The organism is Cupriavidus sp. FW305-27, from assembly GCF_058787995.1.
In genome coordinates, this window is sequence record NZ_JBYTAG010000006.1 from 1 (window position 1) to 56,331 (window position 56,331).

Consider the following 56,331-nt stretch of genomic DNA (forward strand, 5'->3'; position numbering starts at 1 on the left):
TTGCTGCACTGGGCGGGGGCCTTGTCTTCGGACATTTGCGGGCCTTCTGTGGGAACTCCGGCACGGTTGGGGACGGTGCCTGGGATGCAGGAAGGCTGCAAGTTCAGTGCCGGGGATGGCCGTGGCGATGGGCCTGAGGAAAGCCAGGGGAAGCCATGGCTGGAAAGTCAAAACTCCACGGCGTTTGTAGAGATTACGCTGGCGCGTCCCATGCGCCGCCAAATAAAAAACGGCGCCCGAAGGCGCCGCCTGGTGATGCCGTCTGCCGTCAGGCTCAGCCCTTCAGCACACTCCCGATGGCCTTGGCCACGATCCCCACATTGCGCTCGTTCAGCCCGGCCACGCACATGCGGCCCGAGCGCAGCAGGTACACGCCATGCTGCTCGCGCAGGCGCTCGGCCTGGTCGGCGGTGAGGCCGGTGTAGGTGAACATGCCGCGCTGGGTCAGGTAGCGCGACAGGGCCTCGCCGCTGACATGGTCGCGCAGGTTGTGATGGATCGCCTCGCGCATGCGCGCGATGCGGCCGCACATCTGGGCCAGTTCTTCTTCCCACAGCTGGCGCAGCTCGGGCGTGGTCAGCACCTTGGACACCACGCGCGCGCCGTGCGTGGGCGGGTTGCTGTAGTTGGCGCGCACCGCGCCGGTCAGCTGGCCCAGCACGTTGGTGGCTTCGCCGGCGGTGTTGCAGAACACGCTCAGGCCGCCGCAGCGCTCGCCGTACAGCGAGAAGTTCTTCGAGAACGAGTTGGCCACCAGGCAGGGCACGTCCTGCGCCACCAGCTCGCGGATGGCGAAGGCGTCGTCTTCCAGGCCGGCGCCGAAGCCCTGGTAGGCCATGTCGACGAACGGCAGCAGCTGGTTGGCCTTGAGCAGCGCGATCAGCTGGCGCCACTGGTCCTGGTTCAGGTCCACGCCGGTCGGGTTGTGGCAGCAGGCGTGCAGCAGCACGATGCTGCCCGCGGGGATGGTACGCAGCGCGTCCATCATCGCGTCGAACTTCAGGCCGCCGGTGGCGTCGTCATAGTACGGGTAGGTATTGACGGTGAAGCCGGCGCGCTCGAACACCACGCGGTGGTTTTCCCAGCTGGGATCGCTGATCCACACCTGCGCCTGCGGGTAGTAGCGCTTGAGGAAGTCGGCGCCCACGCGCAGCGCGCCCGAGCCGCCCAGCGTCTGCAGCGTGGCAATGCGGCCGGCGGCGCGCGCCGGCGAGTTTTCGCCGAACACCAGCGCCTGCACCGCGTTGCGGTAGGCCACCAGGCCCGACATCGGCAGGTAGGGGCGCGGGCCCATGTCGGCCAGCAGCGCGGCTTCGGCCTTGGCCACGGCCTGCATCACCGGCAGGCGGCCCTCGTCGTCAAAGTAGATGCCGATGCTCAGGTTGACCTTGTCGGTACGCGGGTCGCGCTGGAAGTCCTCGTTGAGCGAGAGGATCGGATCGCCGGGAAATGCCTCGATGTGTGCAAACATGGGATGCGATGGAATTGGGTCGGGGGGCAGCTGCCGCGGCGCAGGGGGCGTCGCGCAGCCTGAATTCTAACCGGCGGCGCCCGCAGTCTGCAGGCGCCGCCTTGCCGCTTCAGCGCAGTTGCTGGGCGGCGATGCCGCTTTGCAGCGCGGCGGCCGCGTTCTTCTGGCGCACCAGGTAGCTCACGCCGAGCACCACCAGCCACACCGGGATCAGGTAGACCGAGAGGCGCAGGCCAGGCGTCAGGTACATCACCACCAGGATGCCGGCCAGGAACACCAGGCACAGGTAGTTGGTGAGCGGATAGCCCCAGCTCTGGAACTTCGTGGCCTGGCCGGCGCGGCGCTTGTCGGCGCGGAACTTCAGGTGGATCAGGCTGATCATCGCCCAGTTGATGATGAGCGCCGACACCACCAGGCCCATCAGCATCTCAAAGGCCTTGCCGGGCATGAAGTAGTTGATCACCACGCAGGCCGCAGTGGCCACGGCCGAGAACGCCAGCGCCGTCAGCGGAATGCCGCGCTGGTTGACCTTGAGCAGCGCCTTGGGGGCGTTGCCTTGCTGGGCCAGGCCGTACAGCATGCGGCTGTTGCAGTACACGCCGCTGTTGTAGACCGACAGCGCCGCGGTCAGCACCACCACGTTCAGCACGTTCGCCACCCAGTTGCTGTTCAGCGCGTGGAAGATCAGCACGAACGGGCTGCCGCCGGTGACCACGTTCTCCCACGGGTACAGCGACAGCAGCACTGCCAGCGCGCCCACGTAGAAGATCAGGATGCGGTAGATCACCTGGTTGGTGGCCTTGGGGATGGTCTTCTCGGGCGAATCCGCCTCGGCCGCGGTGATGCCCACCAGCTCCAGCCCGCCGAACGAGAACATGATCACGGCCATGGCCATTACCAGGCCGCCCATGCCGTTGGGAAAGAAGCCGCCGTGCTGCCACAGGTTGGCCACGCTCGCTTGCGGGCCGGCATTGGCGGACAGCAGCAGGTAGCCGCCGAAGCCGATCATGCCGATGATGGCCGCGACCTTGATGATCGAGAACCAGAACTCCATCTCGCCGAAGGACTTCACGCTCGACAGGTTGATCAGGTTGATGATCACGAAGAAGGCCAGCGCCGAGACCCAGGTCGGGATCTCGGGCCACCAGTACTGCACGTAGATGCCAACGGCCGAAAGCTCGGCCATGCTCACCAGGATGTACAGCACCCAGTAGTTCCAGCCCGACAGGAAGCCGGCGAAGTGGCCGCAGTATTTGTCGGCGAAGTAGCTGAACGAGCCGGCGACGGGCTCGTCCACAACCATCTCGCCCAGCTGGCGCATGATGAAGAACGCCACGATGCCGGCGATCGCGTAGCCCAGCAGGACCGAGGGCCCCGCCATCTTGATGGTCTGGGCGATGCCCAGGAAAAGGCCGGTGCCGATGGCGCCACCCAGCGCGATCAGCTGGATATGCCGGTTCTTCAGGCCGCGCTTGAGCGTGCCGTCATTGCTGCTTGCATGCATTCAGTTGTTTCCTCTACCCATTCTCATGGAATGCGGGCCCGCGCCTCTGGCTATTGTCGAGTCGGACGCTTGGGCCTGGGGGACGTCACCGCCCGCGCGGCAGGGTCACTGCCGCGAAGGAGGTGTGCGCGTTTCCGGAACCGGCCGGAGCCGGTCAGGGAAGATCGATGCCGGTCAGGCCTCGACCTTGAGCGTGCCGCGTTCGATCTGGTCGCGTTCCAGCGACTCGAACAGGGCCTTGAAGTTGCCTTCGCCGAAGCCTTCGTCGCCGCGGCGCTGGATGAACTCGAAGAACACCGGGCCGAGCGCGGTCTTGGAGAAGATCTGCAGCAGCAGGCGGGGCTTGCCGCCTTCGGTGGTGCCGTCCAGCAGGATGCCGCGCGACTTCAGTTGCTCCACAGGCTGGCCGTGGCCGGGCAGGCGCGTGTCCAGTGCTTCATAGTAGTAGTCGTTCGGCGCAGTCATCAGCGGCACGCCTGCCAGTTGCAGGCGGTCGATGACCTCGATCAGGTTGTCGGTCAGGAAGGCGATGTGCTGGATGCCCTCGCCGTTGAAGGCCATCAGGAACTCTTCGATCTGGCCGGCGCCCTTGGACGATTCCTCGTTCAGCGGGATGCGGATTTTGCCATCCGGCGCGGTCATGGCCTTGGAGGTCAGGCCGGTGTACTCACCCTGGATGTCGAAGTAACGGATTTCGCGGAAGTTGAACAGTTTTTCGTAGAAATTGGCCCAGTAAGCCATACGGCCACGGTAGACGTTGTGAGTCAGGTGGTCGATCAGCTTGAGGCCGTGGCCGACCGGGTGGCGGTCGACGCCTTCGATGAATTCGAAGTCGATGTCATAGATCGACTTGCCTTCCTCGAAACGGTCGATCAGGTACAGCGGCGCGCCGCCGATGCCCTTGATCGCGGGCAGGCGCAGCTCCATCGGGCCGGTCGGGATCTCGACCGGCTGGGCGCCCAGTTCCAGTGCACGGGCGTAGGCCTTGTGCGAATCCTTGACGCGGAAAGCCATGCCGCAGGCGCTCGGGCCGTGCTCGGCGGCAAAGTAGGCGGCGTGGCTGTGCGGCTCGCGGTTGACAATGAAGTTCACTTCGCCCTGGCGGTACAGCACCACGTCCTTGGAGCGGTGCTTTGCCACCAGCGTGAAGCCCATCTGCTCGAACAGGGGCTCAAGCACGTTTGGGGTGGGCGAGGCGAATTCCACGAATTCGAAGCCCATCAGCTGCATCGGGTTGTCAAACAGGTCGGCCATGGCTTTCTCACTAAAGGGGCGGGAAATAATATTGTGGCTGCGGCACTTGGCAACGAGGTCGCGCCGGAGTCAGTCGGCTCGGCGGAAACCTGTTGCAGGACAGGCCTGTAGTGCGCTTGCTTGGGATGCAGTGTATATTCCTGACGGCAAAATTGGATTTCGTAAAACAGGCAGGGAAACCCTAGATTATGAAATTCGATTGCGTGAATCTCTGATGTGAGGAAATCAAAGTGCAATCGATCGAGCTGGACCGTACCGATCGCCGCTTGCTGGGGGTTTTGCAGGAGCAGGGGCGGGCCTCCAACCTGGAGCTGGCAGAGGCCATCGCGCTGTCGCCGGCGCAGACTTTGCGGCGCCACCGCCGCCTGGAAGAGGCCGGGCTGGTCAAACGCTATGAGGCGCGGCTGGACGCGGCGGCGCTGGGCTTTGGCGTGGTGGCCTTTATCCATGTGACGATGGAGCGCGGGCATATCCGCGACCTGTCCAACTTCAAGCGCCTGGTGGCGGAACTGGCGCAGATCCAGGAATGCTTCTCGGTGACCGGGGATATCGACTACGTGCTCAAGGTGGTCGCAAAGGACCTGAAGTCGCTGTCTGACTTCCTGCTCGATACGCTGATGCGTATCCCGGGTGTCAGCGGCGTGAAGTCCAGCGTGTGCCTGGACGAGATCAAGTGCACCAGCGCGGTGCCGCTGGAGGCCTGAACCCGAAGGGAAGGCTGCTGCCGGGCCGCAGGGCTAGGCGTGGTCGACGCCGCGTGGTTATTTCCACGCAAGGAGGCCGCAACAACGCCCTGCGGCCCGGCAGCAGCCTTCGCGCCCCTTTTTCATTCTGAAACGGGTTCTTAATCTTCCGGCTGGTCGAGGCGGTCGCACTGTACGTTCATTGCCCGGCACACCGCGCACCATGATGGCCGCGAGCCGGGCTTGACGCCGCAGTGGGCGGCCTCGTCACGCGTGCCGGCCTGGCTGTCGGGCGCGCTGACCCGCACTGGCACGGCTATCTCGCGCACCCGGTGGCCACTGGCGCAGGCTTGTGCCACCGCCGCATCCAGCGCCTGCAGGCCAACCGGCTTGACGATCACGGCATTCATGCCCGCCGCCAGCGCCGCGGCATGGTCCACCGCGACGGCGCTTGCGGTGCAACCGATCACCGGCACGCTGCCGCGCGCATCCTTGCGTGCGCGCACCGCCCGTGCGAATGCCATGCCGTCCATGACCGGCATGGCGCAGTCGCACAAGATCACGTCGAAGCTGGACCGGTCCAGCATGGCCAGCCCTTCGCGGCCATCACAGGCGGTGCTCACGCGGTGGCCCAGGTGCTCCAGCTGGCGCTGCAGCAGCAGCCGGTTGGGCGCATGGTCGTCGATCACCAGGACGTTGACCCGGCGCCGTGCGCAGCCCGCCATGGGCGGCGGCACCGGCTCGGGCAGTTCCGTGGCGACGGCAAGCGCCAACGGCAGCGTCACCATGACGCGCGTGCCCTGGCCCGGCTGGCTGGACAGCGAGATCTGGCCTCCCATCGCGCTGGCCAGGCGCTGGCAGATTGCCAGCCCCAGCCCGGTGCCGCCGGCATGGGGCCGGGTGCGGTCATGCACCTGTTCGAAGGGTTCGAACATGCGCGCCTGCTCGCCGGCGGGTATCCCGATGCCGGTGTCGGAGACGGTCAGCATGACCTGCTGCACGCCGTCGCGAGGCGCCAGGGCGTCAAGCCTGACGTGGATCGTGCCGCTGTCGGTGAAGCGCACCGCGTTGGACACCAGGTTGGCCAGGATCTGACGGAAACGCAGCGCATCGACCTGATGCAGCGGCGCAACGGCGACGCCGATGCCGCTGGTCAGCGGCAGGCCCTTCTGTGCCGCCACCGGCCCGAAGATCAGCAGCGTGTCCTTGACCAGCCCGGGCAGCGAAGCGGGTGCCGGGTGGATGCTGAACTTGCCGGCCTCCATCTTGGACAGGTCCAGGATGTCGTCGATCAGCGCCAGCAGGCCCACTGCCGACTTATGCGCCGTGACCAGCTGCAGGCGTTCCTGCTCGGCCAGCTGGCAGCGCGCCAGGGTCAGCTCCAGCATGCCGGTGATGGCGTTCATCGGGGTGCGGATCTCATGGCTGACCGAGGCCAGGAAGGTGGACTTGGCGCGGTTGGCGGCCTCGGCTTCTGTCTTGGCCTGCGCCAGCTCGGCCAGCATGTCGTGGCGTTCGGTCAGGTCGACGCAGCCGCCGGCCAGGCCCTTGACGGTGCCATCGGCGCCGCGCAGCGGTGTCAGCCAGTTCAGCACGTGGTGGGTGCGCCCGCCCAGGCGCAGGCAGCGGTCCTTGTGCAGCGGGATGCCGTCCTTGATCACCTTGCGGTAGTCGCGCTCCACCTCGGCCATGTCGATGGCGATGGGATGCACCTGGACCGATGTGTCCAGCGGCTGCCCGCGCAAGGTGTCGCGCGTGGCGCCGACCAGTTCTTCATAGCTGCGGTTGCAGGTGATGAGCCGCAGCGAGGCATCGCGCAGGTAGACAGGCTGGGGAATGCCGTCGAGCAGCGCCGACTGGATCGCGATATTGTCCTTCAGCGCAATCTCCGCGGCGCGGCGCCGGCGCACCTCGCGATACAGCACGAAGATCCATGCCAGCAGGCATGGCGTCAGCAGGCAGAGCAGCCCGGTCGTCCACCCCAGCACCTGCCAGTGCGCCTGTGGCGCTGCTTGTGGTGGCGGGGCTGGTTGCAGGGCCGGTGCCTCGGGCAAGGCGACTGGCGTGCCGGCCGGGGATGGCGCTGGCGCGGGATCTGCCGTCCGCTGGGCAACGGCGCAGGCCAATACGCTGACGAACAACGCGGCACTTGCCAGCCGCCAGGCGCGCGTGAAGCGGTGCGGGCAAGCGGTGGCCGATGGAGATTCGTTATGGATGGGCTGATGAATGGACAAGCGGGGCGGCAAAATTCAGTGAAACATGGCAGCGGCCGCCGCGCGGTTGGCGTAGCGGTGGCTGGATAGTTTTCACTCTATGGGCTCAGCCTCGATATCTCATTAGGACGAATCTGAGATTGGGGGTGAAATTTCCGGATCACGCGCCGTTGATGCCTTTCACGTCACATATCGAAGATAAATGCCGGGCAGCATCTCACGGGGCCAACGCCGGCATCAGCCAGGCACGCACGCGCCAGCGTCGAGAAACCCGATGGCGGCAGGCAGGTCCAAAACAAAACCTTCCGGTACCCCCTGCCATGGTCCGGCGACGTGGTTTTTCAGCTGTGGCGGCAGCGTTATGATTGGATTGCGCAACTGCCATGGTCCGCATTGCGCCAGGCCTGCAAAACCAGCCGGGTTTTCGGAAGAAGCAAGCCCGCGCTCGGAAATTTCCGGTGCCCTCCGGCACAAATGCTGAGCAAAATGATGTGCATGGGCGCCCGGACATCAGGGCGCCTGTTATGGAGTTCAAGTTTTGACCACAATCCTGATCGTCGACGACCACCCGCCCGTGCGGGTGGTGCTAAAGACGCACTTTTCCCAGGTGCTGGGCATCACCCATGTGCTTGAGGCCGACAATGGCCAGGCCGCCATCGAGATCGTGCGGCAGTACACCCCCGACGTGGTGATCCTGGACCTGGACATCCCGAAGATCAACGGGCTGGACGTGATCCCCCGCCTCAAGGCCTGCCACCCCGCCGTGCGCATCCTGGTCATTTCCGGCCAGGACCAGAACACGTTTGCCCCGCGCGCGCGCCAGGCCGGCGCGCATGGTTTTGTCAGCAAGACCCAGGAACTGGCCGAGATCGTGCGCTGCACCGAGTCCGTGCTGGCCGGCTATACGGTGATGCCGGAAACCGACCGCGGCAACAACGCCGGCCACGCCGACGAAGCCGCGCGCCTGGCCAGTCTTTCCGACAAGGAACTGGTGGTCATGCAGATGCTTGCCAAGGGCATGTCGAACAAGGAAATCGGCGAAACCCTGTTTATTTCCAACAAGACGGTCAGCACCCACAAGACCCGGGCCATGGAAAAACTCGGGGCAAAATCGATTGTCGATGTCATCGACTTTGCGCGGCGCCACCATATCGCGATCGGCTAGCATGCTGCCCGTGATTCGACTCGCATTGAGAAGCGGCGCATGACCGGCGCGTTGCTGCTTGCCACGCCCGGCGACACGCGCTGGGTCGCCGGGGTTGCCCCGATCCTGCGCGATCTCGGCTTTGATGTGCACACCGACACGCCCGCGCCGGACGCCGCCGCAGACATCGGCCTGGTGATAGCCGGCGCCGCCACCGAGATCCCTGACAGCCTGTTGCGCGCCTGGCGTGCCACCGGCCCGGTCTGCGCCGTGGTGCTGCCGGCCGACGCGGTGCCGGTGCCCGGCGCGGACGAAGGTGTGATCGCCTGCCTGCGCGAGCCGGTGACCGAAGCGGCCATCGTCGCCATGCTGGCCCGCCAGCGCTACCTGGCGCTGTCCCCCCGCGAGGCTGCGGGAATCGGGCCAGCCATCGCGTCGCAGACCTTCGGCAACCGCGCCTTTGCCGCTGAGCTGGTGCACGCCCTGGTCACCTCGGCGCAGGCCGACCTGGCGCAGTTGCGCGCCGCGGACGGTGCGCTGGACACCGTGCGCAGCGTCGCCCACCGGCTCAAGGCATCTGCCCACTACGTCGGCTGCCATGCCTTGCGTGCTCTTGCCCAGCGCCTGGAGCATGCCGCCAGCGACGGCGATGCCGCCAACGCCGCTGCGCTGGCCGCGATCGTGGCGCCGACGGTGGCGCGGCTGCTCGCCCTGCTGGCGGCGCTGCCATCGGAAAAATAAGATGGCGGCGGTCGCCGGCAGCTCCGGTGCGGGAATACACCGGATTGGCCCGGTGCGGTCGGTTGATTATGCTCGGATATATCAGGGCGCCGATTTTCAATATTCTGGAATTAATGACGCCGATTAATGCGGTGCGTTTTTATATGACGGCGCGGACGCCGGATTCTGATATTCGGCAGGACGGTTAGTTTGACGATATTTTCCGGGAGCGGGCATGGGTCAGATCATGGCGTCAATGCCGGAGTCGGCGTTTTATTTCCATCTGGCGGCGGTAACCATGCTGCTGCTGGGGCTGGCGCTGTATCGCGCGGTGTCGCACGTGATGGCGACCCCGGACGGGCGCAAGGCCCGCGCGCAGCGCCTGGCACTGGTGACCGCGGGGCGGCTGCTGGCGCTCGGCGGTATCTGGACCGCCATCGCCTATGGCCACGGCGCCTGGGAGCGCGCCGGCGCGCATAACTGCCGGCACCTGCCGTCGTTGGATGCCGCCGCGCGCTACGCAGCGGAATACTGCTATCTGGGTCGGGAGCGGGTGTTGCTGCGCATCTACGGCGTGGAGCGCGACCGCGTGCTGGCCCAGCGCACCTTCAACAGCAGCGGGCCGGTGCGGCTCAGCTGGGACGGCCAGGCCGTGGTCTTCGATGCCGCGGCGCCTGGCAAGGCAGGGCGCCTGGCGCTGCCGCCCACGCTGGGCGACCGGTTGCTGGCGCGGCTGCCCTGATCCGGCGCTCTACAACTAGTCTGCGTGCAAGCGCGCCAGCAAGGCGTCCAGCCCCGCCGGGGCCGGCAGGCGCGCGATCAGCCAGCGCACCGCTTCGGACAAGCCCTGGCCGTCGTAGTCCGGCGCGAAGCTGTGCAGCGTGGCGCCGTGCAGGAAACAGCGCAGCGCCAGCCATTCCGGCTCCGGCGGCGCGTCCGGCGGCTGGCCGAACAGCATCTGCGGCACAGCCTCCAGCGGCGCGCGCACGGCGGTGGCCAGGCGCGCGTCGCCACGCGTTGCCATCCACACCTCCAGTATGGCGAGCGAGGTATGCCGCTGTGGGCGGGTCGCCAGGATATGCAGCATCAGGTGCAGGCACAGCGAGGGGCTGAGCGGGCCCAGCGCGGCCAGGCGCGCCGCCTCGCGCTCCAGCAGCCAGGTGAGCATGGCTGGCAGCAGGTCATAGCGGCCTTCGGGGAAATGGTGCCGCAGCGAGCCGCGGCTGCTGCCGGCCAGTTCGCACACGCGCGCTTCTGAAAAGGCCGCATAGCCTTGCTCGACGAGCAAGGTCACGGCGGCGTCGATCAGGGACTGGCGGGTGCTGGCGCTGCGTTCGGCTTGGGTGGACATCTGTCGGATTGTAGCAATGGCTGCCAGAGCGCAGCCTGGCGCGCGGGCAGGGTGAGCTTGCCTTGATCCGCGTCGATGAGGGCGGTACCAGGGCGGCCAGCATGCGGCGCGGCACAATCCGTTCGGGTACTTCCACCCGGCGCTGAGCGGCGTCAGTGGGGCGCCGCCGCCGGGATGTCGGCGCTGCAGCTGGGCGTCGCTTCGTCGTGCGAATGCGGCGCCAGCGCGCCCGGTATGCGCTGGCTGTCAAGCCCCTTGCCTTGCAGCCATTGCGCGGTGGTGGCCGCGGCGCGGTCGATCAGCTCGCCGCATTTGGAGTAGTCGTAGGGCGAGATGTCGAGCGGGCACAGCGGCGGCACCACGCTGATCTGCGCGCGGTCGGCGAAGTGCTGCAGGTCGTGCACGAGCTGGCGCGCCACCAGCAGCGAGAGCGCATTGAACGCATGCTCCAGCGCGCCGCGCGGCGGGCGGCGCTCCGCACAGGTAAAGCCCGCGGGCAGCACGATCACGTGCGTGGCACCAAGTGCGATCGCGGTGGATACCGGGGTGTTGTTGGCCACGCCGCCATCGATCAGCGTGCGGCCCTCGAACTGCACCGGCGGGAACACGCCGGGGATGGCCGCGCTGGCCAGCACCGCGTCGACTATGCTGCCGCTGGACAGCAAGACTTCGTCGCCGCTGTGCATGTCGGTGGCCACCACGTGCAGCTGCAGTTCCGCTGCTTCCAGCCGCAGCGTGCCGAAGTGCTGCGCCAGCAGTCGGCGCAACCCGGCCGCCTCCACCAGGTGGCCGCGGTTGCCGCCGAACATGCTCCAGACGCTGCGCCAGCTCCACGGCAGGATGTCCGAGCGCCGGATGCCGCGCCACAGCGCGTCAAGCCGGCCGGCGCCGGCCACGCCCGGATTGCAGGCAAAGTAGGCGCCGTTGATGGCGCCGGCCGAGGCGCCGATCACGATATCGGGCATCACGCCCCATGCCGCCAGTTCGCGCAGCATGCCGACCTGGATCGCACCCAGGCTGCCGCCGCCCGCAAATACGAAGGCTGTCTTGTCCATGGCTGCGCCGGTCTCCCTGTCCAGTTTGCGGTCCTGAGCAAAGGATAGGTGACATCCGGGCCATCGGGCAGGTCGGACGGCAAGCCGTCTGCCGCGCTGGGGTCTGAGCCTGTGGCTCGCCTTCGCGAGGTAATAACGCAATTAACCGCCAGCAATATCCTCCAACCACCAATGCTGGCTAACAGCAGGGTGGTCGGTACCGTCAGCCATGACGCAGGCGCGGTGTCAGTCGAGAAACTCGTCGACAGGGATGCCGAGTTGGCCGGCCATGTGTTCGACCAGGCTTTGCAGCTTCGCCACCTTCTCGGTCAGGGCCTGCTGTTCGGCGCGCAGCTGTTCGAGTTCGCCCGGCGCGGCGGTGGCGCCGCCGGTGGTGCGGTCGGCATCGTCGGCGTCCGCCGCGGCGCTCACTTCGCCGCTCAGCAGGTGCATCCAGCGATTTTCGCGTGCGCCCGGCGCGCGCGGCAGCCGGACGACAAAGGGCGGAGCATGGCTGGCCAGTTCGTCAAGGAAGGCCTCGACCGACGAGATATCGGCAAAGCCGTGCAGGCGCGCGGTGTTCAGGCGCAGCTCCGCCGCGGTCTGCGGGCCGCGCAGCAGCAGCATGGCCAGCAGTGCGACGGACTGGCTGGGCACGGCCAGCACGCGCTGCATATTGTGCTCGAAGCGCGGCACGCGGCTGCTGCTGCCTTCAAAGACCAGGCTCAGGCCCTTGAGGCCATCGATGGCTTCAAGGATATCGGCCTCGCTGACGTTCATCACCGGGGCGCGGGCGGTCTTCTGGTTGCAGCCCGAGGCCAGCGCATTGAGCGACAGCGGGTAGGTATCGGGCACGGTGTGCTGTTTTTCGACCAGCACGCCGAGCACGCGGCCTTCGACGGGCGTCAGGGGGCGCAATGCCGGACGGGCGGGGCGGTCGCCAGCCTGGCTGGCGTCGGAATCATGGTTGGATTGCATCAAGACTGGTTTCTTGCTGAAGGTGACGGCGAATGCCGACACGCCGAGGCGCTCATTCAATCCCAAGCCAGCGCAATCCGCAACTGCGCCGTGCGATTCTCGCATTCTGCGCGCAGCCGTCTACTATCGATAGGCCGCGCGCAACCGGGAAGATGTGCCCAGGGCAGGCGCGGGTCCAGACGGGGAGGGAGCATGGCGATTTCGCAGTCGGAGGCAATGGCCCCGGATGAGGACACCGGCCCGGAGGCCGGCGGCGGCCTGGAGGCGCCGTATTCCACGCTGGAGTCACGCTGGCACCAGATGTTCCCGCAGCTCGGCGCCGACGACATGGCGCGCGTGCGCCGCTTTGGCACGCCGCAGAGCTGGCGCGCGGGCGAGAAGCTCTTTGCCATCGGCGATACGGGCCGGGGCATGTACCTGATCGGCAGCGGCCGCGTGCGCCTGATGCGGCGCGACGGCCTGGGCCGCGAGCACCAGATCACCGAGCAGGGCGCCGGCCACTTCCTGGCCGAGGTCGGCACGCTCAGCGGCCGCCCGGCGCTGGTCGACGGCGTGGCCGTGACCGATACCCAGGGCTATGTGATCACGCCAGAGCGGCTGCGCGCCCTGCTGGTGGCCGAGGCCGAACTGGGCGAGCGCATCATGCGCGCGCTGATCCTGCGCCGCGTGGGGCTGATCGAATTCGGCAGCGGGCCGGTGCTGGTCGGCCACGGCACCGAGCCGCAGCTGGTGGCACTGCAAGCCTTCCTGCGGCGCAACGGCTACCCGCATACGGTTATCGATATCGACGCCGAACGCGACTGCTCATTGCTGCTCGACTATGCCAACGCGCCCGCCAGCGACTTCCCGCTGGTGATCTGCGCCGACGGCCGCGTGCTGCGCGCGCCGGACGAAGGGCAGCTGGCTTCGTGCCTGGGGCTGTTGCCGGAGTTCGATCCGGTCCATGTCTATGACGTGGTGGTGGTCGGCGCCGGGCCTGCGGGGCTGGCCACGGCCGTGTATGCCGCATCCGAAGGCTTGTCGGTGGCGGTGATCGATTGCCGCTCGCCGGGCGGGCAGGCGGGTGCGAGTGCGCGGATCGAGAACTATCTTGGCTTTCCCACCGGCATCTCCGGACAGGCGCTGGCCGGGCGCGCGTTCGTGCAGGCACTGAAGTTCGGCGCGCATATCGCCATCCCGCTGGAGGTCAAGGCACTGCATTGCGGCGCGGACCCGATCCGGCTGGAGCTGGCCGATGGCCGCATGATCCCGACCCACACCGTGGTGATTGCCACCGGCGCGCAGTACCGTCGCCCGGACATCGCCGCGCTGGAGCACTTTGAAGGGCGTGGTGTCTACTACTGGGCTTCGCCGGTGGAGGCCAAGCTGTGCAAGAACGAGCCGGCGATGCTGGTGGGCGGCGGCAATTCGGCCGGGCAGGCAGCGGTCTACCTGGCCTCGCACGCGGCGCACGTGCATATGCTGGTGCGCGGGCCGGGGCTGGCCGCCACCATGTCGCGCTACCTGATCGACCGCATCGGTTCGCTGCCCAATATCACGCTGCACACGCACGCGCAGATCAGCGCGCTGGCGGGGGAAGGGTGGCTCAGTTCCGTGCGCTACGAATGCCGGGCGGAAAGCCCGGCCCCGGTCACGATGGACGTGCGGCACCTGTTCCTGTTCATCGGCGCCGATCCCAATGCGTCGTGGCTGCGCACCTGCAACGTCGAGGTCGATGACAAGGGCTTCGTGCGCACCGGCGGCGGCGAGCTGGGCTGCGCGTCGGCGGTGCCGTATCCGCTGCAGACCAACGTGCCGGGCGTGTTTGCCATCGGCGACGTGCGGGCGGGATCGACCAAGCGGGTCGCCGCGGCGGTAGGCGAGGGCGCGGCGGTGGTGGCGCAGATCCACGACTACCTGGCTCGGGTGCAGGCAGCCGTGGCGCGCTGAGCGCGGGCCACTCAGGCTTGCGCCTCGCGCTCCAGCAACTCGCGCTTGCGCGCCACGCCCCAGCGGTAGCCCGACAGGTTGCCGTCGCTGCGCACCACGCGATGGCAGGGAATGGCCACCGCCAGGTGGTTGGCGGCGCAGGCCTGCGCCACCGCGCGCACCGCACGCGGCGCGCCGATGCGGGCCGCGATCTCGGCATAGCTGGCGGTGCTGCCCGCGGGGATCTCTTGCAGGGCCTGCCATACACGCTGCTGGAACGCGGTGCCGCGCACATCCAGCGGCAGCGCCAGGCCGATTGAAGGTGCCTCGATAAAGCCCACCACTTGCGCCACCAGTTGCTCGAACTGCGCATCGCCGCCGATCAGGTTGGCGCGCGGGAACTGGTCCTGCAGGTCCTGCAACAGCGTTTGGGGATCGTCGCCCAGCAGGATCGCGCAGACACCGCGCTCGCTCTGGGCCACCAGGATCGCGCCCAGCGAGCACTGGCCGATGGCAAAGCGGATATCGGTGTCGGCCCCGCCCGCGCGGTAGCGCGACGGGGTCATGCCCAGCACTGCGTCCGAGGTTTCGTAGAAGCGGCTGTTGGAGCCGAAGCCGGCGTCGTAGATTGCCTCGGTCACGGAGTCGCTGGTGCCCAGTTGCTCGCGGAGTTTCCTGGCGCGATGCGCGGCGGCATAGGCACGCGGCGTCAGGCCGGTGGCGGCCTTGAAAAGGCGGTGAAAGTGATAGGGGCTGACGCCCGCTGCGTTGGCCAGTTCGGGCAGCGTGGGCAGGGTGTCGGCGGCCTCGATGCGGCGGCAGGCGTCGGCCACGATGGCTGCGTGCTGTGCCGCCAGCGCAGGCGCGGCGGCACGTCGGCTGGGCCGGTAGCCGGCGGCTTCGGCCGCGGCGGCATTGTCGAAGAACTCGACATTGGCCGGATGCGGCAGGCGCGACGGGCTGCTCGGCAGGCAGTACACGCCGGTGGTCTTGACCGCATAGACAAAGGCACCGTCGGCGCCCGGATCGCGCGCCAGCACGCGAGCCCAGCGCGGGTCGCGTTCGATGGTGCTGACTTCCGGTTGTTGTGTGGGACGGGTCATGGGATACCTCACGTGGCGTCGTGGAAGATGATGCCCAGCGTGTAGCGCTGGCCCGCGTGCAGCCGGCTGACGCCATGCCGCAGGTTCACGCGGTAGCTGCCGCGGCTGCCCTGCACCGGGCGCTGGCTGACGGCAAAGACCACGGCATCGCCCTGGTGCAGCGTCACCACCTCGGCCCGCGACTGCATGCGCGGCCGCTGCTCGGTCATCACAAATTCTCCGCCGGCAAAGTCGCGGCCCGGCTCGGACAGCAGGATGGCGACCTGCAGCGGGAATACGTGCTCGCCGTACAGGTCCTGGTGCAGGCAGTTGTAGTCGTCGGGGCCGTAGCGCAGCAGCAGGGGCGTCGGGCGCAACTGGCCGGCGTCGTGGCAGCGGGCAAGATAATCGGCGTGCGCGGCGGGATAACGCACATCGATGCCCATGGCGGCGTTCCAGCGGTTGGCCACCGGCACCAGGTGCGGATACAGCGCCGTGCGCATTGCGGCCACGGTGTCGGGCAGCGGGTAGCGGAAGTACTTGTACTCGCCCTGGCCAAAGCCGTGCCGGCGCATCTCGATGCGAGAGCGGAACCACGCGTCCTGCGCATAGCCGGCGGCAAGCGCGTCGCATTCGGCTGCCGACAGCAGGCCGCGGATCGCGGCGCAGCCGTAGTCGTCGAGCTCGCGTGCAATGGCGGCCCAGTCGGTGCCATCGACGCGGGTGGCGATATCGGCTTCGTGCCTATGCCCCCGCGCCGTGCCGCGCGCTGGCAGTATTGGCCGGCGCGGCCCTGCCACGGCCATTTCGGGACGCTGTATCTGGCTGATGCTCACCGCGGGTCTCCTTTCTCTCGCTTGCATGGTGCCAACTTTAGGCCGCCCGCGTGCACCTGGCACTCCGGGTCTTGCTTTTGAATTCTGCCCGGTATCCTGCCTTGACAAGACAGATCTGTCTATCAATAATGAGACAGGTCTGTATCATATTGAGCAGCCTGTTCTTCCATCTGATTCACCCTGTTTCAGCAAAGGAGCCTCCGCATGTCCGCACAAGCCGAAATCCGTCCGCCGTTGCCCCCATTCACGCGTGAATCCGCCATCGCCAAGGTCCGTGCCGCGGAGGATGGCTGGAACAGCCGCGATCCAGAGCGCGTGGCGCTGGCCTATACCGTCGACAGCGCCTGGCGCAACCGTGCGGAATTCGTCAATGGCCGTGCCGACATCGTCGCCTTCCTGCAGCGCAAGTGGCAGAAGGAGTTGGATTACCGGCTGATCAAGGAGCTATGGGCGCACGACGGCAACCGCATCGCCGTGCGCTTTGCCTATGAATGGCACGACGATTCCGGCAACTGGTACCGGTCATACGGCAATGAGAACTGGGAGTTCGATGAGGCGGGGCTGATGCGCAGGCGTTTTGCCTGCATCAACGATGCGCCGATCAAGGCGGCGGACCGCAAGTTCCACTGGCCACTGGGCCGGCGGCCGGATGAACATGCGGGGTTGAGTGAACTGGAGTTGTGAAGCTGTTGGGTCCTAAAACCGAAGGTCCCGCTTGATGTGGTTCCTAGCTGGACCACCCCTCACCCCGGGCCTCTCCCCATGAGGGGAGAGGGAGCACACAAGCGCAGAGGGACACGCCTGAAACCCTCGTTACTGCATCTTGTCCAGGTTCCCGATCCGCACCAGCATCTCGGTGAACATCTGCATATCCAGGTTCAGGTCGGCCACTTCCTTGTACTCGCGCGCGTTGTGCGCAGTGTATTTCTTGCCCGGCATGGCCGGCCCGAAGTTGATGGCATTGGGCATCAGCTTGGCGGTGGTGCTGCCGGCGGTGGAAACCGGCTTGGCTTCCAGCCCGGTGGTATCGCCAAAGATATTCAGCAGCGTGGACAGCCACGCGCCCTTGGGATCGCGCGCCATCCAGTTGCCCTGGTCGTACTTGATTTCGACTGGCCCATGGGTGGCGGCCCAGCCGAAGATGCGCTTGGTGATCTTGCCGCCCAGCTCGTCCGGCGTGCGGCCACGCGGCATGCGCACGTTGGTGACCACGTCGACGTATTCGCCGCGCTCGCGCACCAGCGTGGGCGACATGGTCAGCGGGCCCATGAACGGGTCCCGGTAGGCCACCTCCATCCTGGTGCCAAGGTAATCCAGCCCGTACAGGTCGTTCAGGTAGCGGACCGCGTTCAGGTAGTGGTTCTCGGCAAACTGCACGCGGCTGGCCTGCAGGAACAGCGCCAGCCGCGGCAGCGGGTTGACCCCTTCCTCAGGGCGCGATCCGTGCGCCGAGGCGCCAGTGACCTTCACTTCCACGTCGTTGCCGGCGCGCTTCACGTCGATGGAGAACTTGCCGCGCGGGGTGTGGCGGCGCAGGAATTCAGCGCGTGCCTGTTCCAGCGCGGCAGCGACGGCGGCAGCATCGCCGCCGGCAATGCGAGCGGTGGCGGTCTCGGGGATGGCGTTGGCCGAGGCCGCGCCGCGCATGGCAACGATGGCAGGTCCCTTCCGGTCGGACTTGCCTTGCGCGCTCTTGTCGTCCGCCGCCTTGATGCCGAAGGAAACGGTCAGCGTGCCCGCGCCTTTCTCCGCCACCACCGCGGGGTATTTGCTGTCGAGCACGACGTTGTACTCGGGCAGGGTGGTGTGCTGGCGGTAGTATTTCATGCCGTCGCCGCCGGTTTCCTCGGTGGTCTCGATCATCAGGCGGATGGTGCGCTCCAGCGGCACGCCGCTTTCCTTGACGGTCTTCATGGCATACATGACCGCGGCGATCGAGCCCTTGTCGTCGATGGTGCCGCGCCCGTACAGCATGTCGCCCACGCGCGTCATGCGGAACGGATCCAGCCTGGTGCCGTCCTCCAGTACCCATTCCTCGGCCACCGCGGGCACCACGTCGGCGTGGGTCAGGATGCCGAAGGTATCCTTGCCGCCGCCGGGCAGCGTGACCTCGAAGACCCGGTTGTCGACATTGCGGTAGGCCAGCCCGAAGTCGCGCGCCATGGCCTCGATCATCTTGCCGAACTCGATGATGGCGGGGTTCTCGTGCTGCGGGATTTTCTCGTCGCGCACGGTGCGCAGCGCCACCATCCTGCCGATGGCGTCGATCACCGCGGCCTCATTGCGGACGCGGTTGTAGACGCCCAGCAGGCGGCCGATATTGACCAGGTTGTCGCCGGCCAGTGGCGACCGGGCCTGCCACGCCGCCACGGCCGGCGCCACGGAAGGCTCGGCCCTGGCCGCGGCGGCCATGAATGCCTGCAGGTCGGCCTGGGCCGCCGTTCGGGTGCCGGAGACCAGCGCATCCAGCGCCGGTTTCTTCAGGGTTTGCGCCTGCGCGGGGTGCGCCAGCACCAGCGACAGCGCGAGCATCGGGGCCCATCGGCAGAGAGACGGCAGGCGGCAAGGTCGGGTCATTGCGGACAAAACGGGAGTCTGAGTGGATGCCGCATGATAGGGCACTCGCCGGTATTTGCCGAAAAAATATGCTTTTGCGTGCCCGCGGATGAAGTGCAAGGGCCGGCGCAATAGGGGATGGCCATGCCGAGTCAATAGCGTAAGGCAATCGTCGTGGTTAAAACGATGAATTGTACAAATCACATCCCGGTCTACAGAATGGGGCCTTCGCTGCAACCCGCAGCCGAAACCAACCCGATCCAGACCAAGGAGTGAACTGATGCTGCAATCCCGTGAAGGCCAACGCGTTCCCAATGTCGCTTTCCGCATGCGTGAAGACAACGAGTGGAAGACCGTCACCACCGGCGAGCTGTTCAACGGCAAGACCGTGGTCGTGTTCTCGCTGCCGGGCGCCTTCACGCCGACCTGCTCGTCGACCCACCTGCCGCGCTACAACGAGCTGGCCCCGGTGTTCGCGAAGCACGGCGTGGACGACATCCTGTGCGTGTCCGTCAACGACACCTTCGTGATGAACGAATGGGCCAAGGACCAGGAGTCCGAGAACATCACCATGATCCCCGACGGCAACGGTGAATTCACCGAAGGCATGGGCATGCTGGTGGACAAGGCCGACCTGGGCTTCGGCAAGCGCAGCTGGCGCTATTCGATGCTGGTCAAGGACGGCGTGGTGCAGAAGATGTTCATCGAACCGCAAGAGCCGGGCGACCCGTTCAAGGTGTCCGACGCCGACACCATGCTGGCCCATATCGCCCCGGACGCGCGCAAGCCGGACCAGGTGGTGGTGTTCTCCAAGGTCGGCTGCTCGTTCTGCGCCAAGGCCAAGCAACTGCTTGACGACAACGGCTTCGACTATATCGACGTGCCGCTGGACAACAAGGTGCGCGGCAAGGTGCTGGGCGCCGTGTCGGGCGAGATGACCGCACCGCAGGTCTTTATCAACGGCAAGCTCATCGGCGGCGCCGAGGCGCTGCAGCAGTACCTGGGCAAGTAAGCCGATTCTCCCTTCATCCCGCACCCGGGGACCGGCAGTCGCCGGACCCGATGGGGTCGCCTTGCCCGGCATGGCGGCCCCATCCAGCCCGCTGATTGACACCAGCTTGACGCCATCAAGACAAAGGAATTGACCGCCATGACCACCATCCAGACCGACGTCGCCGTGATCGGCGCAGGCACCGCCGGCCTTGCCGCCTACCGTGCCGCGATTGCCGCGGGCAAGCGCGCCGTGATCATCGAAGGCGGCCCGTACGGCACCACCTGCGCCCGGGTGGGCTGCATGCCCTCCAAGCTGCTGATCGCTGCCGCCGAGGCCGCGCACGAACTGCGCCACACTGCGCCGTTCGGCGTGCACGTGGATGGCGAGGTCCGCATCGATGGCCGCGAGGTGATGGCCCGCGTGCGCAGCGAGCGCGACCGCTTTGTCGGCTTCGTGGTGCGCGGCGTGGAGAACATCCCCGAAGCCGACCGCGTCCGCGGCTATGCCCGCTTTATCGACAACACCACGCTGGAAGTGGATGGGCACACCACCGTGCGTGCCAGCCGCGTGGTCATTGCCACCGGCTCCACGCCGATGCTGCCGGCGCCGTTCCAGGTGTTCGGCGACCGCCTGATCGTCAATGACGATGTGTTCGCTTGGGAAGACCTGCCCGCCAGCGTGGTGGCGTTCGGCCCCGGCGTGATCGGGCTGGAGCTTGGCCAGGCCTTGTCGCGCCTTGGCGTGCGGGTGCGCGTGTTCGGCGTCAGCGGCTCGCTCGGGCCGCTGACTGATCCCGTGATCCGCGCCTACGCGGCGAAGACCTTCAACGGCGAGTTCTATCTCGATCCGGACGCCAGGGTGACCGACATGGCCCGCGACGGCGACCAGGTGGTGGTGACTTACCTGGACCGCGAAGGCCGCAGCGTGACCGAGCGCTTCGACTATGCGCTGGTCGCCACCGGCCGCGTGCCCAATGTGCGCGGCCTGGGCCTGGAAAATGCCGGCCTGGCGCTGGATGCGCGCGGCGTGCCGCTGTTCGATGCGCGCACGCTCCAGTGCGGCAATGCACCGGTATTCATTGCCGGCGACGCCAACAACATCCTGCCGCTGCTGCATGAGGCCGCGGACGAGGGCAAGGCCGCGGGCGAGAACGCCGCCAGCTATCCGCAAGTGAAGCCGCTGGCACGGCGCGCGCCGATCGCGGTGGTGTTCACGGACCCGCAGATCGCGATGGTCGGCCAGCGTTACGCCGACCTGGCCGAAGGCACGTTCGTGACCGGCGAGGTCAGCTTCGAGGACCAGGGCCGCAGCCGCGTGATGCTGAAGAACCGCGGCCTGATGCATGTCTATGCCGACAAGGCCACGGGCCGCTTCCTGGGCGCGGAATGGACCGGCCCGCGTGCCGAGAACATCGCCCACCTGCTGGCGTGGTCGTACCAGCAGGGCCTGACCATCGGGCAGATGCTGGGCATGCCTTTCTACCACCCGGTGGTGGAAGAGGGCCTGCGTACGGCGCTGCGTGATGCGGAGGCGAAGCTGGAGGCCTGAGCGGGCCAGGTTTGCTAGACAGGTCTGTCTGTCATAGTATCGACCTATAGAGAGGCAGGGCGGCGCAGGGCGCTGTCCGGCCGCGCACCTTTACCGACTACGCCGCCACCATGGCCACGCCTTCCGCCCGCGACCGCATCCTCGACACCGCTGCCCGCCTGTTCTACCAGGGGGGCTACCGCGCCACCGGCATCGACAAGATCATTGCCGAATCCGGCGTCGCCAAGATGTCGCTCTACCGCCATTTCGCCTCCAAGAACGAGTTGATTTCGGCGTTCCTGGACCGCCGCCATGACGAGTGGATGACGTGGTTCCGGCAGGACGTGGAAGCCCGGCTGGCCGCGCGCCCGCACCTGGACGTGATTGCCGACGCGCTGGCGGACTGGTTCGGCCGAGACTTCCGTGGCTGCGCCTTTATCAACGTGGTGGCCGAGGCGGGCGGCGACGCGCGCGCGGCCGAACAGGCCGCGGCGCACAAGGCCGAGTTGGCCGCATTCGTCGCCGACATCGCCACGCGCCTGGGCCTGGACCAGCCGCAAGCGGTGGCCGAGGAAGCGATGCTGTGCATCGAAGGCATGATCGTGCGCTACCAGATGCAGCCGGATGCGGCGGTGATCGAGGCGGGGCGGCGGTTGCTGGGCCGGCTGCAGGCCGGCTGATTGGCTTGGGGGGCTGGCCACTGAGGCCGGGGACTGCCCAACACTTCCTTCGTCTGGCTTAGCGCCGAGGCAGCATCCGGTGCGAATAGAAAATGTCTCGCTTCTGACACATTCAGGCTACAATTCTGTTGTAATTACGAATTATTCGCATTCGTAATCAGAATTTTCCACTTGCCACGCCGCGCCTGCGGGGTAGCTACCTTCCGATCCCTGAGTGATGTATTTCCACCCGACCAAGCAGGCAAAGCCGCGCTTTGCCCGCCCCGCGCTTGTCACCCCGCGCGGCCTTTCGCTGACCACCCTTGTGTTGAGCCTGCAGACCGGTGGCGTTTTTGCCCAATCCGGCGAAGTGCCTGCGCCGGCAACGGCCAGTGCCGCGGCAGAACTGCCGGCCGTCACGATCCGCGCCGGCAGCGACGACGGAACCGCCACCGGCCCGGTTCATGGCTTCGTGGCAAAACGCAGCGCCACCGCCACCAAGACCGACACCCCGGTGATGGAGACGCCCCAGTCGATCACCGTCATCACGCGCGACCGGATGGAGGCGCAAGGCGCGCAGAGCGTGCAGCAGGCCATCGGCTACAGCGCCGGCGTCTATGCCGGGCCGTTCGGCAACGACGCCCGCGGCGACTGGGGCCGGTTCCGGGGCACCGAGTTCACGCAGTACCGCGACGGCCTGCTGAACCAGGTCGGCTTCTACAACAACGTGCGGCCCGATGTTTACACGCTGGAACGCATCGACGTGCTGCGCGGGCCGTCGTCGATGCTGTTCGGGCAGGGCGCGGTCGGCGGCATCCTGAACCTGGTCAGCAAACGCCCGCAGGCTGAGGCGGCGCGCGAGATCGGGGTGCAGTTCGGCAACTACAACCGCAAGCAGGTGCAGGCCGACCTGACCGGCCCGCTCGATGCGGACGGCAAGTGGCTGTACCGGCTGGTGGCGCTGGCGCGCGACAGCGACACGCAGGTGGACTACGTCAAGGACAACCGCTACCTGATCGCGCCTTCGCTGACGTGGCGCCCGAGCCAGGACACCTCGCTCACGCTGCTGGCCAACTTCCAGCGCGATGAAAGCGGGACCTCGGTCGGCTTCTTCCCCTGGCGGGGCACGCTGCAGGCCAACCCGGCCGGCCAGATCCCCGATCACCTGTTTATCAGCGAGCCCGGCTTCGACCGCTACAACGCCGAGCAGGCGTCGGTGGGCTATGAGTTCCAGCACAAGTTCAACGACACCGTGACGGTGCGGCAGAACCTGCGCTATTCGCACAGCACGGTGGACTACCGCAGCATCTACGCGGCCGGTTTCAACGGCGCCGGCCACGGTTGGGTGCCGGGCAGCGATACGCTGATGCGCCGCACGGTCTACCTGAACCAGCCCACGCTGAACTCGTTCGCGGTCGATACCCAGGCGCAGACCAACTTCCGCACCGGCCCGGTCCAGCACACGCTGCTGACCGGCGTCGACTACCAGCACTCAGAGATCACGGGGCGCGCCGGGGTGGGGGGCACGGCCGCGCCGCTCAATGTGTTCAACCCGGTCTACGGCAATTTCACCCTGCCGGGCACGCGCGACCTGAACCCCGCCACGCAGGCGCAGACCGGCCTGTACGTGCAGGATCAGCTGTCGTGGAACAAGTGGCTGCTGATGCTGGGGCTGCGCTATGACTGGTCGCGCGCCGCGCAGGACAACACGCCCTCGGCCAGCCGCGACGACAGCGAGCTTACCAAGCGTGCTGGCCTGATGTACCGCTCGGACATCGGCCTCAACCCGTACGTCAGCTATTCCGAGTCGTTCCAGGGGCTGGCCGGCTTCAACAAGGCCAACCAGGCTTTCAAGCCGCTGCGCGGTTCGCAGTGGGAGGCGGGGATCAAGTACCAGCCGCCGGGCAAGAACGCCACGCTGACCATTGCCGCATTCGATATGCGCGAGAAGAACCGCAAGACCGCCGGCGTGGTCAACGGCATTCCCGATTCAGTCCAGGTGGGCGAGGCACGTACGCGCGGCATCGAGGTTGAGGCACTGGCCTCGCTGTCCAGCCGGCTGGACCTGATCGCAACCTATACCTACCTGGATGCGCGCGTGATCGACGGCACGCCGGCCGAGGTGGGCAAGAAGCTGGCGAGCACGCCGTCGAACATGGCGTCGCTGTGGGCCAACTATCGCTTCAAGCTGTTTGGCGTGCCGGGCTTTGTCGCCGGCGGCGGGGTGCGCTATGTCGGTCCCAGCTATGACGGTGCCGACCAGAACCGGGTGGGCGGCGTCACGCTCTACGACGCGATGATTGCCTATGACCACGGCCCGCTGCGCGTCTCGCTGAATGCCAGCAACCTGTTCGACAAGCAATTCCTGACCACCTGCCTGGCGCGCGGTGACTGCTACTTCGGCGCGCGCCGCACGGTGGTGGGCAGCGTTACCTATCGCTTCTGAGCCGCCTTGCAGGGAAGCGCGCCTGCGGCCGGGGCGGCGATAGCGGCGCGCTTACTCCGAGTCGGGGATTGGCGCTCCCTGCACTTTGGGCGCCGGTTCGGCCCGCATGGCGTCTGCGGGCCAGAGCGTCAGGAAGGTGCGCGCGACCTCGGGATCGCGGCAGGCGAGCCAGTCGTCCCACTGTTCACGCGGCACGATCACCACTGACCGCTTTTCCTCGCCCGGCTTGTGAAAGCGCTGCATCACCGGGTGCTGGGCCGAGTTGATGGTCAGCATGGTGAAGGACAGCGACTGGTCCGGCCAGCTGCGCCACAGGCCCGCAATGCCGAAGGCCGGCTCGCCGGGCAGCCAGACGCGCCAGCGCACCGGCTTGCCGGGCGGGCCGCCGGGCGCTGCATCTTCGGGATACGCAAACTCATAGAACGCCGTGGCCGGCACCAGGCACAGCTGGCCCTGGCGCCAGTAGCGCGCAAAGGCGGGGCGTTCGCCCACGGTCTCGCTGCGGGCATTGGTGGTGTCAAAGCGCCGTGCGCCGGGCGGGATGCGCGGGCGCGGCACCATGCCGAACGAGGCCAGAGCGCCACTGCGCGTGCCATCGTCCGCGGCGCGCACGATCGGCGCCGCGTAGTCCGGATAGGTTTCAGCCTTGTACAGCCCCGGCGGCGGTTCCACGCCGAAGATCTCGCGCAGGATCCGGCTCTGGACCGGGGCGTAGTTGGTGCACATGCGCTGTCTCCTGGCGGCGATGCCCGTATCGTCGGCGCCGGGCGGTGCCGCGTCAAGGGTGCCCGGAGGTGCGTCAGGGTTCACGGCAGGGATGGCAAAAACCGTCAGCCGCGCTGGCGGAATCGGTTATTGCCTGCTCCCGTGGCGCTCGCGCACACTCTTGCGGCAGCCGTTGCGCGCCGGCACCCCGCGCGCAGCGGCCACCTACCAAAAGGCACCAGCCGGAATACAGGAGACATCATGCGCGACTACGCCCAAGCCTTCGACGGATTTTCCTATGACGACGCCGTGGCACGGCAACTGCACGGCAGCCAGGAGGCAATGAACGCCTGCGTCGAATGCTGCGACCGCCACGCGCTGCCGGGCCGTATCGCGCTGTTCTGGGAAGGGCGAGACGGCAATTCGCGCAGCTGGACCTTTACCGAGCTGCAGGCACTGTCCGCGCAGTTTGCCGGCTTCCTGAAGGCGCAGGGCGTGCAGCCGGGCGACCGCGTGGCGGGCCTGCTGCCGCGCAATGCGGAACTGCTGGTGACGATTCTCGGCACCTGGCGCGCCGGCGCGGTGTACCAGCCGCTGTTCACGGCCTTCGGCCCCAAGGCCATCGAGCACCGGCTCAATGCGTCCGGCGCGAAGGTTGTGGTCACCGATGGCGCCAACCGCCCCAAGCTGGATGACGTGGATGGCTGTCCCGCCATTGTCACCGTGGCCGGCGACAAGGGCCGCGGCCTGGTGCGCGGCGACTTCAGCTTCTGGGCCGAACTGGAACGCCAGCCGGCGTCGTTCGAGCCGGTGCCGCGCCGGGGCGACGACCCCTTCCTGATGATGTTCACCTCCGGCACCACCGGCCCGGCCAAGCCGCTGCTGGTGCCGCTCAAGGCCATTGCCGCGTTTGCCGGCTATATGAGCGACGCGGTCGACCTGCGCGCGGAAGACGCTTTCTGGAACCTGGCCGATCCGGGCTGGGCCTATGGCCTGTATTACGCGGTCACGGGCCCGCTGGCGCTGGGCCATCCCACCACCTTCTACGATGGCCCGTTCACCGTGGAGAGCACATGCCGTGTGATCCGCAAGTACGGCATCACCAACCTGGCCGGCTCGCCCACGGCATACCGGCTGCTGATCGCCGCGGGCGAGGCCGTGTCAGGCCCGCTGCGCGGGCGGCTGCGCGCGGTCAGCAGCGCGGGCGAGCCGCTCAACCCGGAAGTGATCCGCTGGTTCGCCAGCGAGCTGGGCGTGACCATCCACGACCACTACGGCCAGACCGAGCTGGGCATGGTGCTGTGCAACCACCATGCGCTGGCGCATCCGGTGCGCATGGGCGCGGCCGGCTTTGCCAGCCCCGGGCACCGCGTGGTGGTGGTGGACGATGAACAGCGCGAACTGCCGCCGGGCCGGCCGGGCACGCTGGCGCTGGACCTGAAGCGCTCGCCGATGTGCTGGTTCGGCGGCTATCACGGCACGCCCACCAGCGGGTTTGCCGGCGGCTACTACCTGACCGGCGATTCCGCCGAGCTGAATGACGACGGCAGCATCAGCTTCATAGGCCGGGCCGACGACGTCATCACCACCTCTGGCTACCGCGTGGGCCCGTTCGACGTGGAAAGCGCGCTGATCGAGCACCCGGCCGTGGTCGAGGCCGCGGTGATCGGCAAGCCCGATCCGGAGCGCACCGAGCTGATCAAGGCCTTTGTCGTGCTGGACCCGCAATATCGCGCCGCGCCGGAACTGGCCGAGGCGCTGCGCCAGCACGTGCGTAAGCGCCTGGCCGCCCATGCCTACCCGCGCGAGATCGAGTTCGTCGTCGAGCTGCCCAAGACCCCCAGCGGCAAGGTCCAGCGCTTTATCCTGCGCAACCAGGAAGTGGCCCGCGCGCGCGAGGCGGCCGCTGCCTGAGGCCTGAGCCGTTCCCGGACCGCTTCCTATAATGAGGAAGCGGTTGCCAGGCCCCGGGGGTGAAGGAGCCTGCGGCGCCGCGCAAGGCGCGCCTGCAGGCAGGGGCGCGCGTCTTCCATCTCCAGACCAATCGGGCGAGGCGAACAAAATGCAGAGTAGCGAAGCGGTGCTGACGCAGGCGCGCGCAGCCTTGGCGCATGTGCCTTATCAGGGTCATGTCCTCCATCCCACCATCCAGTTGCGGCTTTCCGACGGCGCGCTGATCCTGGAAGGCGAGGTGGCCGATATCGTCGACAAGACCCGGGCCGCGGCGACGGTGCGGCGCGTGGACGGTGTAACCAGCGTGATTGATCACCTGCGCGTGGCCAATGGCGGCATGCAGGTAGGCGACGGCGAACTGCGCGACGCGGTGTGCGAGCGCCTGCTCAATGCCATCGATTTCCGCAATTGCAGGATCTGCGCGCGCGTCAAGGGCAAGCCCGAGGCCATGCGCGAAGCCGTGGGCGAACGCAGCGGCTGGATTGAAGTGGAAGTGCACGACGGCGTGGTCACGCTGTGGGGGCAGGTAATCAGCCTGTCGCACATGCGCCTGGCAGGGGTGCTGGCCTGGTGGTCGCGCGGTTGCCGCTGCGTGGTCAATGAACTGGTGGTAGCGCCCGCCGAAGCCGACCGCGACGACGAAATCACCGAGGCACTGATGCTGGTGCTGGAGACTGATCCCTTCATTGATGCCGGCCAGGTCAGCGCGCGCACCGAGAACCGCGTGGTGACGCTGGAAGGCTGCGTCGCCAGCGAGGACACGCGGCGCCAGGCCGAGCGCGACGCATGGTACGTGCAGGGCGTTGAGAACGTGGTCAACCACATCGCCTTGCGCACCTGAGCGCTGCCCTGGGCGCGGTCACTCCCCGGTGCCGCGCCGTACCGCGGCATCTTCCATGCGCCAGTAGCGCCGCCGCGCCCGCAGCGCAAAGCGGGCGCGATAGTCTGACATCGACATGCCCGTGGTGCGCTGGAACAGCCGCCGGAACGCGGCGGCGTCGCTGTAGCCGCAGGCTTCGGCAATGCCCTGCGTGCCGTGCAGCGTGACTTCCAGCAGCATGCGTGCGCGCTCCACGCGCAGGGTGTGCAGGTAGTCCAGCGGGCTCAGCCCGGTGACCTGGCGGAAATGCCGCAGCAGCGTGCGTTCGCTGACCGCGGCCGCCTGGGCCACCGCGGCCAGCTTGTAGGGCTCGGACACATGGTCCTGCAGCCATTGGATGGCGCGATACACCGGGCTGTCGGCGGTGCGGCTGAGCCAGCGTTGCGACACCAGTGCCGGCACGTTGCGCTGGCGCTCGGGCTGGAACAGCATCAGCCGCGACGCCGCCTGTGCCAGGTCCGGGTCGTGCAGGTGGCCCAGCACGCGCAGCATGAATTCCACCTGCAGCGCCGGCGCCACGCACGAGAACACACGCTGGTGCACGCTCATGGCCTGGTCGCTGCCCAGGTCGCAATGCGGATACTGGCGCATCATCCAGCTCTGGTACATCCACGGCGCGCCGGTCCTGGCGCCGTCGAGCAGCCCCAGCTGCAGCGGAAAGACCATCCCCGACGAACACGCCGCGATCCAGCCGCCGGCCTGCGCATGGCGTTCCACCAGGCGCAGCGCCGCGGCATCGCGCTTCACGATCTCGCCCAGCTGCAGCGCATTGCTGGCCAGCAGGGCCGGGATCACCAGCAGCGTGCGGCGGTCCGCGGCCCGTGCGCGCCGGGTGGAGGACACCAGCCCCGGCAGGTCCGCCGCCAGCGTGCGCCCGTTGCTGCCGCACAGCTGCCAGCTCAGCGTGGGCGCGGCGTCGGGCCGCTGCAGGCTGGCGACGCCGGCCACGGTGCGGAGCACGTCGAGCGTGGTGAACAGGCTGCCCGGCATGGCTTGCGGCAGCCATAGCAGGCGGACATGCAGCGGGATGTTCTGTGACGGCGGCGCGATGGCGGCGGGCATGCCTGGGGGCGTGGTCGGGTGCATGGCGCGAAGAGTTGGCAGGATGTCGTGGCGGGATCGGCATCCGGATTGGCGATATTGATCCTCCCCTAAGGTTCTGGCAAGGGCTAGCATCGTGCCGTTGTGCCGCGGCGCCGCCCGTGCGCCGGGGCATGGCACCAACAAGACCAATCCGAGGAGATTCCATGCCGTTTTCCGTTCGCCACGTTGCCGTTGCCGCCGCCCTGACGCTTGCCGGGGCCGGTACCCTGGCCAGTGCCGCCCAGCCCGATGCCGCGCTGCTGTCCGCCGCGCAGTCGGCCCAGCCCGCGCTGGTGCAGTCGCTCAAGGAGATGGTGTCGATCGAATCCGGCAGCGCCAACGCGAAGGGGCTGGCGCAGATGGCCGGCTATACCGAGAAGCGCCTGCAGGCGCTGGGCGCGAAGGTTGAACGCATGCCCGTCACCAAGGGTCCGGGCACCATGGTCAAGGCCACCTTCACCGGTACCGGCAAGCGCCGCATCATGCTGATTGCCCACATGGACACGGTGTATCCGGACAACACCCTCGCCACGCAGCCCATCCGCGAGGAAGGCAACCGGCTGTACGGGCCGGGCATTGCCGACGACAAGGGCGGCATCGCCGTGATCCTGCACTCGCTGGAGATCCTGAAGAACCAGGGCTGGCGCGACTATGCGCAGATCACGGTGCTGTTCAACCCGGACGAGGAGGTCGGCTCGGTCGGCTCCGGCGAAGCCATCGCCGCGCTGGCCGCGCAGCACGACGTGGTGCTGTCGTGCGAGCCGACCGCGGCCAAGGACGTGGTCAAGGCCGAGTCGCTGCTGCTGGGCGCTTCCGGCACCGCCACCGCCACGATGCAGGTCAAGGGCCGAGCATCCCACGCCGGCGCCGCGCCGGAGCGCGGCCGCAATGCGCTGCTCGAACTCGCCCACCAGCTGCAGCAGACGCGCGACACCGCCAGCCTGGTGCCGGGCTCGCAGCTGAACTGGACCCAGGCGCAGGCCGGCACGGTGCGCAACCAGATCCCGGAAAGCGCTGTCGCCTACGGCGATGTGCGCACCACCGCGGCCGGCGCCGCCGAGAAGCTGAAGGTGGCGCTGCAGGACAAGGTCAAGTCCGGCCAGCTGGTGCCGGAGACGCAGACCACGGTGACGATGGAAGAGGGCCGCCCGCCGTTCGTGGCCGACGCGCGCGGCCGCGCGCTGGCCAAGCGCGCGCAGGAGATCTACGCCGAGCTGGACGGCCGCACGCTGGCCCTGGCCGAAGGCACCGGCGGCGCCACTGACGCCAGCTATGCCGCGCGCTCGGGCAAGCCCGCGGTGGTGGAAAGCTTCGGGCTGGCCGGCTTCGGCTATCACGCCCGTGACGAGTACATCGAACTGGACTCGATCGTGCCGCGCCTGTACCTGATGACCCGCATCCTGCAGGATATCGGGCGCAACTGAGCCGGCGCCGCCAGGCCTGCATTGCCGGCGCCCGGTTGCCCCTCCCGGCAAGCCTGCTACAGTGTCATGGCTGCCCGCATGCGGCGGCCATGACAAAAGAGACCTTGCAGGGGGAGACAGAGATGAACCGCAAAGGCTTGCTGGACGCGGCCACGGCACTGGAAGACCTGGCCGCCGGCCGCACCCCCGCACCCGCGCAGGTGGCCGCCGGTGCCGCCGCGCTGGAAAAAATCCACGCCGATTACCCGGCCTGGCGCGACGTGGGCGATGCCTTGTTTGGCCTGAAGGCGCTGGCCGGCGGCAGCGGCATGGCGCTGGACACCAAGGGGCGCCAGCGCGCCGGCCGGCTGGCCGATGTGGTGCGCAGCCTGCTCGACCAGATCTGAGGGGCGGTGCCCCCGGGAACCCGTTCTACAGCATCGACTCGATCGGCAGGATCGACAGGAACCAGATGCCAAGCCGGCGCCACCAGCTGGTGTTCGGCTCGGTGTCGTGGCGGATGACTTCGTCGTCGCGCCGTTCCAGCCAGTACAGCTTGCCGGTTTCATCGAGCTTGACCTGGTAGGCCGCGCGCGGCACCACGCTGGCGAAGGTGGATTCGATCCGGCCGGCCAGATCCGGGCTGTCGATGACGAAGCCCAGTTCGGTGTTGATCGTGGCCGAGCGCGGGTCGAAATTGAACGAGCCCACGAAGACCCGGGTGCCGTCGACGGCAAAGGTCTTGGCGTGCAGGCTGGAGCCTGAGCTGCCAAAGGGGCCGGCGCGCTCTTCCTTCTTGCCGGGCGCGGCCGAGCGGCGCAGTTCATACAGGTCCACGCCAGCTTCCAGCAGTGCCTTGCGCCGCTTGGCATAGCCCGAATGCACGGCGGCCACGTCGGTGGCTTCCAGCGCATTGGTCAGCACGCGCACCGCCACGCCGCGCCTGGCCATGTCGGCAAAATAGGACGTGCCGCCCGTCGATGGCACGAAGTAGGGCGAGACCAGGTCAAGCTCGCGCTGCGGGTCGCCCAGGATTTCACGCAGCTGGTGCGCCACCAGGGTGTCGCGCGATGCCTCGCCGAGAGCCTTGGCCGGGTTGTCGCTGACCATGCGCGTTCTTGCCCACTGGAACCGCAGCGTGCCGTCCAGCATCCGCTGCACGTCAGGCAGGTCGCGCACCGCGGCCAGGTAGGCGGCGGCAGCGGGGTTCTGCTCGACTGCGCGGGCATTGCTGACCAGCGCCTGCAGCCGTTCGACGCTGACCGGCGGCACCAGCCGGTCCACCGGGTAGGCCGACGCACTGGACCAGTAGCGGTCGAAATCGTGCGCCACGTCGCCGGCCGCGGGCCCGATGGCGATCACGTCGAGGTCGGCAAACAGCACGCCATCGGTGGCGCCGAAGTATTCGTCGCCGACATTGCGCCCGCCGATGATGGTGGCGACGCCGTCGGCGGTGAAGGACTTGTTGTGCATGCGCCGGTTCAGGCGCCGGAAATCAGTCAGGAAATTGAGCGCCTTGGGGTGGCGGATCACGAACGGGTTGAATATCCGCACCTCGACCTGCGGATGCGCGTCCATGGCCGCCAGCCATTCGTCCATGCCGGCGATGCCGTTGTCGTCAAGCAGCAGGCGCACGCGCACGCCGCGGTCGGCGGCTTCATGCAACGTTTCCAGCAGCAGGGTGCCGGTCAGGTCGTCGCGCCAGATGTAGTACTGGACGTCTAGCGTGCGCTGCGCGGTGCGCGCCAGATGCACGCGCGCGGCAAAGGCAGCGTAGGCATTCTCGAGCGGATGGATGCCGCTCAGGCCCGGATGGCGCGCCACTTCGCCGGCCACCGCCTGGCCCAGCGGAGTGGCCTGGGATTCGGCGGGCGTCAGCGCAAAGGATTCGGTGCGGGGATCCAGCGGCGGCAAGGCGCAGCCGCCGAGCAGGGCGGCACAGCACAGCAGCAGCGAATTGGCACGCAGGCGGCGGTGGGGGGCGAACGCGGCGTCTGTCGGCGATGGCATGGCGGGTCCTGTCGGGCCCCTCGCGGGGTCCGATCGTTACGGCAATGCCGCCATGTTGCCATGCCGCGCGGGCCGCGGGCTTAATTACGCACCGGGAGCGGGAAGTGGTGGCGCGCCACGGGGCTCCGGCGCATCGCTCAGGCCAGGGACGATATAGAGACGGGCGTGCTCTCCTTACGCCTTGAGGCGGCGGTCCGATGGCGCTGGCAGGAACTGGTCAGTCCAGATGTCCGCCACCGTCAGCGGCGCCTTGATGCCGAAGGCGCCGACGGTTTCATCCAGCGTTGCCTGCAGCCGTGCCGGCGTGGCCGCGCCCCAGCCGTCGCGCCGGGTGTCGGGCGTCTTCATGGTGCCGTCGACGATCAGGCGCAGGCGCTCAGTCTCCAGCGCCTGGTCGGCCAGCGGCTCGCGCGCCTTGACCGCGGCACCGCCCGCGGCGGGATTGGCAATGGCGTCGAGCCAGCCGCGGGTAGAGGCCTTGACGAAGGCCTTCATCACCTCCGGATCGGATGTCATGCTCTTGCGGTTGGCCACCAGCCCGTTGCCGTAGGACTTCATGCCGTAGTCCGAGAAGCGGAACACGGTGATCCTCTCTGGCCCCATGCCGCGCGCCTTCAGGTTCACCAGGCCGGTGAAGAAGAAGTAGGCGGCGGCATCGAAGTCGCCCTTGACGAAGCGCGTGTCGCCGATATCGGGCGTGACGCTCTCCCACTTCACGCCGCCGGGGTCGAAACCCTGTGCCCTGGCGAAGACCGGGAACAGCTTGCGCGAGGCATTGAACGGCTGGCCCAGGATGGACTTGCCGGCCAGGTCCGCTGGCCTGACGATGCCGCTGCCCTTGCGCACCAGGATCGCGTTCGGATTCAGGTCATACTGGATGGCCACCGCCTTGAGCGCGGCGGACGGATTGGTGGTGTTGAATTCGATCATCGCCGCGAGGTCGGCCGAGGCGCAGTCATAGGCGCCGCCCGCGACCAGGCTGATGGCCGAGGCCGAGCCGTTGCCGGTATCGATGGTGACGTCCAGCCCGGCGTCCTTGTAGTAGCCGCGCTGGTGCGCCAGCAGGAACCCCGCGCCCGAGGCTTCCACCTTCCAGCCGAGATTGAACTTGAACTTCTGCAGCGAGCCCGCCGCGCGGACATGGGGCACCGCGAACGGGGCGGCGGCAAGCAGGGCGGTGGCGCCAGTGGCGCGCAGGAAGGAACGGCGACGCATGTCTTTCTCCGGAACGAATGTCACTGGACGATGCGTGCGCGGGCCGGTGGCGCGGGTGCGGAAGGAGAGCGTGGCCTCCCAGGACGCCGGCACCACGCCGCGCCGGCATGCGGCCAGGGCATGCGCGGGGACCGTGCACATCATCGGGAGCAATTTCCGGGCGGCGTGCCGCTGAACGCTTCTACTCCGCTGCGGTTTCAGCAGGATCCGTGCCGGGCGCTGCGCGGCGCCATGCACCAAGCCGTTGCCCGGCATGCGCCATCACGGCGCAAGCCCCGGCGCAATCGCTGCGATCCCGGTGCAAAAACCCCTGGCCCGGAACCTGCATAACCTCGGGCAAGAGTAGAAGCGTTCACCATCCGCGCGGCGCGTCGCAGACGCACGCCGGATGGCCGGGAATTGCTCTTGAAGTCCGTGCCTCTCGCCATCGCGCAGGCTGGCACAGGCGACCTCAGGAGCGCGTTGTCCCGGCGTGCGTTGCCATGGTGGTCTGCCTGTGCCGGCGAGGGGCCAATCCCTGACCCGCTTTGCACAAGGAACACCATGAGCCAACCAGACACCGCCTACGCCCTGGCCGAACTCCACCGCGAATCGCGCATGGGCGCGTTCGGTTCGGAAACCCGCCAGCGCGAGATCCGCCGCATCGACCTGTCCGACTACGCGCGGCGCAAGGCGCAGATCGCCGACGAACTGTGGCAGGCATCGGTCGACGTCGGCTTCTTCCAGATCGCCAACCACGGCATCGACCTGACCAGCGTGCGCGAAGCCTTTGCCATGACCGAGCGCTTCTTCGCGCTGCCTGACGCCGTCAAGGCGCAATACCCGCTGCAGAAGGCCAACAACGCCGGCTGGGAAAGCCGCGCGCAGGTGCGCCCCTCGACCGGCACCCCGGACCAGAAGGAGTCCTACCAGATCACGCGCCCGCACATGGCCGGGCTGTGGCCCGGCGATGACGAACTGGAAGGCTTTCGCGCCACCATGCTTGCCTTCGAGGCGCAATGCTGGGAGGTGGGCATGAAGGTGCTGTCATGCTTCGCCGGCAAGCTCGGCTTTGCCAGCGACTTCTTCACGCAGGCGCACGATCCGCGGGCGCCGGACTACCAGAGCACGCTGCGGCTGCTGCACTACTACGCGATCCCGCCCGAACTGCGCGACAAGCTGGAGCTCTGGCGCGCCGGCGCGCATACGGATTTCGATTGCCTGACGCTGCTGTTCCAGCGCCCCGGCCAGGGCGGGCTGCAGGTCTGCCCCGGCAAGGAGATGGAGGCGCAGGCATGGACCCCGATCGAGCCGGACGAGGAAGTCATCACCTGCAATATTGGCGACATGCTGATGCGCTGGAGCGACGACCGGCTGCCGTCGAACTTCCACCGCGTGCGCAATCCCGCGCCGGATGAATACATGGGCCCGCGCTACAGCATGGCGTTCTTCTGCCAGGCCAACCGAGGTGCGATGATCGAAGGGCCGGGTGGCAAGTATCCGCCGATCAGCGCGGGGGACTACCTGCGGCAGCGGGTGAATGCGAATTTCAAGGGGTATTGAGGCGCGGAAGAATTTCCATGCCGACGGTCTGCTCCCCCTCTCCCGCTTGCGGGAGAGGGAGTCCACCCGCAGTCGCTGGACGCGCCGGTAGTGAGCCTACGACTTACGAAGCCGCGACAACCCCGCAAGCAATCCGCCCGCCCGCATTACCGGTCGGCTGCGTCTTGTAGTCGTCCGGATCCTTGTGTACCACCACCGCGCGGCCGATCACCCCGTTGGCGCCCGTGCCAACGGTCAGGTCCGGCAGCAGCATGCTGACGCGAACGTTGCCGCTGGCGTCCGCGGTGACGTTGTTCATGTCGCCGGCATGGTGGTCGGGCATGGTCATCTGGCCGTGGGGCTTGCCGGTCGGGTTGAAGTGGCCGCCCGCGCTCATCGCGTCAGGCGCGGAGCAGTCGCCCTTCTCATGGACGTGGAAGCCGTGCACGGAGTTGGGCGGCAGGCCGGTGATCGCCGCAGTCATCATCACGCCGCCGGGCTGCTGCTGGAAGGTCACGGTGCCGCCAGTATTGCTGCCGCTCTTGGGCTGGAGCGTGGCCGCCGCCCTGGCGCTGCTGCTGGCGCTGGTGCCGGACGCGCTGGCCGCAGACGAGGAGCTCATGCCGGAGCCGGCGCAGCCGGCCAGTGCAATGGTCGCGGCGATGCAGGCCGCCAGGGGGGGAAGCACTTGTTTCATCGGACTCCTCTTCTTGTCATGATTTCGGAAGAAACAGTATAGGCTGGCCGGCGCCAGGCCGATTTCCGGTTTTGTCCTACATGCCGCACTAGACTGAGTGCACTAGTGTCCTGTTCCGTAGATACGGAACAGGACACTAGCCAATCACGCCATCAGGCTGCGGCTGCCAGCCGCTGCTGTGCCGCACCAAAGTGCGGGTGGCGCGAGAACAGGTCCGCTGCCCAGTTGACGAACACCCGCACCTTGGCCGACAGGTGCCGGTTCTGCGGATACATCGCCGAGATCGGCAGTTCTTCGGTCTGCCAGTCGGTCATGACCTCCACCAGCCGGCCGCTGGCCACATAGGGCTCGGCCATGGCGCGCGAGACCCGTGCCACGCCGTGGCCTTCCAGGGCGCAGCCCATGTAGACATCGGCATCGTTGGTGGAAATGGCCGACGGCAGCAGCACCTCGCTGCGCTCCATGCCGCGCGCCATGGGCCACGGCATCTCACGGCCGGTGCGGTTGGACAGGAAATTGACCGCCTTGTGCTGGGCCAGTTCGGCCAGGTCGTGCGGGGTGCCGAAGCGGTTCAGGTAGATCGGCGAGGCGTAGAACGCCAGTTGTACATGGCCGATGCGGCGGGCCACCATGGATTCCTCGACCGGCGTGCCCACGCGCAGCACCACGTCCACGCCTTCCTGCAGCAGGTCGATCGGCTTGCCGTTGATGGTCAGGTCCAGCTTCAGGTCCGGGTAGGCCTGGAAGAATTCGTGCAGGTGGGGCACCAGCACCAGCTGCGCCAGCCCCGCGGTGGTGTCCACCGACAGCGTGCCGCGTGGCGAGTTGTTCTGCCGCGTCAGCGACTGCTCGGCTTCCTCGACATCGGCCAGGATGCGCACGCACCGTTCGTAATAGGCCGCGCCGTCGTTGGTCACGCTGATGCGGCGCGTGGTCCGGTGCAGCAGCTTGACGCCCAGGTGGGTTTCCAGGTTCTGGATCAGGCGGGTCAGCGTGGCCTTGGGCAAGTCCATCGATTCCGCGGCGCGCGCAAAGCTGCCGACGTCCACGACCCGGGTGAATGCCTGCATTGATACGAGACGGTCCATGATGAGGTTCCGACGATAGATCCGAACGGCGTGCCGCGCGCGCTCGTGACGCACGTGGCCATGCTGGTTGTTGTTGTGGGGAGTCTGCCGGCTGGCTGGTACAGGGACTGCGCGCTGGCTGGGCGCGGGTTCCGGCATGGATTTCTGATCGGGCGCGCACCGGCCTGGCAGACCGCCGCGCGTGCCGAGAGCCGCAGTGAATCACAAAATCCAAGACCTTGTCATGCGTGGGGATATGCGGTTTCAGTGGCATGACGGGGCGGTTTGCGATTATTCCAATCCCGGAACAGTGCATTGGCGATCTCTCGCTTTATCCCATCCTCGTCAATCACCATAATCCGTTGCATCGCAACACTCAAGCGCATTGTTTCCGCCGTGCGCCAACGCCATGTCCGAGAAGCCAGGCCAACGCCCTGATGCAGCCAGCGCCGCCTCTGCCCCCACGGCAGCCGGGCAGGGGCAGGTGCGCGTGGCCGAGCATACGGTGACCAGTGACGGGCGCGAGATCCTGGTTCGGGTGTGCTACCCGGCGGGCTATCCGGCGCCGGGCGCCGAGGGCGCCGCGCTGCTGCCCTGGCTGGTGTACCTGCATGCCGGCGGCTTCGTCGAAGGCGGCCTGGAACACGCATGCCATCTGGTGCAGGACCTGGCCACCACGGTGCCGGCGGTGGTGGTAACGCCGGCGTATTCGCTGGCGCCGGACCATCCGTTCCCGGCGGCGCCGGAGGACGCGCACAGCACGGTGCAGTGGGTGCTGCGCAATGCCCGGCGGCTGAAGCTGGACAAGATCCGCTTTGCGCTGGTGGGCGAGGAGGCCGGGGGCAACCTGGCGATCGCGCTGGCGCAGATGCTGCGCGACCGCGGCACCGCGCAACCGCGCGGGCAATGGCTGATCCGCCCGGTGACGGACCCGTGCCTGCAGCATGCGTCCTGCGCGGGGTTCGACGGCGGGCAGGTGCCGATGGACACCCTGCGGCGCCTGGCCGACAACTATCGCGATTACCTGCCGACGCCGGCGGATACGGTGCATCCGTATGCCGCCCCGGCGCTGGCCTCGCGCCTGGCCGGGCTGCCGCCCACGCTGGTCCAGGTGGCTGAATACGACGCGCTGCGTGCCGAAGGCGAAGCCTTCGCCGGGCGCCTGGCCAAGGCCGGTGTGCCGGCCCAGGCCATGATCATGCCCGGCGCCTGCGGCGACGGCGTGGAAGAGGCCCATGACAGCTGTCAGGCATGGGTCGACGAAGGTGCGCGGTTCCTGCGGCGATGTCTGGCCGCGGCCGACGATACCTCATCCCTGACTGAACGCCGCGCTGACGCCAACGCCAGCCGGCCTGGAGCCAAGCCCGCCGGCTGAGCCGCTCCAGACAACCGCCAGCCGGCTCTGTTTCGGCCAGAGCCAGGACCGCCGCGACACGCAAGCGGTCCTAAGTCCGACCATCAGTTTGGCCATGGTTCCGGTCCGCCCACGCGGACCGGCAGGCGGCGTTCGGCCATTTGCTTTTCCGGTTGAAGAAAACCCGATCCAGGAGTTTGAGAAATGCAGCAGCAGAAACGACGTACTTTGATTGCCCTCGCCATCGTCGTGGTGCTGGGCGCCGGCGTGGCCGGCTCGATCTTGCGCCCGTGGCATGGAGGCGAAGCCCATGCCAACACCCCGCCGCCCGCGCCGGCGATTGAAGTGGCCGCCGTGGTCGGCCAGACCATCACCGAGTGGGATGAGTTCTCCGGACGGGTCGAGGCCGTGGAGCGCGTCGAGATCCGCCCGCGCGTCGGCGGCACCATTGACGCCGTGCACTTCCGCGAGGGCGCGCTGGTGAAGAAGGGCGACCCGCTCTTCACGATTGACCCGCGTCCTTATGCCGCGGAAGTCGCCCGTGCCGACGCCGCGCTGGGCGCGGCGCAGGTGCGCGCCGCCCATGCGCAGAGCGAACAGACGCGCGCCCAGCGGCTGCTGGACGACAACGCGATCTCGAAGCGCGAGTTCGACGAGCGCATCAACGCGGCCCGCGAAACCAGTGCCAACGTGCGGGCTGCCCAGGCGCAGCTGGAAACCGCACGCCTGAACCTGGCCTACACCCGCATCACCGCGCCGGTCGCCGGGCGCGTGTCGCGCGCCGAGATCACCGTCGGCAACCTGGTGGCTGCGGGCACGGGCTCGCCGGCCCTGACCACGGTGGTGTCGGTGTCGCCGATCTATGCCAGTTTCGAGATCGACGAGCAGAGCTACCTGCGCTACACCGCGCCGGGTGCCGGCGGTGGCCAGCCCAACCTGCCGGTCTACCTGGGCCTGGCCAACGAGGACGGCAATCCGCATGAGGGCAAGATCCAGTCGGTCGACAACCGCCTGGACCCGCGCAGCGGCACCATCCGCGTGCGCGCGGTGTTCCAGAACGAAGACGGGCGCCTGCTGCCGGGACTGTACGCCAAGGTCAAGCTGGGCGGCGGCGCGCCGCATGCGGCGGTGCTGGTCAATGACCGCGCCATCGGCACCGACCAGGGCAAGAAGTTCGTGCTGGTGGTCGACAAGACCAACAAGCTGGTCTACCGCGAAGTGGAACTGGGGCCTAACCATGACGGCCTGCGCGTGGTGCGCAAGGGCCTGAAGCCGGGCGAGACCATCGTCGTCAATGGCCTGCAGCGCGTGCGGCCGGGCGACACGGTCCAGCCCAAGCCGGTGGCGATGGCCTTCCGCAGCGAACTGGAACCACGCGGCACTACGCCTGACCGCAAGCAGGCTGCGAGCGAGAAGGGCGAAGCCGACGTGAAGCCGGTGAGCTGAGTCATGCGAGCCGATGGTTTGCTCCCCTCTCCCGCTGAGGGGAGAGGGAGCCGGCCTGAGCGATGTTTGATTCCGTCGCTTATGGTAACCACGTGAACCCGCACACCCAGCGCCCCTAGTTTTTTTCGCTCCCAAAGCAGTTGATGGTGCCCGCCATGGCGGGCCGCCAGGGGAGCGTTTTTGCAGAGACCAAGATGAATCTCTCTAAATTTTTTATCGACCGCCCCATCTTCGCGGGGGTGCTGTCGGTGCTGATCTTCCTGATTGGCGCCATATCGATGTTCAAGCTACCGATCTCGGAGTACCCGGAAGTGGTGCCGCCGTCGGTGGTGGTGCGCGCGCAGTTTCCGGGCGCCAACCCCAAGGTGATTGCCGAGACCGTGGCTTCGCCGCTGGAAGAGCAGATCAACGGCGTCGAAGACATGCTGTACATGTCTTCGCAGTCCAACAGCGACGGCCTGCTCACGCTGACCGTGACCTTCAAGCTGGGCACCGACCCGGACAAGGCCCAGCAGCTGGTGCAGAACCGCGTCTCGCAGGCCGAGCCGCGCCTGCCGGAAGACGTGCGCCGGCTGGGCATCACCACGGTCAAGAGCTCGCCGGACCTGACCATGGTGGTCCACCTGGTCTCGCCCAACGACCGCTATGACATGACCTACCTGCGCAACTACGCGGTGATCAACGTCAAGGACCGGCTGGCGCGCCTGCAGGGCGTGGGCCAGGTGCAGCTGTTCGGCTCGGGCGACTACGCCATGCGCGTCTGGCTCAATCCGGAGAAGATGGCCGAGCGCCAGCTCGCCACCAGCGACGTGGTCAGGGCCATCCGCGAGCAGAACGTGCAGGTGGCGGCCGGCGTGATCGGCCAGTCGCCGGCGCTGCCGGGCGCGGACCTGCAGCTGTCGGTCAATGCGCAGGGCCGCCTGAGCACGGTGGAGGAGTTCGCCGATATCGTCGTGCGCACTTCCGCAGACGGTGCCGTCACGTACCTGAAGGACGTTGCCCGCATCGAGCTGGGCGCGTCTGAGTACGCACTGCGCTCGCTGCTGGACAACAAGCCGGCCGTGGCCATTCCCATCTTCCAGGCGCCGGGCTCCAACGCCATCCAGATCTCGGATGACGTGCGCAAGACCATGGAAGAGCTCAAGCAGAACTTCCCGGACGGCATCGACTACAGCATCGTCTATGACCCCACGCAGTTCGTGCGCCACTCCATCGAGGCGGTGACGCATACGCTGTTCGAGGCCATCGCGCTGGTGGTGCTGGTGGTGATCCTGTTCCTGCAGACCTGGCGCGCGTCGATCATCCCGCTGCTGGCGGTGCCGGTGTCGATCGTCGGTACCTTCGGGCTGATGCATGCGTTCGGCTTCTCGATCAACGCGCTGTCGCTGTTCGGGCTGGTGCTGGCCATCGGTATCGTGGTCGATGATGCGATCGTGGTGGTGGAAAACGTCGAGCGCAATATCGAAGAGGGGCTGACGCCGAAGGAGGCCACCTACAAGGCCATGCGCGAAGTCAGCGGCCCCATCATCGCCATCGCGCTGACGCTGATCGCCGTGTTCGTGCCGCTGGCCTTCATGACGGGCCTGACCGGCCAGTTCTACAAGCAGTTCGCGCTGACCATCTCGATCTCGACCATCATCTCGGCGTTCAACTCGCTGACGCTGTCGCCGGCGCTGTCGGCACTGCTGCTCAGGAGCCATGACGCGCCCAAGGACTGGTTGTCGCGCTGGATGGACCGCGTGTTCGGCGGTTTCTTCAAGCGCTTCAACCGCTTCTTCGGCCGCAGCGCTGAAAGCTATGGCCGTGGGGTGAAGGGCGTGATCCGCCGCAAGGGCTCGGTATTCGGGGTCTACGCGGTGATGCTGGCGCTGACCTGGGGCGTGTTCCAGCTGGTGCCCAAGGGCTTTGTGCCGGCGCAGGACAAGCAGTACCTGGTGGGCTTTGCCAAGCTGCCGGACGGCGCCACGCTGGACCGCACCGAGGACGTGATCCGCAAGATGAGCGATATCGCGCTCAAGCATCCGGGCGTGGAATCGGCGGTGGCCTTCCCGGGCCTGTCGATCAACGGCTTCACCAACAGCCCCAGCGCCGGCATCGTCTTCGCCACGCTCAAGCCGTTCGAGGAGCGCAAGACCAAGGAGCTGTCCGGCGCGGCGATCGCGGCCGACCTGAACCAGAAGTACGCGGCCGTTCAGGATGCCTTTATCGCGGTGTTCCCGCCGCCGCCTGTGCAGGGCCTGGGCACCATCGGCGGTTTCAAGCTGATGATCGAGGATCGTGCGGCGCTGGGCTATGACGCGCTGTTCGAGGCCACCAACGCGTTTGCCAACAAGGCGCGCGCCACGCCCGAGCTGACTGGCATCTTCAGCAACTACCAGGTCAACGTGCCGCAGCTCGACGTCAAGCTGGACCGCGTCAAGGCCAAGCAGCTGGGCGTGCCGGTGACCGAGGTGTTCGACACGCTGCAGACCTACCTCGGCTCGGCCTATGTCAACGACTTCAACAAGTTCGGCCGGACCTACCAGGTCAAGGTGCAGGCAGACGCGCCGTTCCGCGCCCATGCCGAGGACATCCTGCAGCTGAAGACGCGCAACGCCGCCGGCGACATGGTGCCGCTGTCGTCGCTGGTGCAGGTCAAGCAGGGCTTTGGTCCGGACAGCGTGGTGCGCTACAACGGCTTTACCGCCGCCGACATGAACGGCGGGCCCGCGCCCGGGTTCTCGTCGGGCCAGGCCCAGGCCGCGGCCGAGCGCATTGCCGCCGAGACCCTGCCCAAGGGCATGAAGTTCGAATGGACCGAGCTGACCTACCAGGACATCCTGGCCGGCAATGCGGGGGTGTGGATCTTCCCGCTGTGCGTGCTGCTGGTGTTCCTGGTGCTGGCTGCCCAGTACGAAAGCCTGACGCTGCCGCTGGCGGTGATCCTGATCGTGCCGATGAGCCTGCTGGCGGCGATGACCGGGGTGTGGCTGACGCAGGGCGACAACAACATCTTCACGCAGATCGGCTTCATCGTGCTGGTGGGCTTGTCAGCGAAGAACGCGATCCTGATCGTGGAGTTTGCGCGCGAACTGGAGCATCACGGCCGCACCGTGGTGCAGGCCGCGATCGAAGCCAGCCGCCTGCGCCTGCGCCCGATCCTGATGACCTCGTTCGCTTTCATCATGGGCGTGGTGCCGCTGGTGATCTCCACCGGCGCCGGCTCCGAGATGCGCCATGCCATGGGCGTGGCAGTGTTCGCGGGCATGCTCGGCGTGACCTTCTTCGGGCTGTTCCTGACGCCGGTGTTCTATGTGGCGCTGCGCCTGCTGGCTACGCGCGGCCAGCGCCGCGCGGCCACGCAAGAGCAGGGCGCGCAACTGACGGCATCGGCTGAATAATGGTGATCAACATGAATGCCCCTGCATTTTCGACAACAAATTGGCTGCCTAAGCTGGCGACCCTGGCGGCAGCGCTGATCCTTGCGGGCTGCTCGCTGGCCCCGACCTACAAGGTGCCCGAAACGGCCACCGTGCCGGCCTTCAAGGAGGCCGAGGCCGCCCAGGCCGAAGGCGCGCAATGGAAGACCGCGACGCCGGCCGAAGGCCAGCATCGCGGCGACTGGTGGAAGATCTTTGGCGATGCCGAACTGGACCGCCTGATCGACGCGGCTGGCAGCTCCAACCAGGATCTGGCGATTGCCGCTGCCCGCCTGAAGCAGGCGCGGGCCTTCACGGGTGCCACTGAGGCGGACCTGTACCCGCAACTGAGCGTGGGGCTGGACCCGACACGCGCGCAGCCGTCGGCGGCCTCGCAAGGCTTGCCTGACGGCACGCGGGTGCCGCCGCAGACGGTGCTGAAGGCGCGCGCGTTCGCCAGCTATGAGCTCGACCTGTTCGGCCGCGTCGCGTCCAGCGTCAACGCCGCCCGGGCTGAAGGCGAGGCCGCGGAGGACCTGTACCGCTCGGTGCAGCTGGCGCTGCAGGCCGACGTGGCGCAGGCGTACTTCGCGCTGCGCACGCTGGACAGCGAGCGCGACCTGCTCAATGCCACCATCAAACTGCGCGAGGATGCGCTGTCATTGCTGAAGAAGCGCTATGACGCCGGCGAGACCACCGACCTGGATCCCGCCCGTGCCGAAGCTGAACTCGGCACCGCGCGCGCGGACCTGGCCGGCATCGAACGCCGCCGTGCCAACCAGGAGCATGCGCTGGCGGTGCTGACCGGCGTGCCGCCGGCGGCATTCTCGCTGCCGGCGCGCCCGTTCGACGCGGCGCCGATCGCGATTCCCGCCGGGTTGCCGTCCGAGCTGCTGGAGCGCCGCCCCGACATCGCCGCGGCGGAACGCCAGATGGCCGCGGCCAACGCGCGCATCGGCGTGGCCAAGGCGGCGTTCTTCCCGCGCATCACGCTGACGGGGCTGTTCGGCTTTGAATCGGCGGACCTGTCGAACCTGTTCAAGTGGTCGTCGCGCACCTGGGCGCTGGGGCCGCTGATCGGCTCCACCATCGCACAGACCGTGTTCGATGGCGGCCGCAACAGCGCCAACCTCGCCGGTGCCCGTGCCGCGCACGAGGAATCCGTGGCCGGCTACCGGCAGACCGTGCTGGTGGCGTTCCGCGAGGTGGAAGACAGCCTGGCGGACGTGCGCTGGCTCAGCCAGCAGGCCGGCGCGCTGGACGGCGCACTTGGCGGCGCCCGGCGCGCGGCGCGGATCTCGCGTAGCCGCTACGATGCCGGCGCGGTCGATTACCTGACGGTGATCGATGCCGACCGTACCGTGCTGCAGTCGCAGCGCGAGGCCAACCAGGTGGCCGGCCTGCGCGCTGCGGCAACGGTGTCGCTGATCCGCCGGCTGGGCGGCGGCTGGGGCCCGCTGCCGGAGACGGTGGCGGCCGTGCCGGCGCCGGCGGCCGAGGGCGCGCCGGCATCCCAGGCCCGCTAAGCAGCGCGGGACTGGCGCGATGCTTCCCAGTCACTACACTGGAAGCATCGCGCCATGCGTACAGGATGCACGGGGGCGCCCCGGATGCATCCTGTCCCGCCGCCATGCTTGTTCGACACAGGAAACCGTTCTGGGGACTGATCTTCGCCGCGATCACCGTAGGCATGCTGCTGGCGCCGCTGCCATGGTCCGACCGCACCGCCATCCATGACGAGGTGGTGATTGCGCGCCCGCCAGCGCAGGTGTTCGACTACGTGTCCACGCCGCTGCACTGGCCCAAGTGGCATCCGGCCTCGCTCGGCGTGGCGGGAGCGACCGACCATCCGCTGGGGCAGGGCGAGCGCGTGACCGAGACCTTCATGGTGGCGCAGCGCGGTGGCGCGGTGGTCTGGACCGTCATCGAAAGCCAGCGGCCGCGCACATGGTCGATCGAAGGCGTGGCCGAAGGGCGCAGGGTCGGCACCATCACCTACCGGCTTACGCCCGCCATGACGCCGTCGCTGACCCCGTCGGCCGAACGCACGCGCATTGAGCGGGAATTCCGCTACCGGTCGCCTACGCTGCTCTTTGCCCTGATCAACCGCCTGACGCTGCGCGAGCGCGTCCAGGCCGAGTCCACCGAAGCCGTGCGCCGGCTCAAGGCGCTGCTGGAGACGCAGCCGCCATAGCGCGCGGCGACGCCTTGCGTGGGACACCGATCCGGCCTAAGTTGGAGCCATCCCTCAGTGCGTCCAGCGAGGCCCGTATGCCGTTCCAGCTGCAATCGACCGCATTCGCCCCGGGTGGCGAGATTCCCGCAGAGCACACCTGCGAAGGCGCCGATATTTCCCCGCCGCTTGCCTGGACCGGCCTGCCGCCCGGCACGGCCAGCCTGGCGCTGATCGTCGACGACCCCGACGCACCCGACCCCGCCGCGCCGAAAATGACCTGGGTCCACTGGCTGCTCTATAACCTGCCGTCCCATGCCGAGGCGCTGCCGGCGGATATCGGCAAGGCCGGGCTGCCCGCGGGCACGCGCGACGGGCTGAACGACTGGCACCGCGCTGGTTATGGCGGCCCGTGTCCGCCGATCGGCCGGCACCGCTACTTCTTCAAGCTGTATGCGCTGGACGTGGCGTTGCCGGACCTGGGGATGCCTGACAAGGAGGCGCTGGAGCGGGCGATGCGGGGCCATATCCTGGCCACCGCAGAGTTGATCGGCACTTACCAGAAGCTGCAGCGCTAGGCGCGGTGCGGCCGGAGGCTACGTCATGTCGTACCGAATGCTCCGCCTTGATGTTCGTTGGCCGTGGTGGCGGCTGGCGGCGGCCGGGGCGCTGTCACTGCTGGCCGTGGCCGGCCCGCTGCGTGCCCAGCCGCATGAATCCGGCCCGATCACCATCGGCGGTTCGGCGCAGGTGCAGGGGCCGCTGACGGTGCACGGCAAGCTGGTTGTCGCCGGCCACGTCTATGCCAGCGGCCCGCTCACCGCCGCGTATTTCACCGGGCCAGCCACCGCACGGGGGCTGCCGTACGGCGGCGGCTATCTCAAGGTCTTCAACGGCCCGGTGACGGTGCATGGCGACATGGTGGTCAGGGGCGACCTGAGCGTGGCCGGCCCGCTGACCGTGGACGGCCCCATTGCCGCCAGCGGCGGCATCGATGCCGACGGGCCCATGCGCGAGCGCGAATACGGGCGCTGACAGCGCGCACCGGCGCCACGCAATGCCGGCATTGCCTGCCGGTGTTGCACAATACCGGCTTTGCAATTCTTGCATCGACCGGGGACACCGCATGGCAAAGCAGGGCGCAATGGGGCTGAGAGGTATCGCATTGTTCGAGGCCGCCAAGGGCTTGCTGGTGATCGTGGCCGGCCTGGGCCTGGCCGCACTGCTGCACCGCGACGCCCAGGCGCTCGCGGAAGCCATCATCCAGCGCCTGCATGTCAATCCGGCCAGCCGCTATCCCACCATCTTCCTGTCCTTGCTTGCGCATCCCGACAACGCCCGCCTGTGGGCAATCGGCGGCTCTGCCGTGGTCTATACGCTGATGCGCTTTGCCGAAGCGTACGGGCTCTGGCGCGGGCTTGCATGGGGCAACTGGATCGGGGTGTGGTCCGGCGGCATCTACATTCCGCTGGAACTGTACGAGGCCCTGGTCCACCCCAGCTGGCTGCATGGCACGCTGGCGGCAGCCAACCTGCTGGTGGTGCTTTACCTGGCGCGGGGGCTGCTGGCGAAGTCGACCACCAGGGGGTCGTGATCCGATGAACGGTAGGGGCCGGGCGCGTAGTGGCCCGGCACCGCAGGCGCACCCGGCGCCGGGGCGTAGGAGAAGGCCGGAGGCTCGTCGGCATTGATATGCCAGGCATGCACGGCCATGACATGGCGGGCCGCGGCGGCATCGGCAAGCACATGATCGAGATAGCCCGCCTGGCCGTTGTAGACGTAGCTGTATGCCGGCTTCCCGGCGAATTCCGCGACCATGTCGGCATAGCCGCGGCGCGCCAGCACGCGCACGGGGTCTTCCATGGCATAGCTGTTCAGGTCGCCGATCACCAGCACGCCCGCGCCGGCCACGCCCGTCGGCGTTGTGCCCAGCCATTCGGCCAGCGCCTGGGCTGCCTGCACGCGCGCGGGATTCCAGCAACCCTGGCCATCACCCTGGTCGGCTTGCGCGCCGGTGGCCTCGGTGCACGTCTTGGACTTGAAATGATTGACCACGACCGTGACCGGCGTGCCGCCAGCCGCCGCGCGGAAGGTGCCGGCCAGCGGCTGGCGGCTGCGCTCGCCCAGCCAGGTGGTGGCCGTGCGCCCGGCGGGCACGGCGGTGCGGGCGTTGTACAGCAGGCCGACAGCGATGGCATTGCTGCCAAGCGCCGGCGTGCCGGGATCGAGCACGCGCCAGTCCGGCCCCAGCCGCGTGGCCAGCTGGCGGATCGCGCTGTACTGGCCGTAGCCGTCGTTTTCTACCTCCATCACGCCGATCACGTCCGCATCCAGTCCCCGCAGCGCGGCGAGCAGCCTGGCTTCCTGGCGTGCCAGCGCCGCGGCGTCCTGCGCGCCGCGGTTGCCGGGGGCATCGAAACCGCCGCCCTGGCCGTCACCATTGAAGTAGTTCTGCAGGTTGAAGGCGGCCACGCGCAGCGTGGTGGCCGGATGCCGCGGCGGGGCACCGCGGCGCGGGTTGGTGGCCTGGAATACCGGCGCGCTCGCTCCGGGCACCGGCTGCAGGCGCCACTGCCCGTGGCGTTTTTCCAGCACCCCCTGCACGCCGCTGACCGTGTCTCCGGCCCGCACCGGGTGGTCCGCGGCCAGGCGCGGTGGCGGGTAGGGCACCACGGCGGGATACTGCCGCGTCGAGCCATCGTCAAGCAACAGCCGGTTGCGGGCGTTGGCGGCGGCGGCTTGCCGCGCGGCCGTTCCCGGCAGTGCCTGTTGCGTCGGCGCGATGGGCCGGCCGTCGCTCAGCGCCAGAGTGCCATAGCGACCAAGCTCATGGGTATCGGCAACCGTCAGCGTCTGGGGCAGGCGCACCAGCATGCCTTCACGCGCGGCAAGATCGGATTCGCCCGCGACCGGCAAGGCCAGCGTCTGCGGCGTCACCGCCATGCTGCGTGCGCACACCGCCAGCGCACCGGACAGCACCAGCTGCGTCTGCCCGAATTTCTCTTCGACCCTTCCGGACACGCGCACCATGTCGCCGGCGCGCGCCGTGGTGCGTGGCGCGTAAACAAACAGGCCTTCCGACACGCCGGGCCGGTGCAGGCGTTGCGCGTCCGCGGTCTGCAGGAAGAAGCCGCGCAGGCTGCCATCGCCGCTGAAGGCCGCGGTGACGACTGCCTCTACCTCCACCACGCTGCCCGCGAGCGGCGACGCCGCCGCGGCACCCTGGATCTCGGCGATCGACGTCGCCGGCGTGCCGCATGGTTGCGATGCAGCATGCGCGCCCGCCAGGCAGGTCAAGGCGAGGGCGGGCAAGACGGCCCGGGCGAGGTGGCGCTTGCGCAGGGACATTCGCATGGTGTTATCGGCAGGTAGTGGCAGGGTGGACGATGCTAACCGCCGCGTGTAACGGAATGCTTGCAGCAGGCATGTGGCCCCGCGATCGTGCTAAGGTAGCAGACACCCGCCGGTGCCCCGGCATCTACTCCATTGGTAAAACCGTCATGATCAAGGAAATCGCACAACTCACCATCAAGCCCGGCATGGACAAGCAACTGGAGCAGGGCGTGAGCCAGGCCACGCCGCTGTTCCTGCGCTCGCGCGGCTGCCACGGCGTGCAGCTGTTCCGCTCGATCGAGCAGCCGGAACAATACACGCTAGTGGTGGAATGGGAGACGGTGGACGACCATATGGTCCATTTCCGCGAATCGCCCGAGTTCCAGCAATGGCGCGCCCTGGTCGGTGAAACCTTTGCCGCGCCGCCTGACGTGCACCACGTGGCCAAGGTCCTGTAAGCGCACGCCATGAGCACCCGGCCGGAACGTCCCCGCCATTTCTCGATGCTGCGCGAGCTGCAGCTGGCCGATGTCTTTACGCTGGGCAATGCGGCCTGCGGCATGGGGTCGGTGTTCTTCGCCATGTTCTACGTGGCCGACCAGCAGTTGTCGCATTTCTACACGGCGGCGGCATTGGCGCCGCTGGCCTTTATTTTCGACGTGCTTGACGGCCGCATCGCGCGCTGGCGCCATGCGCATTCGGCGCTGGGGCGCGAACTGGATTCGCTGGCCGACGTGATCTCGTTCGGCGTCGGGCCGGCCACGCTGGCCTTTGCCGCCGGCATGCGCGGCGGCTGGGACCTGGCCGTGCTGATCTACTTTGTCTGCTGCGGTGTCAGCCGGCTGGCGCGCTTCAACGTCACCGCCGAATCCCTGGCCGAGGGCAGCGACAGCGGCAAGGTCGCCTACTTCGAAGGCACGCCGATCCCGACCAGCGTGCTGCTGACCGCGGTGCTGGCATGGTGCGCCTGGCAAGGCCAGCTTGGCGGCGAACTGCCGGGCGGCGCGTGGGTGCTGGGCCCGGCGGTGCTGCATCCGCTGGTGCTGCTGTTCGCGCTGTCGGGCACGCTGATGGTCAGCAAGACGCTGCGCATTCCCAAGTTCTGAGCCGCCGGCGGCTTCGCTTCTGGCGGCCCCTTGCTGCGGGCCTCAGGCAGGCGCCGCATTTCCCGCCTCGGGACCTGCTGGCCGCGTGATGACCTGCCCGTCGCGGGCCCCGCTGTGCGCGCCGTGCTGCCAGGTAATGGTGCCGTTGACGATCACGGTGTCGATGCCTTCGGCTGGCCGGGTGGGGGTTTCGTAACTGGCGGCATCGCGCACGTTGGCCGCATCGAAAACGACGATGTCGGCATGGTTGCCCACGGTAAGCGTGCCGCGCCGGTGCAGGCCGAAGTTGCGCGCCGTCAGTCCGGTCATTTTCCAGACCGCCGTCTCCAGCGGGAACAGGCCGACCTCGCGGCAGTAGTGCCCCAGTACGCGCGGGAAGGTGCCCCACAGGCGCGGATGCGGGCTGGCGCCGACGGGGATGCCGTCGGAGCCGATCATGGTTTCGTCGAAGGCAAGGATGCGCTGGACATCGTCCTCGTCCATCTGGAAGTAGATCGCGGTGCCCGGCTGCAGGCGGCGCGCGGCTTCGTCCTTGGGCACGCCCCATTCCCTGGCGATGTCGTCGAGATCGCGGCCCGCGCATTCGGGGTGCGGTTCGCTGGCGGCGATCAGCACCCGGCCGTCGAGCATGCCGCGGTCAGTGCGGATCATGGTGGAGCCGGCCGTGTACGGGTAGCAGTCGAGCGACACGCACTGGTGCTTCATGGCCTCGCGGATAAAGGGCAGGGTTACCTGGCTCTTGCCAAAATTGGCCTGCCTCTGCACCTTGTGGTGCGACACCACCACCGGCACGTCGAGCTCTCGGCCGATGCGGAAGGTCTCGTCGAGCGAGGCCATGACGTGGTCGGACTCGTCGCGCATATGGGTGACGTAGAGCGCCTTGCGCACACTGAGCGGCCGGCAGACTTCGATGATCTCCTCGGTCGTCGCCATGGCGGCGGGCGGGTAGAAGGTGCCGGTCGACAGGCCGATCGCGCCGGCCTGCATGGCCTCCTCGACCAGCGCCTGCATGGCGGCGATCTCCTTGGCATCGGCTGGCCGGTCCAGCGCCGCCATGGTGACCGCGCGCAAGGTCGAATGCCCGACCATGGCGGCTACATTGACCGAGCTCGGCATGGTACGCAGCGCGTCGAGGTAGGCGGCGAAGGTGGTGAAGCGGCCTTGCGCCGGTGTGTCGATCAGGCTCAGCGGCATCGGCAGATCCATGTCGGCGCGCAGCGGCGCGGCGCTGATGCCGCAGTTGCCGGCGATCACGGTGGTGACGCCCTGCGAGACTTTGAACGGCATGGTGGGTTGCGACAGCACCGCCTGGTCATCATGCGTGTGCGCGTCGATGAAGCCTGGGGCGACGATCAGGTCCGTTGCATCCAGCACGCGGTCGGCCGTGTGCCCGGCGAGGTCGCCGATCGCAGCGATGCAGCCGTCGCGCACGCCGATATCGGCGCTGAAGCGGGGTGCCTTGCTGCCATCGATCACGGTGCCGCCGGCGATCAGCAGGTCATAGTGCGGGGCGTGTGCAGAGGTGGGGTCGGACATGGGATTCCTTTCCTGGACTGGAGCGTGGCGGTCAGCGGAAATGGCAGGCCACGTGGTGGATGCCGGTGGCGGAGGGACGTTCGGTCAGCAAGGGGGCCTGCTCCTTGCAGCGGGCTTGCGCATGCGGGCAGCGCGTGTGGAAGCGGCAGCCTGCCGGCGGATTGGCCGGGCTGGGCGGATCGCCCTGCAGCAGCAGGCGCCGCGCGGGCCTGCGCGGGTCGGGCACCGGCACGGCGGACAGCAGGATCTCGGTATAGGGGTGGCGCGGCGCCGAGAACAAGGTGTCGCGGTCGGCCAGTTCGACGATCTGGCCGAGGTACATCACGGCGACCCGGTGGCTGATATGGCGCACCACGGCCAGGTCGTGCGCGACGAACAGGTAGGCGATGCCGAACTCGGCCTGCAGGTCCATCAGCAGGTTGACCACCTGCGCCTGGACGGAAACATCGAGCGCCGATACCGGCTCGTCGCAGACGATCAGCTTCGGGTTGAGTGCCAGCGCGCGCGCGATGCCCAGCCGCTGGCGCTGGCCGCCGGAGAACTCGTGCGGGAACTTGCGCACGGCTTCGGGCCGCAGGCCGACCTTGCTGAACAGCCATTGCACGCGCTCGTTGCGCTCGGCACGCGACTGCAGGCCGAAGTTGCGCAGCGGCTCGCCCACGATCTCGCCCGCCGTCAGCCGCGGGCTGAGCGAGGCATAGGGGTCCTGGAAGATGATCTGCAGGTCGCGCCGGCGCTGCCGCATGGCGCTTGCCGGCAGGCCCAGCAGTTCCTCGCCGTCGAGCTGCACCGAGCCTGAAGTCGGCTCGATCAGGCGCAGCACCGACTTGGCAGTAGTGGTCTTGCCGCAGCCGGATTCGCCGACCAGCGATAGCGTCTCGCCGTGCTCCACGGTGAAGGACACGCCGTCCACAGCCTGGATCGGCGGGCTGCCCGGTGCCAGCCAGCGCCGCGGTGCGAGGTAGTGTTTCTTCAGGCGGTCGACCTTGAGCAGGGGCGCTGGCGTGGCGGAGATTGTGCTCATGCGATGGCTTCCTGGGCTTGCGGGTTGCATTCGATGCGGCCTTCCTCGACGGCGAAGCAGGCCACCGCATGGTCGCCACCGTGGCGTGTGAGCTGCGGCAGCTCGCGCGCGCAGCGCGCGTTGGCATGCGCGCAGCGTGCCGCGAAGGCACAACCGCGCCGCGCTTCCTGTGGCGAGGGCACCAGGCCGGGGATTTCGGCCAGGCGGCGGCTGCTGGTGTTCATCGACGGCATCGATGCCATCAGCGCGCGGGAGTAGGGGTGCAGCGGGCGGTCGAACAACTCAGTGACGCTGGCTTCCTCGACCTTGAGCCCGGCGTACATCACGATCACGCGGTCGCAGCATTCGGCCACCACGCCCAGGTCGTGCGTGATCATCACCACGCCCATGCCCAATTCCTGCTGCAGGCGGCGGATCAGGTCCAGGATCTGCGCCTGGATGGTCACGTCGAGCGCCGTGGTGGGTTCGTCGGCGATCAGCACCTCGGGATTGCAGGCCAGCGCCAGCGCGATCATCACGCGCTGGCGCATGCCGCCCGAAAGCTGGTGCGGATACTCGTTGACGCGGCGTTCGGGCTCTGGGATCTGCACCAGCCGCAGCATTTCCACCGCGCGCCTGAGCGCCTCGGAGCGGCTCGCGCCCTGGTGCAGCTGCACGGTTTCGCCAATCTGGCGGCCAATCGTCAGCACCGGGTTCAGCGAGGTCATCGGTTCCTGGAAGATCATCGAGACGCGATTGCCGCGGATGCGGCGCATCTCGCGTTCGCTGAGCTGCAACAGGTCCGTGCCGCGCAGCCGCACAGCGCCGCGGATGCGTGCCGGCGGCGTGGGCAGCAGCCGCATGATGGACAGCGCCGTCACGCTCTTGCCGCAGCCTGACTCGCCCACCACGCCCAGCGTCTGGCCGGCACGCACGGTGTACGAGACGCCGTTGACCGAGCGGGCCGGCCCGGTGAGCGTGTCGAAATGCGTATGGAGGTCCTCCACTTCGAGCAGCGGCTCGCCCGTGGCCGGCCTGACATGGGACATCGCGCGCGACATCGTGATGGTCATGGTTGCGCTCCCGGATTCAGAGTTGCCGCGCCAGGCGCGGATCGAGCGCGTCGCGCAGGCCGTCGCCGAGCAGGTTGATGGCCAGCACCGTCGCGGCCAGCAGGATGCCCGGGTACAGGATGATGTGGAAGGCCACGGCCACGAAATTGCGCCCCTCGGCCATCATGTTGCCCCAGCTCGGCATCTGGGCCGGCACGCCGACGCCGAGGAACGACAGCGCGGCTTCCGTGAGCACGGCGGTGGCGGCCACGAAAGTGGCCTGCACGATCAGCGGCGCCACCATATTGGGCACCACGTGGCGCATCAGGATCACCGGCAGGCGGGTGCCGACCGCATGCGCCGCCTCGACGTAGAGCTGCTCGCGCAGGGTCAGCGCCAGCGAGCGCACCAGCCGCACCACGCGGGGGACCTCGGGTATGGCGATGGCGATGATCACCGCGCCCAGGCTGGCCTGCGTAACGGCCATCAGCGCGATCGCCAGCAGGATGCCCGGGATTGCCATCAGGCCGTCCATCACGCGCATCACCAGGGAGTCCGCCCGGCGCACGAAGCCTGCGACCAGGCCCAGCAGCACGCCGGACACGGTTGCCAGCAGCCCGACCGACAGGCCCACGATCATGGAGACGCGGCCGCCCCAGACCGCGCGGCTGAATACGTCGCGGCCGAGCGCGTCGGTGCCGAACCAGTGCTCGGCCGATGGCGGCTGCATGCGCGCCAGCGGGTCGATGTCCTGCGGGTCGACGGTGGCAATCCAGGGCGCGCCGAGGGAGAGCACGGCGATCACCGCCAGCAGCAGCGCGCCCAAGATCAGCGTGGGGTGCTTGCGCGCCCAGTGCCAGCGCGGCAGCACGAAAGGCGCATGGTCGGGTGCCGGTACGGCAGGTTCGGTCGCGGGCAGGGAAGTGGTCATGTCAGCAGTGTCTCGCGGCGAAAGCCATCAGTACTTGATGCGCGGATCGAACAGCCGGTAGCTGAGGTCGATCATCAGGTTGATCAGCACGTAGACCCCGGCGGAGACCAGCAGCACGCTCTGGATCACCGGGTAGTCGTGGCGCTGCACCGAGTCGACCACCAGGCGGCCGACACCCGGGATCGCAAACACGGTCTCGGTCACGACCACGCCGCCGATCAGCAGCGCGATGCCCATGCCGACGGTGGTGGCGATCGGGATCGCCGCGTTGCGCAGCGCGTGGCCCAGCACCGGCAGCACGCCCAGGCCCTTGGCGCGCGCAGTGCGGATGTAGTCCTCATGCAGCACTTCCAGCACGGTGGCGCGCGTCATGCGCGTCACCAGCGCGATATAGACCAGCGCCAGGTTGACGCAGGGCAGCACCAGGCTGCGCAGCCATGCGCCGGCGCCGTCGGCGAGGCGCGCATAGCCCTGCACCGGGAACCACGGCAACTGGATGGCAAAGGCGTAGACCAGCAGGTAGCCCACCAGGAACACCGGCAGCGAGAATGCCAGCACCGCGAACAGCATTACCAGCCGGTCGACCCAGCTGCCGGCGCGGTACGCGGCCAGCGTTCCCAGTGGCACCGCGACCAGCAAGGTCAGCAGCATGGTCAGCGCGGCGACAGAGACGGTCGGCTCCAGCCGCTGTGCCAGCAACTGCGCCACCGGCACCTGGGTGAAGATGGAGGTGCCGAGGTCGCCGGTGGCGAGCCGGCCGAGCCACAGCAAGAACTGCCGCCACAGCGGCTGGTCCAGCCCCAGCACGCCGCGCAGCCTGGCGATGTCGTCAACGGTCGCGAGGTCGCCTGCGATCAGCGCCGCCGGATCGCCCGGCGACAAGTGGATCAGCAGGAAGACCACCACGGCCACCACTGCCATCACGGGCAGCGTCGCGGCCAGGCGTCTGAGCAGGTAGCCCATTGTCGTGTTTCCCCCGGTGGTTCGTGCTTCGTGGTTATTTGTCGAGCATCCAGACCGTGGGCATGCCGGCCCACATCTTGTCGATGCCCTTGAGGCTGGCACGCGCCGCGAACGCCGACGAGTACTGGCCGGCGTTCACATAGGGCACCGCCTCATAGGCGCGCTTCTGGAAGGCATCGAGCAGTTCCTTGCGCTTGGCGGGCACGGTCTCGCGGACCCAGGCCGTGCGCAGTGCGTCGAGCGGCTTGTCGCAGGGCCAGCCGGGCAGGCTGGTGCCGCAGGGGGCGCTGAGGTAGGCATTGGTGATCGGGGAATCGGCATCGAACTCGCCCGCGACGGTCACGTACATATTCCAGCCCCCGGCCTCGGGCGCATCCCGCTTGGCGCGGCGCGCGCCGATGGAGGCCCAGTCCATGTTCTGCATGTCGACGTTCATGCCCATGCTGCGCATGGTCTGTGCCGCCATCAGGGCTTCAGCGTTGAGCTGGGGAATGTCGGTCGGCACCAGCAGCACCACCTTTTCGCCCTTGTAGCCCGCCGCACCCAGCAACTGCCTGGCACGCGCCGGATCGGCCTTGCGGTACGGTTCGGCGCCGGCAGCGGTATCATTGGGGCCGCCGCAGATGAAGAAGGTGGCGCAGTAGTTGATGCGCATGTCGAGCGGATAGCCCATGGCCGCGGTGAAGCGTTCCTGGCTGACCGCCTGCAGGAAGGCCTGGCGCACTTTCGGGTTGTTGAATGGCGGATGCAGCTGGTTCATCACCAGCACGCCCTGGTAGGCGCCGCCCGAGCCGATCTTGATGCTGGCGTCGCCGCGCAGCGGGGTGATGTAGTCCGGCGGTACCTGTTCGATCAGGTCGACCTCGCCGCGCTTGAGCGCCGCGATGGCGCTGTTGGCGTCCGGCAGGTAGAGCCATTCGACGCGGTCCACGCGGGGCTGCTTGCTGCCGGCGAGGCCGCTCGCGGGCTCGCTGCGTGCCACGTAGTGCGGGTTGCGCACGAACACCGCCTTGTTGCCCGGCACCCATTCGTCGCGCTTGAAGATGAAGGGGCCGGAGCCCAGCACCTCGGGCAGCGGCGCGGTGGCGGGCATCCTGGCCAGGCGCTCCGGCAGGATCACCGGGGGATAGCCCGAGGGCTTG

At 67.9% G+C, this 56,331-nt stretch carries 48 protein-coding genes (1 of these 48 only partly in view); 25 read left to right on the forward strand and 23 right to left on the reverse strand.

Annotated elements, in window-relative coordinates:
• Positions 1–274: 274 nt before the first annotated feature.
• The 3 genes from AC3WRI_RS04010 to hppD all read right to left on the reverse strand — a co-directional run bounded on the left by AC3WRI_RS04010 (position 275) and on the right by hppD (position 4,229).
• Entirely contained in the window at positions 275–1,471 is a 1,197-nt protein-coding gene (locus AC3WRI_RS04010) for an amino acid aminotransferase (protein WP_010812425.1), read from the reverse strand.
• Positions 1,472–1,580: 109 nt separating this feature from the next.
• Positions 1,581–2,975, reverse strand: a complete 1,395-nt coding sequence (locus AC3WRI_RS04015) for an amino acid permease (protein ID WP_492292626.1) — start codon at positions 2,973–2,975, stop codon at positions 1,581–1,583.
• Between the two features lie 174 nt (positions 2,976–3,149).
• Positions 3,150–4,229, reverse strand: coding sequence for a 4-hydroxyphenylpyruvate dioxygenase (hppD, locus tag AC3WRI_RS04020; RefSeq protein WP_010812427.1), 1,080 nt, complete (start codon positions 4,227–4,229; stop codon positions 3,150–3,152).
• A 230-nt stretch (positions 4,230–4,459) separates the two neighbouring features.
• Between hppD and AC3WRI_RS04025 the strand changes: the two genes are divergently transcribed.
• Positions 4,460–4,933, forward strand: coding sequence for an Lrp/AsnC family transcriptional regulator (locus AC3WRI_RS04025; protein ID WP_010812428.1), 474 nt, complete (start codon positions 4,460–4,462; stop codon positions 4,931–4,933).
• 140 nt (positions 4,934–5,073) lie between these two features.
• On the opposite strand, the gene AC3WRI_RS04030 is transcribed toward AC3WRI_RS04025, so the two are convergent.
• Positions 5,074–6,900 (reverse strand): PAS domain-containing sensor histidine kinase, encoded by a 1,827-nt coding sequence (locus tag AC3WRI_RS04030; protein ID WP_011617001.1) that lies wholly within the window; start codon positions 6,898–6,900, stop codon positions 5,074–5,076.
• 763 nt (positions 6,901–7,663) lie between these two features.
• Here AC3WRI_RS04030 and AC3WRI_RS04035 point away from each other — a divergent pair.
• From AC3WRI_RS04035 to AC3WRI_RS04045, 3 genes are all read left to right on the forward strand, one after another.
• On the forward strand, positions 7,664–8,290 hold the full coding sequence (locus AC3WRI_RS04035) for a response regulator transcription factor (protein ID WP_010812430.1): 627 nt from the start codon (positions 7,664–7,666) through the stop codon (positions 8,288–8,290).
• A 39-nt stretch (positions 8,291–8,329) separates the two neighbouring features.
• Entirely contained in the window at positions 8,330–9,010 is a 681-nt protein-coding gene (locus AC3WRI_RS04040; protein WP_011617002.1) for an Hpt domain-containing protein, read from the forward strand.
• Positions 9,011–9,224: 214 nt separating this feature from the next.
• Positions 9,225–9,731 carry a hypothetical protein gene (locus AC3WRI_RS04045; protein ID WP_010812432.1) on the forward strand — a complete coding sequence of 169 codons (507 nt, stop codon included), beginning with the start codon at positions 9,225–9,227 and terminating at the stop codon, positions 9,729–9,731.
• A gap of 15 nt (positions 9,732–9,746) precedes the next feature.
• Here the strand turns inward: AC3WRI_RS04045 and AC3WRI_RS04050 are convergent, their stop codons facing one another.
• From AC3WRI_RS04050 to AC3WRI_RS04060, 3 genes are all read right to left on the reverse strand, one after another.
• Positions 9,747–10,340, reverse strand: a complete 594-nt coding sequence (locus AC3WRI_RS04050) for a TetR/AcrR family transcriptional regulator (RefSeq protein ID WP_011617003.1) — start codon at positions 10,338–10,340, stop codon at positions 9,747–9,749.
• Between the two features lie 152 nt (positions 10,341–10,492).
• Complete coding sequence (locus AC3WRI_RS04055) at positions 10,493–11,395, reverse strand: patatin-like phospholipase family protein (RefSeq protein ID WP_010812434.1); 903 nt, start codon at positions 11,393–11,395, stop codon at positions 10,493–10,495.
• A 225-nt stretch (positions 11,396–11,620) separates the two neighbouring features.
• Entirely contained in the window at positions 11,621–12,352 is a 732-nt protein-coding gene (locus tag AC3WRI_RS04060) for a YceH family protein (protein WP_010812435.1), read from the reverse strand.
• Between the two features lie 192 nt (positions 12,353–12,544).
• Between AC3WRI_RS04060 and AC3WRI_RS04065 the strand changes: the two genes are divergently transcribed.
• Positions 12,545–14,281 carry an FAD-dependent oxidoreductase gene (locus AC3WRI_RS04065; RefSeq protein WP_010812436.1) on the forward strand — a complete coding sequence of 579 codons (1,737 nt, stop codon included), beginning with the start codon at positions 12,545–12,547 and terminating at the stop codon, positions 14,279–14,281.
• A gap of 11 nt (positions 14,282–14,292) precedes the next feature.
• Here AC3WRI_RS04065 and ada read toward each other — a convergent pair whose 3' ends face one another.
• Together ada and AC3WRI_RS04075 are read right to left on the reverse strand one after the other, a co-directional pair.
• Positions 14,293–15,363: a bifunctional DNA-binding transcriptional regulator/O6-methylguanine-DNA methyltransferase Ada gene (gene ada, locus AC3WRI_RS04070; protein ID WP_492292628.1), complete on the reverse strand. Its 1,071-nt coding sequence runs from the start codon at positions 15,361–15,363 to the stop codon at positions 14,293–14,295.
• An 8-nt stretch (positions 15,364–15,371) separates the two neighbouring features.
• On the reverse strand, positions 15,372–16,148 hold the full coding sequence (locus AC3WRI_RS04075; protein ID WP_492292652.1) for a 2OG-Fe(II) oxygenase: 777 nt from the start codon (positions 16,146–16,148) through the stop codon (positions 15,372–15,374).
• Between the two features lie 234 nt (positions 16,149–16,382).
• On the opposite strand from AC3WRI_RS04075, the gene AC3WRI_RS04080 reads away from it, so the two are divergent.
• Entirely contained in the window at positions 16,383–16,862 is a 480-nt protein-coding gene (locus AC3WRI_RS04080; protein WP_010812439.1) for a nuclear transport factor 2 family protein, read from the forward strand.
• Between the two features lie 129 nt (positions 16,863–16,991).
• Here AC3WRI_RS04080 and AC3WRI_RS04085 read toward each other — a convergent pair whose 3' ends face one another.
• Positions 16,992–18,710, reverse strand: a complete 1,719-nt coding sequence (locus AC3WRI_RS04085; protein ID WP_011617007.1) for a dipeptidase — start codon at positions 18,708–18,710, stop codon at positions 16,992–16,994.
• A 304-nt stretch (positions 18,711–19,014) separates the two neighbouring features.
• On the opposite strand from AC3WRI_RS04085, the gene AC3WRI_RS04090 reads away from it, so the two are divergent.
• The 4 genes from AC3WRI_RS04090 (at position 19,015) to AC3WRI_RS04105 (ending at position 24,360) form a co-directional block, all read left to right on the forward strand.
• On the forward strand, positions 19,015–19,746 hold the full coding sequence (locus tag AC3WRI_RS04090) for a glutathione peroxidase (RefSeq protein WP_010812441.1): 732 nt from the start codon (positions 19,015–19,017) through the stop codon (positions 19,744–19,746).
• 138 nt (positions 19,747–19,884) lie between these two features.
• Positions 19,885–21,276 carry a dihydrolipoyl dehydrogenase gene (locus AC3WRI_RS04095; protein ID WP_010812442.1) on the forward strand — a complete coding sequence of 464 codons (1,392 nt, stop codon included), beginning with the start codon at positions 19,885–19,887 and terminating at the stop codon, positions 21,274–21,276.
• A 110-nt stretch (positions 21,277–21,386) separates the two neighbouring features.
• Positions 21,387–21,935, forward strand: coding sequence for a TetR/AcrR family transcriptional regulator (locus tag AC3WRI_RS04100; protein ID WP_011617008.1), 549 nt, complete (start codon positions 21,387–21,389; stop codon positions 21,933–21,935).
• Positions 21,936–22,152: 217 nt separating this feature from the next.
• Complete coding sequence (locus AC3WRI_RS04105) at positions 22,153–24,360, forward strand: TonB-dependent siderophore receptor (RefSeq protein ID WP_492292654.1); 2,208 nt, start codon at positions 22,153–22,155, stop codon at positions 24,358–24,360.
• Positions 24,361–24,411: 51 nt separating this feature from the next.
• Here the strand turns inward: AC3WRI_RS04105 and AC3WRI_RS04110 are convergent, their stop codons facing one another.
• The gene (locus AC3WRI_RS04110; protein WP_010812445.1) at positions 24,412–25,086 is read right to left on the reverse strand and encodes an SOS response-associated peptidase; all 675 of its coding nucleotides are present in this window, start codon (positions 25,084–25,086) and stop codon (positions 24,412–24,414) included.
• A gap of 240 nt (positions 25,087–25,326) precedes the next feature.
• On the opposite strand from AC3WRI_RS04110, the gene AC3WRI_RS04115 reads away from it, so the two are divergent.
• The gene (locus AC3WRI_RS04115) at positions 25,327–26,979 is read left to right on the forward strand and encodes an AMP-binding protein (RefSeq protein ID WP_011617010.1); all 1,653 of its coding nucleotides are present in this window, start codon (positions 25,327–25,329) and stop codon (positions 26,977–26,979) included.
• A gap of 148 nt (positions 26,980–27,127) precedes the next feature.
• The gene (locus AC3WRI_RS04120) at positions 27,128–27,859 is read left to right on the forward strand and encodes a BON domain-containing protein (protein WP_010812447.1); all 732 of its coding nucleotides are present in this window, start codon (positions 27,128–27,130) and stop codon (positions 27,857–27,859) included.
• A gap of 18 nt (positions 27,860–27,877) precedes the next feature.
• Here the strand turns inward: AC3WRI_RS04120 and AC3WRI_RS04125 are convergent, their stop codons facing one another.
• Positions 27,878–28,960 (reverse strand): GlxA family transcriptional regulator, encoded by a 1,083-nt coding sequence (locus AC3WRI_RS04125; protein WP_011617011.1) that lies wholly within the window; start codon positions 28,958–28,960, stop codon positions 27,878–27,880.
• Positions 28,961–29,145: 185 nt separating this feature from the next.
• On the opposite strand from AC3WRI_RS04125, the gene AC3WRI_RS04130 reads away from it, so the two are divergent.
• Positions 29,146–30,405 (forward strand): M20/M25/M40 family metallo-hydrolase, encoded by a 1,260-nt coding sequence (locus AC3WRI_RS04130; RefSeq protein ID WP_011617012.1) that lies wholly within the window; start codon positions 29,146–29,148, stop codon positions 30,403–30,405.
• A gap of 122 nt (positions 30,406–30,527) precedes the next feature.
• Positions 30,528–30,791, forward strand: a complete 264-nt coding sequence (locus tag AC3WRI_RS04135) for a hypothetical protein (RefSeq protein ID WP_010812450.1) — start codon at positions 30,528–30,530, stop codon at positions 30,789–30,791.
• A gap of 25 nt (positions 30,792–30,816) precedes the next feature.
• On the opposite strand, the gene AC3WRI_RS04140 is transcribed toward AC3WRI_RS04135, so the two are convergent.
• Positions 30,817–32,394, reverse strand: coding sequence for a phospholipase D family protein (locus tag AC3WRI_RS04140; protein WP_011617013.1), 1,578 nt, complete (start codon positions 32,392–32,394; stop codon positions 30,817–30,819).
• Between the two features lie 174 nt (positions 32,395–32,568).
• Positions 32,569–33,609, reverse strand: a complete 1,041-nt coding sequence (locus tag AC3WRI_RS04145; protein WP_041688374.1) for an ABC transporter substrate-binding protein — start codon at positions 33,607–33,609, stop codon at positions 32,569–32,571.
• A 543-nt stretch (positions 33,610–34,152) separates the two neighbouring features.
• On the opposite strand from AC3WRI_RS04145, the gene AC3WRI_RS04150 reads away from it, so the two are divergent.
• Entirely contained in the window at positions 34,153–35,151 is a 999-nt protein-coding gene (locus AC3WRI_RS04150) for an isopenicillin N synthase family dioxygenase (protein ID WP_011617015.1), read from the forward strand.
• 103 nt (positions 35,152–35,254) lie between these two features.
• On the opposite strand, the gene AC3WRI_RS04155 is transcribed toward AC3WRI_RS04150, so the two are convergent.
• Both AC3WRI_RS04155 and AC3WRI_RS04160 read right to left on the reverse strand, forming a co-directional pair.
• Positions 35,255–35,827 (reverse strand): superoxide dismutase family protein, encoded by a 573-nt coding sequence (locus AC3WRI_RS04155; RefSeq protein ID WP_010812454.1) that lies wholly within the window; start codon positions 35,825–35,827, stop codon positions 35,255–35,257.
• A gap of 152 nt (positions 35,828–35,979) precedes the next feature.
• Complete coding sequence (locus AC3WRI_RS04160) at positions 35,980–36,915, reverse strand: LysR family transcriptional regulator (protein WP_011617016.1); 936 nt, start codon at positions 36,913–36,915, stop codon at positions 35,980–35,982.
• A 388-nt stretch (positions 36,916–37,303) separates the two neighbouring features.
• On the opposite strand from AC3WRI_RS04160, the gene AC3WRI_RS04165 reads away from it, so the two are divergent.
• The 8 genes from AC3WRI_RS04165 (at position 37,304) to AC3WRI_RS04200 (ending at position 46,859) form a co-directional block, all read left to right on the forward strand.
• On the forward strand, positions 37,304–38,269 hold the full coding sequence (locus AC3WRI_RS04165; RefSeq protein WP_011617017.1) for an alpha/beta hydrolase: 966 nt from the start codon (positions 37,304–37,306) through the stop codon (positions 38,267–38,269).
• A gap of 183 nt (positions 38,270–38,452) precedes the next feature.
• Positions 38,453–39,694: an efflux RND transporter periplasmic adaptor subunit gene (locus AC3WRI_RS04170; RefSeq protein WP_011617018.1), complete on the forward strand. Its 1,242-nt coding sequence runs from the start codon at positions 38,453–38,455 to the stop codon at positions 39,692–39,694.
• 194 nt (positions 39,695–39,888) lie between these two features.
• Positions 39,889–43,074 (forward strand): efflux RND transporter permease subunit, encoded by a 3,186-nt coding sequence (locus AC3WRI_RS04175; protein ID WP_041688376.1) that lies wholly within the window; start codon positions 39,889–39,891, stop codon positions 43,072–43,074.
• Between the two features lie 11 nt (positions 43,075–43,085).
• On the forward strand, positions 43,086–44,618 hold the full coding sequence (locus AC3WRI_RS04180) for an efflux transporter outer membrane subunit (RefSeq protein WP_037025558.1): 1,533 nt from the start codon (positions 43,086–43,088) through the stop codon (positions 44,616–44,618).
• A 104-nt stretch (positions 44,619–44,722) separates the two neighbouring features.
• On the forward strand, positions 44,723–45,286 hold the full coding sequence (locus AC3WRI_RS04185) for an SRPBCC family protein (RefSeq protein ID WP_010812460.1): 564 nt from the start codon (positions 44,723–44,725) through the stop codon (positions 45,284–45,286).
• 77 nt (positions 45,287–45,363) lie between these two features.
• Positions 45,364–45,843: a YbhB/YbcL family Raf kinase inhibitor-like protein gene (locus AC3WRI_RS04190; RefSeq protein WP_010812461.1), complete on the forward strand. Its 480-nt coding sequence runs from the start codon at positions 45,364–45,366 to the stop codon at positions 45,841–45,843.
• A gap of 25 nt (positions 45,844–45,868) precedes the next feature.
• A complete protein-coding gene (locus AC3WRI_RS04195) occupies positions 45,869–46,300 on the forward strand; it encodes a hypothetical protein (RefSeq protein WP_011617020.1) in 432 nt (143 codons plus the stop codon).
• A gap of 91 nt (positions 46,301–46,391) precedes the next feature.
• Positions 46,392–46,859, forward strand: coding sequence for a DUF2127 domain-containing protein (locus AC3WRI_RS04200; protein WP_011617021.1), 468 nt, complete (start codon positions 46,392–46,394; stop codon positions 46,857–46,859).
• On the opposite strand, the gene AC3WRI_RS04205 is transcribed toward AC3WRI_RS04200, so the two are convergent.
• Positions 46,811–48,613 carry an ExeM/NucH family extracellular endonuclease gene (locus AC3WRI_RS04205; RefSeq protein WP_492292656.1) on the reverse strand — a complete coding sequence of 601 codons (1,803 nt, stop codon included), beginning with the start codon at positions 48,611–48,613 and terminating at the stop codon, positions 46,811–46,813. The two genes, AC3WRI_RS04200 and AC3WRI_RS04205, sit on opposite strands and share 49 nt — an antisense overlap.
• Positions 48,614–48,765: 152 nt before the next feature.
• Here AC3WRI_RS04205 and AC3WRI_RS04210 point away from each other — a divergent pair, with 152 nt between their 5' ends.
• Both AC3WRI_RS04210 and AC3WRI_RS04215 read left to right on the forward strand, forming a co-directional pair.
• Entirely contained in the window at positions 48,766–49,056 is a 291-nt protein-coding gene (locus AC3WRI_RS04210) for an antibiotic biosynthesis monooxygenase family protein (RefSeq protein WP_010812465.1), read from the forward strand.
• A gap of 9 nt (positions 49,057–49,065) precedes the next feature.
• On the forward strand, positions 49,066–49,704 hold the full coding sequence (locus tag AC3WRI_RS04215) for a CDP-alcohol phosphatidyltransferase family protein (protein ID WP_011617023.1): 639 nt from the start codon (positions 49,066–49,068) through the stop codon (positions 49,702–49,704).
• Positions 49,705–49,746: 42 nt separating this feature from the next.
• Here the strand turns inward: AC3WRI_RS04215 and AC3WRI_RS04220 are convergent, their stop codons facing one another.
• The 6 genes in view from AC3WRI_RS04220 to AC3WRI_RS04245 are tightly spaced (at most 34 nt apart) and all read right to left on the reverse strand, a layout consistent with a single transcriptional unit that may run on beyond the window.
• Positions 49,747–51,240 carry an N-acyl-D-amino-acid deacylase family protein gene (locus AC3WRI_RS04220; RefSeq protein ID WP_011617024.1) on the reverse strand — a complete coding sequence of 498 codons (1,494 nt, stop codon included), beginning with the start codon at positions 51,238–51,240 and terminating at the stop codon, positions 49,747–49,749.
• Positions 51,241–51,271: 31 nt separating this feature from the next.
• Complete coding sequence (locus AC3WRI_RS04225; protein ID WP_010812468.1) at positions 51,272–52,264, reverse strand: ABC transporter ATP-binding protein; 993 nt, start codon at positions 52,262–52,264, stop codon at positions 51,272–51,274.
• Positions 52,261–53,316, reverse strand: coding sequence for an ABC transporter ATP-binding protein (locus tag AC3WRI_RS04230; RefSeq protein ID WP_454750182.1), 1,056 nt, complete (start codon positions 53,314–53,316; stop codon positions 52,261–52,263). The genes AC3WRI_RS04225 and AC3WRI_RS04230 overlap by 4 nt, the downstream gene beginning before the upstream one ends.
• A 16-nt stretch (positions 53,317–53,332) precedes the next feature.
• Positions 53,333–54,226 carry an ABC transporter permease gene (locus AC3WRI_RS04235; RefSeq protein WP_439669938.1) on the reverse strand — a complete coding sequence of 298 codons (894 nt, stop codon included), beginning with the start codon at positions 54,224–54,226 and terminating at the stop codon, positions 53,333–53,335.
• A gap of 27 nt (positions 54,227–54,253) precedes the next feature.
• Entirely contained in the window at positions 54,254–55,189 is a 936-nt protein-coding gene (locus tag AC3WRI_RS04240) for an ABC transporter permease (RefSeq protein ID WP_010812471.1), read from the reverse strand.
• Between the two features lie 34 nt (positions 55,190–55,223).
• Positions 55,224–56,331 carry the 3' portion of an ABC transporter substrate-binding protein gene (locus AC3WRI_RS04245; protein WP_011617027.1) on the reverse strand. Its footprint extends 476 nt past the window's final position, so 1,108 of the gene's 1,584 nt are visible here — the last part of the coding sequence; the start codon falls outside the window, past its right edge — the gene reads right to left on this strand; it ends in the stop codon at positions 55,224–55,226.

Coding starts and splice junctions, on each gene's coding strand:
- AC3WRI_RS04185 (WP_010812460.1), top strand. CDS start 44,723: ATGCTTGTTCGACACAGGAAACCGTTCTGGGGACTGATCTTCGCCGCG.
- AC3WRI_RS04130 (WP_011617012.1), top strand. CDS start 29,146: ATGCCGTTTTCCGTTCGCCACGTTGCCGTTGCCGCCGCCCTGACGCTT.
- AC3WRI_RS04150 (WP_011617015.1), top strand. CDS start 34,153: ATGAGCCAACCAGACACCGCCTACGCCCTGGCCGAACTCCACCGCGAA.
- AC3WRI_RS04050 (WP_011617003.1), bottom strand. CDS start 10,340: ATGTCCACCCAAGCCGAACGCAGCGCCAGCACCCGCCAGTCCCTGATC.
- AC3WRI_RS04115 (WP_011617010.1), top strand. CDS start 25,327: ATGCGCGACTACGCCCAAGCCTTCGACGGATTTTCCTATGACGACGCC.
- AC3WRI_RS04235 (WP_439669938.1), bottom strand. CDS start 54,226: ATGACCACTTCCCTGCCCGCGACCGAACCTGCCGTACCGGCACCCGAC.
- AC3WRI_RS04135 (WP_010812450.1), top strand. CDS start 30,528: ATGAACCGCAAAGGCTTGCTGGACGCGGCCACGGCACTGGAAGACCTG.
- AC3WRI_RS04065 (WP_010812436.1), top strand. CDS start 12,545: ATGGCGATTTCGCAGTCGGAGGCAATGGCCCCGGATGAGGACACCGGC.
- AC3WRI_RS04225 (WP_010812468.1), bottom strand. CDS start 52,264: ATGAGCACAATCTCCGCCACGCCAGCGCCCCTGCTCAAGGTCGACCGC.
- AC3WRI_RS04210 (WP_010812465.1), top strand. CDS start 48,766: ATGATCAAGGAAATCGCACAACTCACCATCAAGCCCGGCATGGACAAG.
- AC3WRI_RS04205 (WP_492292656.1), bottom strand. CDS start 48,613: ATGTCCCTGCGCAAGCGCCACCTCGCCCGGGCCGTCTTGCCCGCCCTC.
- AC3WRI_RS04010 (WP_010812425.1), bottom strand. CDS start 1,471: ATGTTTGCACACATCGAGGCATTTCCCGGCGATCCGATCCTCTCGCTC.
- AC3WRI_RS04100 (WP_011617008.1), top strand. CDS start 21,387: ATGGCCACGCCTTCCGCCCGCGACCGCATCCTCGACACCGCTGCCCGC.
- AC3WRI_RS04095 (WP_010812442.1), top strand. CDS start 19,885: ATGACCACCATCCAGACCGACGTCGCCGTGATCGGCGCAGGCACCGCC.
- AC3WRI_RS04195 (WP_011617020.1), top strand. CDS start 45,869: ATGTCGTACCGAATGCTCCGCCTTGATGTTCGTTGGCCGTGGTGGCGG.
- AC3WRI_RS04200 (WP_011617021.1), top strand. CDS start 46,392: ATGGCAAAGCAGGGCGCAATGGGGCTGAGAGGTATCGCATTGTTCGAG.
- AC3WRI_RS04045 (WP_010812432.1), top strand. CDS start 9,225: ATGGGTCAGATCATGGCGTCAATGCCGGAGTCGGCGTTTTATTTCCAT.
- AC3WRI_RS04180 (WP_037025558.1), top strand. CDS start 43,086: ATGAATGCCCCTGCATTTTCGACAACAAATTGGCTGCCTAAGCTGGCG.
- AC3WRI_RS04105 (WP_492292654.1), top strand. CDS start 22,153: ATGTATTTCCACCCGACCAAGCAGGCAAAGCCGCGCTTTGCCCGCCCC.
- AC3WRI_RS04110 (WP_010812445.1), bottom strand. CDS start 25,086: ATGTGCACCAACTACGCCCCGGTCCAGAGCCGGATCCTGCGCGAGATC.
- AC3WRI_RS04155 (WP_010812454.1), bottom strand. CDS start 35,827: ATGAAACAAGTGCTTCCCCCCCTGGCGGCCTGCATCGCCGCGACCATT.
- AC3WRI_RS04215 (WP_011617023.1), top strand. CDS start 49,066: ATGAGCACCCGGCCGGAACGTCCCCGCCATTTCTCGATGCTGCGCGAG.
- AC3WRI_RS04060 (WP_010812435.1), bottom strand. CDS start 12,352: ATGCAATCCAACCATGATTCCGACGCCAGCCAGGCTGGCGACCGCCCC.
- AC3WRI_RS04175 (WP_041688376.1), top strand. CDS start 39,889: ATGAATCTCTCTAAATTTTTTATCGACCGCCCCATCTTCGCGGGGGTG.
- AC3WRI_RS04055 (WP_010812434.1), bottom strand. CDS start 11,395: ATGGACAAGACAGCCTTCGTATTTGCGGGCGGCGGCAGCCTGGGTGCG.
- AC3WRI_RS04160 (WP_011617016.1), bottom strand. CDS start 36,915: ATGGACCGTCTCGTATCAATGCAGGCATTCACCCGGGTCGTGGACGTC.
- AC3WRI_RS04220 (WP_011617024.1), bottom strand. CDS start 51,240: ATGTCCGACCCCACCTCTGCACACGCCCCGCACTATGACCTGCTGATC.
- AC3WRI_RS04040 (WP_011617002.1), top strand. CDS start 8,330: ATGACCGGCGCGTTGCTGCTTGCCACGCCCGGCGACACGCGCTGGGTC.
- AC3WRI_RS04140 (WP_011617013.1), bottom strand. CDS start 32,394: ATGCCATCGCCGACAGACGCCGCGTTCGCCCCCCACCGCCGCCTGCGT.
- AC3WRI_RS04075 (WP_492292652.1), bottom strand. CDS start 16,148: ATGGCCGTGGCAGGGCCGCGCCGGCCAATACTGCCAGCGCGCGGCACG.
- AC3WRI_RS04230 (WP_454750182.1), bottom strand. CDS start 53,316: ATGACCATCACGATGTCGCGCGCGATGTCCCATGTCAGGCCGGCCACG.
- AC3WRI_RS04240 (WP_010812471.1), bottom strand. CDS start 55,189: ATGGGCTACCTGCTCAGACGCCTGGCCGCGACGCTGCCCGTGATGGCA.
- AC3WRI_RS04120 (WP_010812447.1), top strand. CDS start 27,128: ATGCAGAGTAGCGAAGCGGTGCTGACGCAGGCGCGCGCAGCCTTGGCG.
- AC3WRI_RS04170 (WP_011617018.1), top strand. CDS start 38,453: ATGCAGCAGCAGAAACGACGTACTTTGATTGCCCTCGCCATCGTCGTG.
- AC3WRI_RS04090 (WP_010812441.1), top strand. CDS start 19,015: ATGCTGCAATCCCGTGAAGGCCAACGCGTTCCCAATGTCGCTTTCCGC.
- hppD (WP_010812427.1), bottom strand. CDS start 4,229: ATGGCCGACCTGTTTGACAACCCGATGCAGCTGATGGGCTTCGAATTC.
- AC3WRI_RS04080 (WP_010812439.1), top strand. CDS start 16,383: ATGTCCGCACAAGCCGAAATCCGTCCGCCGTTGCCCCCATTCACGCGT.
- AC3WRI_RS04125 (WP_011617011.1), bottom strand. CDS start 28,960: ATGCCCGCCGCCATCGCGCCGCCGTCACAGAACATCCCGCTGCATGTC.
- AC3WRI_RS04015 (WP_492292626.1), bottom strand. CDS start 2,975: ATGCATGCAAGCAGCAATGACGGCACGCTCAAGCGCGGCCTGAAGAAC.
- AC3WRI_RS04145 (WP_041688374.1), bottom strand. CDS start 33,609: ATGCGTCGCCGTTCCTTCCTGCGCGCCACTGGCGCCACCGCCCTGCTT.
- ada (WP_492292628.1), bottom strand. CDS start 15,363: ATGACCCGTCCCACACAACAACCGGAAGTCAGCACCATCGAACGCGAC.
- AC3WRI_RS04085 (WP_011617007.1), bottom strand. CDS start 18,710: ATGCTCGCGCTGTCGCTGGTGCTGGCGCACCCCGCGCAGGCGCAAACC.
- AC3WRI_RS04165 (WP_011617017.1), top strand. CDS start 37,304: ATGTCCGAGAAGCCAGGCCAACGCCCTGATGCAGCCAGCGCCGCCTCT.
- AC3WRI_RS04190 (WP_010812461.1), top strand. CDS start 45,364: ATGCCGTTCCAGCTGCAATCGACCGCATTCGCCCCGGGTGGCGAGATT.